Here is a 57671-nt window from a genome sequence, read left to right as displayed (position 1 = left end):
CGGTTCAATTAGAACCAGCAATTGTAATGGCTTTAGCCGTTACTGCAGTATTGGCATTTTCTAACATGATTGTTTCTTTAATTAGAAATCTTATCCCAAATAGAATTAGAATTATCGTTCAATTGGTAATTGTAGCCTCTTTGGTAATCTTGGTAGATCAAATATTAAAAGCTTATGCTTACGATGTAAGTAAGCAGCTTTCAGTATTCGTTGGTCTTATTATTACAAACTGTATTGTAATGGGACGTTTAGAAGCATTTGCTTTAGGGAACGGTGTTTATAAGTCTTTCCTTGATGGAATTGGAAACGCAGCAGGATATGGTGTAATCCTTATAATAGTTGCCTTCTTTAGAGAACTTCTTGGATCTGGTAAATTATTTGGATTTGAAGTATTAGGACATAAAGCAGCGGTTGCAGCAGAATCCACTGGATTGTATGCTTATGGATATGAGAATAACGGTTTAATGTTATTATCTCCTATGGCACTTATTGTAGTAGGTATCATTATCTGGGTACAACGTGCAAGAAACCGTAAATTAATTGAACAAAACTAACAGCGTTAAAGCACTATAAAATGGATTATATAAATTTATTTGTTAGAAGTATTTTCATAGAAAATATGATTTTTGCCTACTTTTTAGGAATGTGTTCCTACTTAGCGGTGTCAAAAACAGTAAAGACAGCAGTGGGTCTAGGTGCGGCAGTAATTTTTGTACTTGCTATCACTGTGCCAATCAACTTTTTGTTAGATCAATATTTACTTAGACCAGGAGCATTACAATGGTTAAATCCAGAATATGCTAATGTGGATCTTAGTTTCTTAAGTTTCATCATGTTTATTGCGGTAATTGCTTCAATGGTACAATTGGTTGAAATGGTCGTTGAAAAATTTGCTCCAGCTTTATACGGTGCATTGGGGATATTTTTACCGCTTATCGCAGTGAACTGCGCTATTCTAGGTGGATCTTTATTCATGCAACAAAAAAGTTTTACTGCAGTATCTGAAGCTATAACTTATGGTTTAGGAAGTGGTATTGGATGGTTCTTAGCTATACTTGCTATTGCAGCTATTAGAGAGAAAATTGCTTATTCAAATGTACCTGCTCCTTTAAAAGGATTGGGAATAACCTTTATTATTACAGGGTTAATGGCAATTGGATTTATGAGTTTTATGGGAATCGAATTATAATAAAAAGACACAACAATGACAGTTATTATAGCAAGTGTAGTAGTATTTTTAGTTCTAATACTCTTATTAGTTTCCATATTACTGGGCGCTAAAGCAAAGTTGGTGCCTTCTGGACCAGTTACTATAAGTGTAAATGGAGAAAAGGATCTAACAGTTGGATCTGGTGGAACCTTACTCTCGACATTAGGGGAGAATAAATTATTCTTACCATCTGCGTGTGGTGGTGGAGGAACATGTATCCAGTGTAAGTGTATAGTTACAGATGGTGGTGGAACAATCTTACCAACAGAAGAACCTCATTTCACAAGAAAAGAGATAGCTCAAGGCTGGAGACTTGGCTGCCAAGTTAAGGTAAAGGAAGATATGAAGATCCAAATTCCTGAAGAGGTCTTTGGTATCAAGAAATGGGAAGCTACTGTAGTTCGTAACTATAACGTGGCATCTTTTATCAAGGAATTCGTAGTAGAGATTCCTGAAGTAATGGACTACAAAGCAGGTGGATATATCCAAATTGAGATACCAAAATGTGAGGTGAAATTTGAAGATATGGATATTACTGCGCATCCAGATGAACACCCTGGAGAGCCAGATAAATTTAAAACAGAATGGGATAAATTCAAACTTTGGCCTTTAGTTATGAAAAATCCTGAAACAGTAGAACGTGCTTATTCCATGGCTTCTTATCCTGCTGAAGGTCGTGAAATCATGCTGAATGTGCGTGTAGCTGCACCTCCTTTTGATAGAGCAAAAAATGGTTGGATGGATGTTAATCCTGGGATTGCTTCTTCTTATATCTTCTCTAAAAAGAAAGGTGATAAAGTTGTTATTTCTGGACCTTATGGTGAATTCTTTATAAATGAAAGTGATTCTGAAATGCTTTATGTAGGTGGTGGAGCTGGTATGGCACCAATGAGATCTCACCTATACCATTTATTCAGAACTCTTGAAACAGGAAGAAAAGTGAGCTACTGGTATGGTGGACGATCTAAAAGAGAATTATTCTATACAGAACACTTTAGAGCATTAGAAAGAGATTTTCCAAACTTTAAATTTTACTTAGCTTTATCTGAACCAATGGAAGAAGATAATTGGAAAGTTAAAGATGGAATTGAAGGAGAAGGTGATGGATTTGTAGGATTTATTCATCAAGTTGTAATAGATAATTATTTACAATATCATGAAACTCCTGAGGATATCGAATATTATTTCTGTGGACCACCTTTAATGAACAAGGCTGTAGAAAAAATGACAGAAGATCTTGGAGTTCCTCCTGAAAATGTGAGATTTGATGATTTTGGTGGATAAACCATGATCTAAATTTAATATATAAAAAGACCGACCTATGTAAATAGTCGGTCTTTTTTTTGTAATATATTTCTTACTTCATTTAAAACGTTAAATAGAATACATCTTTCACATTTCTAATAATAATAATTCTTAGAAATAAATTCATATATAAATTTAACTAAAAATTTATATGGGATTTCCCCCGTTTTTTGTTTGGAACATACTGATAGGTCCATAAGTGAGAATATTTTAATATAACTTAATATGGATGTTTAATCTATAAATCTATCATTATGAAAAGAACTTTACTTTTAACGATTTTACTTATCGTATGGTCTATTACATTTTCTTTTGGCTATAACTGTCCGATAATAGATAGTACTTCTCAGTTTCTTTGTTCTTCAGAAGGAATTGGGAATGATTACCATAAACCAAGAATATCTGATCTTATAGCCACGGATGGAGGTGCCGGTATTTCTTGGTTTGAATCTTCTAACTCCACAGTGCCTTTGGAAAGTAATCATCTATTGGAATCCGGGATGCAGTATTATGCCGATAACTCATCAGGTACTTGTGGGAATAGAATTGCGGTTTTAATAACCATTAATGACGCTCCTAATGCTGGGGCTACTACATTTTTAACCTTTTGTTCTAATGACAGTCCTATCAACTTGCTTCCTTTGATAAAACCTTCAATATTAGGTCCTCCAGATACAGGTGGTAGATTTTTCCCTGCATTAGCAAGTGGAACCACTGTCTTTGATGCTTCTTTCGATAAAGCAGGTCAATATAAATATCAGGTCCTTAGTAATACAGGGTTATGCCCTGCGGATGATTCTTATATTTATATTTCAATTAAACCATCGGGAAATGCAGGTGAGGATGGGAATATTACTATAGATGACCCAGATTCTAAGGTAGATCTTTTTACTGTTTTAAATGGCACACCAGATATTGGTGGGAGTTGGAGTCCCGCTTTAGTAAGTGGAAGTGGGATATTTGATCCAAAAGAAGATGATTTTGGAGAATATATCTATACGATAGTTTCATCCAACGGCTGTCAGGATTCATCAATGGTAACGGTACAGAATTTTTCGGATCCCTTACCAGAACCGTGTCCTATTGTAAGTAATACTTCTCAGTCCTTTTGTTCATCAGAAGGTGTAGGGAATGATTACCATAAACCGCGTATATCTGATCTTATAGCTACCGATGGAGGTGCAGGTATTTCTTGGTTCGAATCTTCTAACTCCACAGTGCCTTTGGAAAATTTACATCTCTTGGAATCTGGTAAACAGTATTATGCCGATAACTCATTAGGTACCTGTGGGAATAGAATTGCGGTATTAATAACCATTAATGATGCTCCTAATGCTGGAGCTACTACATTTTTAACCTTTTGTTTAAATGACAATCCTACCGATTTACTGCCCTTGATAAAACCTTCAATATTAGGTCCGCCAGACCTTGGGGGTACATTTTTCCCTGCATTAGCAAGTGGTACTACTATATATGATCCATCCGTCGATAAAACAGGTCAATATAGATATGTAGTGACTAGTACCACTGGACTATGTCCAACTGATGATGCTTATATTTATATAAATATTACAAATTGTGATTCGGAGAAAGCATATGTAAATGAAGTATCGATATATCCAAACCCAAGCAATGGGAGGTTTGAAATTAAAGAACTTAAACAAACGCATATTAAGTCGGTGAATATATATGATTTAAATGGTAAAAAAATTAAAGAATATAATCTACATCCAGAACAAGACTTACCAGTTCTTGATTTGTCCAATTCAAAATCTGGCATGTACATTGCTGAATTTATTACTTCTAAAGGTATAATTACTAAGAAAATAATAAAAAGATAATTTTATTATATGTAGATAAAATGGCTCGAATTTTTCGAGCCATTTTTTATTAGCTAATTGCCATTTATTGTATTTTTGATTACTATGAAAGATAATTTAACAGATCAAGAACTTCATAATCTTGCTATGAATATCGTAGGTAAGGAGTTGGAAGATAATGGCTTTGAGTTTCTAGGAGTGAATAGTCAATTGAAACGAAACCCTCAATTTGTTACTTTAAAAGATACCAAGTTGAGTTTTGTAATTGTTCGAGCTATCCCGTACCCAGTAGATCCTAAGTATTACGATCCTCAATTAATGAAGAGTATCAAGGACCATGCATTAAAATTTAATGCTAAAACCTTTTATGCTGGAGTGGGACTTGCAAATTCGATAGATTACGATAAACCTGTTCTAAAAGATGAAGCTTATACCGTTAATTATGAAGGATTACAAGAGATATAATTTAAGGAGATTGCTATTCTTATTTGTTATTGGACTTCTAGTGTCCAGTTGTTCTAAAAAGCAAGAGGCTCAAGTATTTGTTGGGGAAGCCTTAGGAACAACTTATCAAGTGAAGTTCTTTCATGTAACCGAACTGCAAATTCAAATGGGATTAGATTCTATTTTTAAGAGGATCAATAAATCGATGAGTACGTATCAACCCGATTCAGATATTTCTAAGATTAATGCGGGGGATACAAGTATTGTAGTTGACAAAAATTTTAGGGATGTATTTAAAGCTTCGGAAAAGATATATCTGGAAAGCAATGGCTTTTTTGATCCGACTGTAGGGAACTTAGTGAATGCATATGGCTTTGGACCAGAAAGAAGAGAGGAAAGCTTAAATGACCATGTAATAGACTCTATGATGCAGTATGTAGGCTTGGATAAGATCAAGCTTTTGTCTAATAATAGAGTTATTAAGAATCAATCTGAAATCTATCTAGATTTTAATGCAATAGCTAAAGGATTTACGGTAGATGTGATTGCTGACTATTTGAATTACAAAGGTGTAAATAACTACCTCGTGGAAGTAGGAGGAGAGCTTGTGGCAAAGGGCGTTAATTTAGAATCTGATGAGGCCTGGGTAGTTGCGATAGATGATCCATTACAGACTGAAGGGAATCGTGTTTTTAAAGCAACACTCTACTTAAAAAATAAAGGTATGGCAACCTCAGGGAACTACAGAAAATTTAGATTAGATTCCGTATCTGGACAAAGGTACGTTCACACTATAAACCCAATTACAGGGAGATCTGAGAAAAGTAATTTATTAAGTGCATCTGTTATAGCTAAAAATTGCACTTTGGCCGATGGATATGCAACTGCTTTTATGGCCTTAGGCTTGGAGCGTTCTCAAGAAATGCTATCTAGAATTGAGGATGTGGAAGTTTATTTTATTTATTCGGAAGAAAATGAAGAGGTGAAAGTATTTAGTACTCCTGGATTTTCAGAAGTATTAAGACCAGAGAAATAATTTACTTAGTACAAACTGGAATAATTTCTCCTTTTGCTAAACGATATTTATCTATTTCTGAAGCATTTAAAGAATTGGTATAATCTACTTCCTGCACATTAAAACCGATGCTTCTTAATTTGTCAAAATAATCCCGTCCATAAACTCGAACATGATCATATTGCCCAAAGATCCTAGCTCTTTCTTTTTTAGACGTAATAGAATTATCTTCAAAAGTGACAGCTCTGCTAAGATCTTGCGGGATTTGTAAAATTGCAGTTCCGCCAGGTTCCAGAACTCTATAAAGTTCTTGCATCGCTTTTGTATCATCTGGGATATGTTCCAGTACATGGTTGCAAAGAATGAAATTGAAAGAATTATCTTTAAAAGGAAGGTTACAAATATCGGCTTTTACGTCTGCTAAAGGAGAATTGAGATCTGTTGTAGTGTACTCTAAATTTTTCATTTTTTTAAACCGCTTATAAAAAGCTTGTTCTGGTGCAAAATGTAATAATTTAATTCTTTCAGTAAAGAGACCAGTGTCATTTTTTAAGTAGAGCCATAATAGGCGATGCCTCTCTAAAGATAAAGTGGAAGGAGAAAGCACATTTTCTCGCTGTTGCTCATATCCATAAGGTAAAAACTTCCGAAAGGATTTACCATCAATTGGATCTGTGTACTTTGAGCCCCTTAAGCTTAAAGCAATTACAGGCCTAATTAAATAACTCGCTCTAATTAATAACGGTCTTGGAATTTTATTCAGAAAAAATTTAAATACCTTTTGGATCATACTTCAATATCACCCCAATTTTCTCCAGATTTTATTCTGTATAACTGCATTTCTGAAACTCCAAATTGCTTAGCTAATATTCTTATTCTGGTTTTTCTATTTGGATCTAGTAATTTCTTTTTCAAAATCACTGCTTGTGCATAGCTCAATTTAGAATAGGAGGTAACCTGTCTAAGTTTACGCTTCATTTTGTTCTCCTTCACATTAGGATTCCCAAATTGATGTTTTGTCCATTCTTCTTTGTTGGTCCAAGCTAAATTGGAAACTGCATTTTCCTGTTTCTTGTAATTTTTATGGATAACAAAAAGGTCGTCTTCTTTCTTTTCCAGAAAACATTCAGCGATTATTCTATGGAAATAGTAATTCTTCTTTTTACCAGTTTTGAGCATTACCACAAAAGATAAATATCCTGCAGTTCTACCACCTTTAATAAGTTCTCCTTCGGGATTTTTAACGAAACTTATTACTCTTCCATAGTTGGAAATTTTGTACACAAATCTCTCCTGCCATGACTCATCATGATAGGTTACCCATTGTTCTTGTCGGAAATTTTTAACCATAAACTTTAGATCTAAATTTGTCTTCTTCGTTACTTGTAATTCCTAATGCATCATAGATATACTTAAAGGTAGAAAGCAGTTCTGGCTTTCCATCTACCAAAGCAACATCATGTTCAAAATGTGCACTCGGTTTATTATCTGCAGTTAAAATTGTCCAGCCATCTTTAAGCTGATTTATATTTTTTGTTCCTAAATTGATCATAGGCTCTATAGCTACAACCATTCCTTCCACAAATTTTTTCCCGCGGCCTCTTTTACCATAATTAGGCATTTCTGGATCTTCATGCATTGTTTTACCCAAACCATGGCCTACTAATTCTCTTACTACGCCATAACCACGATCTTCACAATATTTTTGAATGGCGTATCCAACGTCACCTACTCTTTTACCAGCTCTAAACTCATTAATGCCTTCATAAAGTGATTCTTTAGTTACTTGTAACAATTTTTTTGTTTCATCTGCAACTTCTCCTATAGGAAAAGTATAAGCATGATCTCCATAATATCCATTTTTTATGGCTCCACAGTCAATAGAAATAATATCACCTTCAACCAAGGGAGTATTATTTGGAATTCCATGAACTACCTGTGCATTTGGACTCATGCATAAAGTGTTTGGGAAATCATATAAGCCCAAGAAACCAGGAATTGCATTTTGTTCTCTGATGAACTCTTCTGCTAATTTGTCTAATTTTAAAGTAGTAACCCCTGGTTTTATTTCAGAAGCTAACATTCCTAAGGTTCTTGAAACTACCAAAGCACTCTCACGCATTAATTCTATTTCTTCTTTGGTTTTGACTATAATCATAATTTCGATTTAATATAATTCAGGATTCGTTTACTAGAACTATCTCTTTTCCTTGTATTTGTAAACTTTGCTTTTTCTGGGGAGGATGCTAAATCATGATAAATTTCACCCCAACCACGAAGTCCGCCAATATTTCTATCGTCTATAAAAATGTCTGCCTGAATTTTTCTGCTCAGGGATTCATCGTATAACTCTTCGGGGTAACTTTTATTTATAGCGTAAAACTCAATGCCTTTTTGCTTACAGAATTCTACGGCTTCTTGTAATTCTCTACCAGACCTATAAGTCCAAAGAATTAACAAAAGTCCATCTTTCTGCAAATGCAGTAAAGTCTCTAAAGCAAAAAGTATAGGTTTCCCTATTTTGGGATACCTATTTTCTACTATGGTTCCATCAAAATCTACAGCAATCGTTTTAGTACTATGCATGCTGTAAAATTAATAAGAAATATGCGTTAATAAAATTCACAATATGTAGGGATATTCGTGTTATTTATTAGTCTGCATAGGAATTCTTGTACTCTTCTCCAGAAACGATTTTAGCAAAATCTTCTTCTATAGATTCTCTTGGATACTCTACAAAACGATTCACCTCTTTTCCATCCTTTAGAAAGATCACAGTTGGAACTCTATTTAAATCAAATTCTTTTTCAATATTGTCTGTTGTAGTCTTTTGTCTATTTACTCCATAAAAAGTAAGTTTAGACATATCATAACCAGCTTCATCTAGAATCTTAAATACTTTAGGGGTTTCCCTTCTGCTATCTGGACACCAGGTTCCCATAAAAGCTATTATTTCATAATCTGAAATATTCTCTTTAATAGTTGCCATTGCTTCCGCAGATGGATTAAACTCAGTATATCCTTGATTGAACCATTTTGAAAATGCTTCCTGCTCAAGATCTGTTTTATCAAATTCTCCTACTAACATTCCTTGTTGCATATTAGATTTAGTTTCTGTATCAATAGCAACTTCCGAAGAGCTACTTGTTGAAGTTGATGTTGTAGATTCAGTTGTATTTGTGGTTTTACTAGTATTGCCACAACTTGCTAAAAATGCGAATGATAAAAGGTATAAACTAATTTTCATATTATTCTGTTTATTTTAAATTAAAGGCTTTTGGGTCATTAATTCTGGTTGGGTAATACCCATTAACTTAAGGATAGTCGGTGCTATATCTCCCAAATTACCATTTTTAATGGATTTTATATCCTTGTCTACTAATATTACTGGTACTGGACTAATAGTATGGGATGTATTAGGCGATCCATTTTCATTCATCATTACCTCACAATTACCATGATCTGCAATTACTAAAATGCTATAATCATTATCAATAGCGGCTTCTATTACTTTTTGTGCACATTCATCTACCACCTCGCAAGCTTTTACTGCAGCTTCCATTACTCCGGTATGACCTACCATATCTGGGTTAGCAAAATTAAGACATACAAAGTCTGTTTTTTGGGAGTTTAACTCAGGAATTATTTTATCCCGAATTTCATAAGCACTCATCTCTGGTTGAAGATCGTAGGTAGCAACTTTTGGAGAATTACACATGATGCGCGTTTCCCCTTTAAATGGTTTTTCTCTTCCGCCAGAAAAGAAGAAAGTTACGTGAGGATACTTCTCTGTTTCGGCAATTCTAATTTGAGTTTTCCCCATATATTCCAATACTTCACCTAACGTGGTCTTGATATTCTCTTTTTTGAAGACAATATTTATATTGGTAAAACTATCATCGTATTTAGTTAAAGTAACATAATACAAAGGCATTTTCTTCATAGAAAACTGTGGCATATCTTCCTGAGATAGTACCTGTGTCAATTGTCGTCCTCTGTCTGTTCTAAAGTTGAAGAAAATTACAACTTCATCATCTTTTAAAGTAGCAACTGGTTGTCCAGATTCATTGGTGAGTACTATAGGCTCAATAAATTCATCTGTAACTCCTTTTTTATAACTTTCTGAAATTGCTTCAACAGCATTGGTAGTTTTGTGTCCTATTCCAGATACAATAAGATCATATGCTTTCTTAACCCGTTCCCAACGCTTATCCCTATCCATTGCAAAGTATCTTCCTATTACTGAAGCTAATTTGCTATTTGTTTTTGCTAGATGTTCTTCAATTTCAGCAATAAAATTCACTCCAGATTTTGGGTCTACATCACGACCATCTGTAAATGCATGAACATATTTTTCTTTTACTCCAAACTCTTCCGCAGCACTTAACAATCCTTTTAAATGATTAATATGGGAATGAACTCCACCATCACTAAGAAGACCCATAAAATGAATAGGCTTGTTGTTCCTTAAAGCATAATCAAAAGCTTGTTCTAAAACAGGTTCACTTATTAGACTATTATTTTGAACTGCCAGATTGATCTTTGCTAAATCCTGATATACAATTCTTCCTGCACCCAAGTTCATATGGCCAACTTCACTATTTCCCATTTGCCCTTCTGGTAAACCTACATTCATTCCGTGGGTTAACAACTGTGCGTTAGGATAGTTTTTAAAAAGACTATCTATAAAGGGAGTGTTAGCTCTTGAAATAGCAGAGACTTTAGGATCTTGAGTTATTCCCCAACCATCCAAAATCATAAGAATTACTTTTTTATTCATAGTTACTTATAAGCGGGTAAAGATATAAACTATATGTAGCCTTGTTAAAATAGTCCTATTAATATTTTATTAAAACTTAATATTTTTCTGACGAGTTTTTATTTCAGAATTTATTATTGAATTTCAAGAAAGTTTTAATTTTTTTGAATACAAAGTGCATCCTTGCATTTAAAAAATGTTAAAATTCAAAGTACACCAGTCTTTTAGTTTTCTTAATTTTTATTTAAGAGTTTGTGAAATAAAAAACAAAAGATTTCGTTATCCTAACTGTTGTATTCTATAAAGTAAGATTTAATTATTTGAATACAAGCAAATTATAAAATTTTATAGCCAAAAGGTAAATTAAATCCGATGTAAGGTATTGTTTGATTTAATTTTAGTAAGTTGGCATAATATTTGGAAAAAATTAACTTTTATATAACTTATTATCTTTTTATGACTTATAAAATTCTATCCGTAATAACTTTCCTTACTTTTTCATTTGCATTTACCACTACAGAGAACCTTGAGGCGACGAATATCGCAGGGGAACCTGTTGCAATCATGGAACCTAATGAAGTTAATTTAACTGTAGAAGAAGAAATTAATAAGACCTACACAGATTTTGTTGAGAATAATAATAGTGTGCCAGACTTAGATAGTTTTAAAAACGGAATGATGGGATACTATAAGTTGTCTAATCAAAATGCAGTTCAAAAAAATATTCTTACAATTATAGATTTCACTCTTTCCTCTACTAAAAAAAGAATGTGGGTTTTAGATATAAGCAATAATAAAGTTCTATTCAACACTGTTGTAGCTCATGGAAAAAATACGGGTAATGAGTTTGCTACCCAATTTTCTAATAAGGTTAATTCCTTGCAGAGTTCTTTAGGTTTCTATGTTACAGGAGAAACTTATTATGGTAAAAATGGATATTCCATGTTTATAGATGGAATGGAAAAGGAATTTAATTCTAAGGCTCGGGAACGTTATGTAGTTGTTCACGGTGCCAGTTATGCTAATCCTTCTTTTGCGAATAAATTAGGAAGATTAGGGAGAAGTTATGGCTGTCCTGCTTTGCCCACCGCACTTACTAATGACATCATAGATGTTATAAAAGACAAGTCGGTTATTTACATTCACTCTGCAGATAAAACCTATTTAAAGAATTCTGAAATGATCAAGGCTTAGAAATCTTGTTTAATTCATCTATGATCTTTTCGTCGTAATTGTAAATGTCTTCTGTAAATCTAGATTTTCCATTTTCTAACCATGCAGTCCAATACAAATGATGCACCATCACTCGTTGTTGCATCCTGACTTCTGTGAGCTTTCCTGTTTCTAGAATTTTATTAATTTTTTCTGTTTTATAGGTTGGCTGATCGCTCAATAAATATTCAGCAAGTTCCATTACATGTTCTACTCTGATACAACCGGAACTTTGCGCTCTGGAGTTCCGTGAAAAAAGAGATTTGGAAGGCGTGTCGTGTAAATAGATCAAGTGTTTGTTGGGGTAAATAATTTTCACTTTGCCCAGCGGATTAGAGCTTCCAGGTTTTTGTCTATAAGTATAGGATTTTACATTATTGCTTTTCCAATCCACTTCACTTGGATCCAGCTTTACTCCATTGGAACTATAAACGTCTATATTTTTTCGTTTAAGGTAATTTGGATCTTTTCTCGCTCCGGGAATCACATCCTTTGTCTTTATAGTAGGAGGAATGGTCCAATTGGGATTAAAAACAATGTATTTGATTTCTTCTGAAAAGATTGGTGTTTTTCTAACATCGGTACCAACCATCGTTTTATAACTTTTCACGACCCCATTATCCTTCACGACATCTAAATGATAATTAGCGATGTTTACTAAGATGTAATGCTCTCCTAGTTCTCTAGGATACCAGCGCCAACGTTCTAGATTAGCTAAAACCTGATTATAGCGGGCATAATAATCTATATTCAGTAACTTTATTGTGCTGTTACCAATAACGCCATCAGATAATAAACCATTTTCAAGCTGAATTTGTTTTATAGCTTCCTGTACCTCTTGGGAATAATCATTACTAAATGGATCTATATCTTTTAAATATCCTAAAACCATTAATCGGAATTTAATCTTAGTTAATCTAGTATCTTGCATTCCTGGCTTTATCATTTCGCCACCCTCAATCTCCTTAAATTCATCGGAGTCTTTCATCTTCACTTTATATTCCTTTAATGAAATTATAAGTTGCTTATAAACAGGATTGTTTGGTCGTACTTTATTAAATGCAAAATCTAGATCATTTTTAGTAAGTGCATCATTAAGTAGTTGGCTAAGATTGGCTTGATTTTTAGGAAGATCGAAGATCTCATGAATTTTTTTAGGATCGGTTTTACCATTTAATAAGTGACTACTAAATTTGAAAAAGGCATCAGTAAGTAGAAGATCATATCTGCTCTTATCATTAGTGTCTTTGGAATCTAAACTTAATTCTAAAGCTTCAATTTCATCGCCATGATATTCTCTAAAATATAAGCCTTCAGCTTCAGCCTTTTTTAGAGTTTCAATAAAATTATTCCGAAATGCATTATTACTCCAAACAGGTGCATATTCTCTTTCAGTATAGAACTTAGTCACAGAATCGTTGAAAAATAAATCTTCAGATTTAAAGCTTGAGAGAATTTTTGAAATAGATTTTTTAGTCCCGAGTGGAGTATTCTCAGGAATTTCCTGAGGATGCTCAATTAAAGTGGTTTCTTCGTTGGTGTTTTTACAACTTAAAATTCCAAGCGAAACAACTAGCGATATAAGCAACACCTTCTTAGTAACAAGATCTAATGTTTTTAATAAATTCATATTTCTATTTATTCTTGCTTTTGAAATGTTTGAACATTACAATATGGTCACAAACTCCTGGGACTTCAAAAGTTTGTCCGACGCTTTTGTAGCTGTGTTTTTTATAAAAATTAATAGCAGTAACCCGAGCATTAAACCATAAAAATGGATCTTGTTCTTCTTTATTAATTTTGGATTCCCCTTCTTTTAAAAGCAAGCTACCTAAACCTTGTCCTTTAAATTCACTTAGAATTGCCAATCCTCGAAGCTGAAATTGAGAAATTGAATCAAAATAGGGGTTGCTGTTTTTCATAAAACTAGCAACCCCTATTAAATTTTTATCCTTATAAAGTCCTAGGTGGAATGTTCCTTTAGAATTATCTCCAGTGAAGTAACACTCTGTAACAGGTCTTCCAGGTCTCAAAACTTCATTTCTCACTGTATATGTAGCGCTAGCAGAAATTAATCGGATAGTGAATGTAGCGCTCATGTTAAAAATTAACTAGCTAAGACGTCTCTGTATTCTTTGATTTCATCAAATTTAACTTCAGCAAAAGGGCAAAGAGGATCAATTTTATAATTATTCTCTCTGGCGTATTCCACACTTCTTTCTAAAAGTTTAGATGCCAATCCCTTTCCTTCCAATTCAGATCTCGTCTCTGTATGGTCTATTACTAAAACACCATTATCTTGCTTTGAGTAAGTGAGTTCAGAAGTTATTCCTTTATCATCCTCCATATAGAACATACCTCTAGTATCGTTCTCTTTGTGTTTTATATCCTGATTCATAGTTTATGGTTTAAATACACCGTCTACAATTCCGTATGAAATAGATTCATCTGCATCCATCCAGTGATCACGGTTAAAATCTTTCTTTACTTTTTCAATTTTCTGTCCACAGTTTTCAGCAAGGATCTCCGCACTAATTTCTTTTATTTTTAAAATTTCTGCAGCTTGAATTTCTATGTTTGAAGCTTGTCCACGAGCTCCTCCACTTGGTTGGTGAATCATCACTTTAGCCAATGGTTGTATGAATCTTCTTCCTTTAGTTCCTCCAGAAAGCAAAATTGATCCCATAGATGCCGCTAATCCACTACAAATAGTAGAAATTGGACTTCTTAAGGATTTCATAGTATCATAAACTGCAAATCCATCGGTTACGAAACCTCCGGGGCTATTTATAAATAATTGGATTTCTTTATCTGAAATTGCATCTAAATAAAGTAATCTATCTATCACATGCTTAGCAGATTTACCATCTACTTGTCCCCACATAAATATCTTGCGTTGCTCTATGAATTTTTCGTCTATAAGGTCTTGGATTTTTCCAGGTTTATTTTTCATGAGTATTTTATTCTGATTTTTAATTCAAGCTAAAATTATGACTAATTTCGCAGAAAACGGTAGGATGGAATTATCAATTAACAAGATTTTAAAGAAAGATATGGATTTAGTTGTTCCGCTTATTATGGAATTGTCTGAGTATCAAACTGAAGAATCATTATTAAAATCCAGAATGCACGAAATGTTCGAGCAGAATTATGAATGCTTTGCTATATATTTAAATGAAGAAGTTATAGGGACTTTTGGACTTTGGTTCATGACGCGTCATTATGCAGGCAAATCTTGTGAGGCAGATCACGTTTTTATTAAGTCTGAATACCAAAACAGGGGTTTTGGAAAAGAAATATTTGAATATATTTTTGACTATGCCAAAGGCAAGGGTTGTGAGATGCAAGAGTTAAATGCTTATGTTCAGAACTTTAAGTCTCATAAATTTTATATGAATTTGGACTATGTAATTAAGGGTTACCATTTTTTAAAAAAGCTATAAATTTTTTGGAATTTGAAAAGTTTAAGGATTATATTTGTACCGTTATGCGAAAGTAGCTCAGTTGGTAGAGCGTCAGCCTTCCAAGCTGAATGTCGCCGGTTCGAACCCGGTCTTTCGCTCCAAAAACCTTCCTGCTTCAGGGAGGTTTTTTTATTTTAAAGCAATTGCTATTTGGAGATAGTTTTTAGGATGAAAAGCTTGTCCTGAGCGCAGTCGAAGGGAACCCGGTCTTTCGCTCTAAAACCTTCCTGAACCGGAAGGTTTTCTTATTTTACAGCAGTTTATTTTTGAGTTAAATAAATGGGTGATAAGTCTGTCCTTTACAGTAGAAGGGAGCCAGAATTTCGCTCTATGCTTTCGTGATCATCCCCTCCTAAATCCTCCCTAGAGGGGAGGACTTTCAACTTACTCCTTTGAATTTTGCTCAAAGGTTTTTGTTTTTACTTTAATAATTCTGCTATTTATAAAAAAAACTGCTCCCTTTTCTTTGGGAAGGTATGGGGTTGGAATATGGGAAGACTTTTAACTTTACTCCTTTGAACTATTTTAAAAAATAGAAAATCCTGTTAGTGTAGTCAGTTTTTCTAAGGCTGACATTCCCAGTTCAGAATTTCCTTTCGGGTTTAATAGAGGACTCCACACGGCTACAGAATATTGTGACGGATGGATTGCAACAATACCACCGCCAACACCACTTTTACCAGGTAAGCCGACTTCAAAACTAAATTCTCCAGCTTCATCGTAAAATCCGCAGGTTTGCATTAAAGCATTTATCCGTTTTACCCGTTTCTTAGATATTATTTTTTCCTCAGTCCCTAATAATTTCCCTTCATTTGCAAAGATCATAAATGCTTTTGCTAATTCTTCACAAGACATGGATAGAGAACATTGGTGGAAATAGAAATCTAAGATTGGCTCTACGTCGTTTTTAATATTCCCCAGAGCCTTCATATAATTTACCAATCCATAATTTCTATAACCGGTAGATTTTTCAGATTCTGCTACTTTTAGGTCATAATCTATATCATTATTCCCAGTGAGTTTCCTTACAAAATCTAAAAGGTCTTTTTTAGGATCTTTCAGATTAGACACCAAAATATCAGCAATTACCAAGGCTCCGGCATTTATAAAAGGATTTCTAGGAACCCCTTGCTCATATTCTAATTGTGTTAAAGAATTAAATGGGTCTCCAGAAGGTTCTACATCTACACGCTCCCATAATGATTCTCCTAAGATTTGCATTGCCATCGTTAAAGTGAAAACTTTCGAAATACTTTGAATAGAAAATTTTTCCTGACTGTCTCCAAAAGAATAATGTCCCGAATTTCTGCAATAAAGATGCATCCCAAATTTTTTAGGATCTACTTTTGCTAGTTCAGGAATATAAGCTGCAACCTTTCCAATAGCACTGTGATAACTAATTTCGTCCTCTATCGTATTGAGAATCTTTTGATAATCCATATTATATTATTTCTGCAAGATTGCTATTAGATTCTCGTTCCAATGGGTCTTGGCCAACTTTAAAAATTCTTGCGGAAAGAGTTCCTCTTAGAATAATATCATCTCCTTTGATTTCCAGCCAACTGCCTTCTCTTAAACCAATTACTGGTTGTGTATTTATAGTATGAAATTCCTTAATTCTAGTTTCGCGAGTTTCGCCCTTATGCTTTGAGTTAAGGTCTGGGTCTAAATAATGCGGATTTAGATTAAAAGGGACAATTCCCAATGTCTTGAAACTTGGTGGGTATATTATTGGCATGTCATTGGTAGTTTGCATAGTAAGTCCACCAATATTTGTTCCTGCGCTGCTCCCTAGGTAAGGAGTCCCAGATAAAATTTGTTCTCGTAAAGAAATCATTAAATTATTTCGGTGTAATTTATCTACCAATAAAAAAGTATTTCCTCCACCTGTAAAAAGACCTTGAGCGTCTTTTAGTGCTTTTTCTTTATCTTCGAATTCGTGTAATCCTCTTACATTTATAGAAATATTTTTAAAAGCTTTTTGCACCATAGAGGTATATTCTTTATGGGTAATTCCTCCTGGTCTAGCGAAAGGAATAAAAATTATTTCGCTACAATTTTTAAACAACTCAGCAATTTGAGGTAGTAAATAAGATAAATATTCTTGTCCGTGCAAGGTAGAAGTACTTGCTAGTAAGGCGTTTTTCATTCACGAATTTTTGTAAATTTAAGTATTGTGACGCTTTAACCAAAGTTTAAGTAAACCTTGTTATATTTATTTCGTCTTAAATTGTTTCTTTAAACAAAAACATTTCTATGAAAAAACTTACCTACCTATTATTAGTTGCGTTCTTTTTTGTGCAGTTTATTTATTCGCAGTCTAATGATAGAATATTAATAAGTGGCTCTATTGAAGTTCCTGTTGGCGAAGACCCTCAAGGGATTAGTGTTTTTAATATTAATTCTCAAGAAGGAACAATTTCTAATGCTGAAGGCAAATTTGCTATTGCTGTTGCAGAAAAAGATAGTATTAAGTTTTTCGCTGTGCAGTTTCAGGAGTTTTTAGTGGTGATTGATCAACGGGTTTTAGAAAGTAAAAAATTAAATATTTACGTGAGTGAATTGGTAAACAGATTGCCAGAAGTTCTAGTTTCTCCGTATGATCTTACTGGAGAATTAAATGTAGATGTGCAAAAATTAGAGGTGATTCAGCTACCCGTTAATATTGATGTAAGTGTGCCGCAAGCTGAATTTGGAAATGTAGAAAATATAGCAAATTTTGGAAAAGCACCTAAAAATCAAGCCTTAGGTTTTAGTCAGACTAGGTTAGTAAATGGCATCAATTTTGTTAACCTTTTTAAGGTTTTGTTAATATCTAACAAGAAAAATGATATTTCTAATCCATATTCTAATTCTTATAATGAAATAGATGTCGAATTAAGACAATTATATAATGACCAATTCTTTAAAGATAATTTTAAAATTAATTTAGAGAACATACCAGATTTCATTTTATATGCAGATAGAAATGGTTTAGAAGAAACGATGTTGAAAAAGGGAAATGAATTGGACTTAATAGATTTTTTAATGGAACAGAGTAAAAAATATAAAAAGCAATTGGATAAAAATTAACCAATGCACTAAGAGTAGCTATGAGAAAAGAAACCTATCTAAAAGTAATAGCCCTACTCTTATTTACTGTTTCCCCTTTATTTGCACAAGAAAACGCCCTGCTTAACGGAAGTATTTCTGCACCTAATCTTGATGGTGCTTCTGTTCATATTATCAATTCTACACAAAAAACAGGAACAGTAAATTCAGATTCAGGATCATTCCAGATCTTGGTGAAAGAAGATGATGAACTTTTGTTTTCCTCAATTCAGTATAAAAATGTTAGCATTCGTATTACTTCAGAAATAATTGAAAAAGGATTTTTGAATGTAGCCTTAGAGGAAGATTTAAATGTCTTGGCAGAAGTAAATATTAGTAATATTGACCTAACTGGAAATATTGCGACAGATATCTTAAATATGGAAGTCTTGGAGGACCTTCCCTTAAATATTAGTTTTGGTGATATTAAAAATTCAACTTTTAAAGCCGATATCAATGATCCTGCAGAGGCTCCAGTGAATAGAGCATTTTTAACTAATGAAGTAATCAAACCTGGCGGAGTTAATTTTTTAGCGCTTCCTGGTGCTATAATGGCTGTTTTAGGTATCGAAGAAAAACCTCAAACACGGGTTTATAATGTGTCAACAAGAACTTCTAGTAAGCAGTTAAGACAATTGTTTGAAGAAGATTTTTTTATTAATACGCTAGAACTCAAAGAAAATGACATAGATGCATTTATATATTATGCAGATGATCACGGATTAAGTAATCATTTTAAAAATTCTAATAAATTAGTTTTAATTGAATTTTTAATAAATCAGAGCAAGCATTATAAAAAGCAATTGAGTAAAAATTAATCGCTGTGCTAAACGATATTAAGAGAAAAGAAACTTATGTAAAAGTTGTAGCCCTACTATTATTTACTGTTTCCCCTTTATTTGCACAAGAAAACGCTCTGCTTAACGGAAGTGTCTCTGCACCTTATCTGGAAGAATCTTCTATTCATATTATAAATACTACTCAAAAAATCGGCGCGGTAAATTCTGCATCGGGATCTTTTAAAATCTTGGTGAGAGAAAATGACGAACTTTTATTTTCTTCTATTCAGTATAAAAATATAACAGTTGTAATTACTTCAGAAATTATAAAAAGTGGATTTTTAGAGGTGGCGTTAAATGATGATGTAAATGTCCTTGCTGAAGTGAATATTAGTAACATAAATCTTACTGGAAACATCAATACAGATATTGCCAATATGAAGGTTTTAGATGATCTTCCCTTAAATTATGGTTTAAGTGATATCGAAAACATGCTTTTTGAAGTTGATATCAATGATTCTCAAAAAGCTCCAAGAGACAGGGCATTTGAAAGTAATGAAATAATGGAACCTGGATTTAGTTTGTTAGCTATTCCCTTAGAGCAATTGTTCAATAAAAAAGAGCGTGAATTTCTTGCCTATGTTTCTGCGAGTAAATCTTCTAATGAAGAATTAAGGTATTTATTTCAGGAAGATTTTTTTATAAATACACTCAAGGTAGAAATGCAATATATAGATGATTTTATTTATTTTGCGATAGATCACGGTTTAAATGATATAATCAAGGAATCCAATAAATTTACAGTAACAGAATTTTTAATGAAACAGAGCAAGAATTATCGAATGCAAATGGAGAGTAATTAATACAAGAAGGATGAGAAAAGAAGCATTTTTAAAGATGATCGCCCTACTATTATTTACTGTTTCCCCATTGATTGCTCAGGAAAATATTGAGATTAGCGGAATTATTTCTGCGCCTTATTTGGAAGAAGCTTCTATTCATATAATAAACTCCACACAAAAAACGGGAACGGTAAATTCAAATTCAGGTTCCTATAGTATTTTGGTTAGGGAGAATGATGAGCTCTTGTTTTCTTCCATACAGTATAAAAATGTTACTATTCGTGTTTCTTCAGAAATTATAAAAAATGGGCATTTAGATGTTTCATTAATCGAAGATCTAAATGTTCTGGATGAGGTAAATATTAGCAATATTAATCTTACTGGAAATATTAATACAGATATCGCACAGATTCCTATTGTTCGGGATATGCCGGTAAATTTCAAGTTTGGAGATATAAAAAATCTGATATTTGAATCGGATATAAACGATTCTCAAAAGGCTCCTTTAAATCTAGCCTTAGGCCAGCGGCCAGGTCTTCCTGGTGCTGATGTTATTGGAATTATTGGCTTAATACTTAGTCCAATACTTCCAGACCCGAAACCACCTGAGATAAAATTGAATTTTGATAAATATAAAAACAATAGTGATATTGTTGCGCATTTGCGTGAGCTTTTTGACGAGAAATTCTTTGCTGAAACCTTAGCTATCAAAAAAGATTTTATAGATGACTTTATATATTATGCAAATGATAATGGATTGGGAGTAATCTTGGTGAAACCGAAAAATCAACTTGCATTGATCGAATTTTTGATAGAGCGAAGTAAAATTTATAACAAGAGCAGGATGGGGCTTAATTAGGTATTTATAATTTTGTAGATTTCTTTGTTCCTGCTTTATACTTTATCCTAAATTGTTTGTTATCAATGTGTTTTCAGAGTTATTAAAATTATTTACTCTTTTTATGGAACATTTTTTGCTTTTATGCTACTAATAGACATCTAGGGTGTCTTAATAAATCTCCTTAATTTTTAGTAGTTCATGAAAATCAAATTTTTACTACCCATTTTTTGCGCTTTAATGTTGATGTCTTTTTCAGTAGCCCATAAATTTTATGTTAGTGTTACAGAAATTGAATACAATGAGAAAGCTGAAAGCCTTCAGATAATTTCTCGTGTTTTTATAGACGATATGGAAGATTTACTTCAAACTAGATATGATAGTAAAATACGTTTAGGAAAGAGTAATGAAACCACTGAGGCAAGTACTTCCATAAACAAATATTTAAAACAGAAAATTGAAATTCAGATAGATGGAAAGACGATGGAGGTAAATTATATTGGAAAGGAATATGAAGATGATATGCTTTTGCTTTATTTGGAAGTTTCAAATGTTTCTTCCTTCAAAAAAATAGAAATTAAAAATGCAATATTAACAGATATGTTTAGCGAGCAAAAAAATCTGGTGCACGTTAACTATAAAGGTTCAACTAAAAGTTTGATCCTCAATAAAGCCAAGCAAGAAGATGTGTTAAACTTTAACGATTGAATTGTAAGGCTGTAATTAATACCTATTTTTAGCAACATTAAAAATCACAAAAAGACAAATGAGAAAATTTAAATCAGCCATGTTGGTGTTTTTCTTAGTTCTTTCTACAGGAATGTATGCTCAGGAAACTGAGATTCCGAAGGAAGAAGTAAAGGAAATGGGCCACACAAATCAAAATCAATTTAGACAACTTTACGAGGAGTTTTCTACTCCTAATCAATATAGAACTGCTTCTGGAGCACCAGGTTCTGCCTATTACCAGAATCAAGCAGATTATAAAATGGATATTGAATTAGATGACAAAACTCAAAAACTTACGGGGGTAGAAACTATTACCTACCATAATAATTCTCCAGATGACCTAGAGTATTTATGGGTTCAATTAGACCAGAATATCCGTTCCAAGAACTCTGTTGCACTAGAGAAGGATGGTAGTGGGATATCTGCTGTGAACCAACCTGGAACTTTTGCAAAACAATTTTTGGATGAGCCTTTTGATGGTGGTTTCAATATTGAGTCTGTTACTAAGGATGGAAAAGCACTTGCTCACACAATTAATTTTACAATGATGCGTGTAGATTTGCCACAACCTTTAAAGGCTGGCGAAAGCACTTCATTTTCAATTAAGTGGTGGTATAATGTAAATAACCACGTTACAGATAGAGCTAGATCTGGATACGAACATTTTCCAAAGGATGGGAATAATGTTTATGTGATTGCTCAATTCTTTCCAAGAATGGCAGTTTACAATGATGTAGAAGGATGGCAGAATATGCAGTTTTGGGGTAATGGAGAGTTTGCGCTTCCATTTGGTAATTACGAAGTAAATATTACTGTTCCTGCAGATCATATCTTAGATGGTACTGGAGAAATTCAGAATAGAAAAGATGTTTATACCAAAGACATGATGAAAAGGTATGAGCAAGCTAAAAAGTCATACGATAAGCCAGTAATTATTGTTACTCAGGCTGAAGCAGAAGCTGCCGAAAAGCAATTTTCAGATAAAAAGCAAACGTGGAAGCTTAAGGCTACTATGGTAAGAGATTTCGCATTCTCTACTTCAAGAAAGTTTATAGTAGACATGATGAATGTAGATGTTATGGGCAAAGATGTAATGGCTGTTTCTATGTATCCTAAAGAAGGAAATCCTTTATGGGAAGAGTATTCTACAAGAGCAGTTGCTACTACTTTAACTTCTTACTCTAAACATACATTTCAATATCCTTATCATAAAGCGATTTCTATCCACGCAAAAAATCAAGGGATGGAATATCCTATGATCTGTTGGAATTATGGACGTCCTGAAGAAGATGGTACGTATAGTGACCGTGTAAAATTTGGGATGATAAGTGTAATTATCCATGAAGTTGGACATAACTTTTTCCCAATGATCGTAAATTCCGACGAACGCCAGTGGGGTTGGATGGATGAAGGTTTAGATACTTTTATGCAATATTTAGCTGAACAAGATTTCGGGAAAGAATATCCTGCAGCGATTTCACCTGAAACTGCATACCCATCTAGAAGAGGATTGCCTGCTAAGATTGTTCCTTATATGAAAGGAGATCAAAAGTATATTGCACCTATTATGTCTAATCCAGAGAACGTTTTCCAATTAGGAAATAACGCTTATGGAAAGCCTGCTACGGCATTAAATATTTTAAGAGAAACAGTAATGGGGCATGAGCTTTTTGACTTTTCTTTTAAAACCTATGCACAACGTTGGATGTTTAAACACCCAACGCCAGAAGATTTCTTTAGAACTATGGAAGACGCTTCTGGCGTAGATTTAGATTGGTTCTGGAGAGGTTGGTTCTACGGAACAGACTATGTAGATATAGGAGTTAAAGATGTTAAGAAATACTTTGTAACAGATAAAGCTACCAAAGAAGGATTAGCAACATTGGAACGTTATGGGGTTACAGATCCAGAGAGTATGGATTTTGTGTATGTTGTAGAAGAAGGAAGTGATGAATACTCTGAAGATATGAAATCTAAGAATGTTTTAGAAAATGCTCCAAAATTACAAGCATATTTAATGGATAATTTTACTGCTGAAGAGCGTGCAAAAATGAAATCTCCTAAGTTTTTCTATGAGATCACTTTTGATAAGCCGGGTGGATTAGTAATGCCTCTAATAGTGGAATATACTTACGCAGATGGAACTACTAAGAATGTAACTTATCCAGTACAAGTTTGGAGAAAGAACGATTCTGAAATTAGTAAAGCAATTGCAAGTGATAAGGAAATTACTAAAGTAGTAATAGATCCTAACATGGAAACTGCCGATGTGAATCTAGATAATAATAGTTGGCCTCAAGAAGCTAAAGAGAATAAATTTGAGCAATTCAAAAAAGAAGCTGGAGAGTAATTTTTCAGAACAATAAATTAAGCCGACTTTAACGAGTCGGCTTCTTTTTTTAATATATATTGTGATTATCTTTGTTGCTATGATAACACTTCCATTATTTATAAGTGGTGCCGAAATTGGTTTTATAATATTTATATTAATCATGGTTTTTGGGGCCGATAAAATACCAGACATCGCTAGAGGTCTAGGTAAAGGTATGCGTACTTTAAAAAATGCATCTAACGACATTAAGAGTGAAATAACCAAAAGTGCCGAAAAGCAGGGGATTAATAAGGATATCTCTAACGACGTTAAAAATGAAATTAGTAAGGTGAAAGAGGACTTAGATGAAATTACAGGATCTATAAAACGTAGATTTTAATGCTAGAACACTTAAATAAATGGGACAGGGAACTGTTTATTTATTTAAATAGTCTTGGAATTGAAGAATACGATAGTTTTTGGATCTTCGTTACCAATATAAAACATTGGATTCCTTTATACATACTTTTTTTTATTCTGTTTTTTATAGCTTTTCACAAGAAGAAAGCTCTATTCAATTCTGCATTCTTATTATCTTCATTTCTAACCACCTTAGCTTTTACAAATTTTGTTAAAGGAATAGCAGAGAGACTTAGACCCAATAATGATCCAGAATTATTGGACATTATTAGAATATTACAAACCCCAACTAATTATAGCTTTTTCTCAGGACATGCTTCCTCATCCTTTGTAGTAGCCACTTTTGTGGTGCTAAGTTTAAAGGAAAAATATAAGTGGATCTATTTAGTCTATATCTGGCCAGTAATTTTTGTTTTAAGCCGAGTATATGTAGGTGTTCATTATCCACTAGATCTTTTAGTAGGTGCAATAGTAGGTTTGATCTTTGGCTATATATTCTATAAATTATACCTTCTAACGGGGAAAAGATTTTATTAAGCTTTCTTGCGGCTTAAGCTTAATCCGTCTCTAATAGGCAATAGCACCGTTTCTAATCGTTCGTCTGTAGCTACCATTTTGTTGTATTCCAAAAGTGCTTTTGTAGATTCATCATCTTTCTTCAATGTTTCTACCACCTTTCCACTCCACAAAACATTATCTGTAAGTAAAACACCTCCAGGGTTCAATTTATCTATTATAAGATCGAAATACTTAGGATAATTTGGCTTGTCTGCATCCATAAATACAAGATCAAACTTCATGTCTAATCCGGGTATAATTTCTAAAGCCTCACCTAAATGCTGGTAGATTTGATCTCTGAAGCCGGAAAGCTGGAAATATTTATTCTGAATAGTTTGCAACTCTTCATTAATATCTAAAGTGTGAATTTCTCCATTTTCTTTTAATCCTTCAGCTAAACAAATTGCAGAATATCCGGTATATGTTCCTAACTCTAAGATTGTAATGGGATTTATAATCTTAGATAGAATACTAAGAAGCCTCCCTTGATAATGCCCGCTAAGCATTCTAGGTTGAAGTATTTTTTGATAGGTTTCTCTAGTTAATTGAGCCAAAATATCAGGCTCGGCTTGGGTGTGAGAAACAGTGTAATTATCTATTGCTTCGGGAAGAAAATGCATGTGAATATATTTTACCGCAAATTTAAACATATCTGCCTTCGTAAATCCTTAAGAATTAAGAATTGTTACTTTTTGTAGCTGAATATTAGTGGTATTTTTACAACAAATATGTAGTATGACATTTGAAAACACCCTAGATTTTGCTAAAAAATTGGATGCTGAAGATAAATTAGCTTCTTATAAGAAGGAGTTCATTTTTCCGAAGGTAAATGGAAAAGAAGTGATCTATTTCACTGGAAATTCTTTAGGTCTTCAGCCTAGATCTGCTAAGAAATATGTAGATGAGGTGATGGAAGATTGGGCTAATTTGGCGGTAGAGGGTCACTTTTATGCAGAAAAGCCTTGGTGGGATTATCATGAGCGTTTTTCAGCTAAACTAGGGAAAGTGGTAGGAGGAAAGCCAAGTGAAATTACAGTGATGAATACACTAACTGTAAATCTACATTTATTGATGGCTACTTTTTATAAACCTGAAGGAAAACGTTTCAAAATAATTTGTGAAGAAAAGGCCTTTCCTAGCGATCAATATATGATAGCATCTCAAGTAAAATTTCATGGGTATACAGAGGATGAAGCGGTAGTGAAGATCGAAAAGAGAGAAGGAGAGCATTTTTTTAGAACAGAAGATATACTTGCGAAAATTGAAGAAGTTGGTGAGGAATGCGCTTTAGTACTTATAGGAGGGGTAAATTATTATTCCGGACAAGTTTTAGATATGGCGACTGTTACTAAGGCAGGACATGCCATTGGAGCTAAAGTAGGTTGGGACCTTGCTCATGCAGCAGGAAATATAGAATTAAAACTACACGACTGGGATGTGGATTTTGCAGCTTGGTGTAGTTATAAATACATGAACTCTGGTCCTGGAAACGCATCTGGCTGTTTTATTAATGAAAAGTACCACGGTTTAAAAGATATTACAAGATTAGAAGGTTGGTGGGGACATAATAAGGAACGTCGTTTTTTAATGGAACCCGAATTTCAACCGGAACCTAATGCACATGCTTGGCAAATTAGTAATGCGCCTATATTAGCAATGGCACCATATTTAGCTTCTCTTGAAATGTTTGATGAGGTAGGAATGCCAGCTCTTATAGAAAAGCGAAATAGGATTGTAGCTTATCTTCAATTTATCTTACATGAAATTGATAAGGATGTGGATGCTAGTTTTGAAATTATAACTCCATCAAAACAAGACGAGCGAGGAACACAATTATCAGTTTTTCTTCACGGGGAAGGAAAGGAGCTCTTTAATTATTTAATGGAAAATGGGGTGATTACAGATTGGCGAGAGCCAAACGTGATTCGCTTGGCTCCGGCACCATTTTACTGTTCTTTCCAAGATATGTATAATTTTGGACAGATCTTAAAGAGGGGGATTCTTAAAATTTAAACCCTCACTGAGGGTCGAATGTATGTTTCAATAGCCATCGAGAACTCCAAGATTTTTAAAAATTCAGATCTAATTTAAAATAGTATTTTTTTATCCCTAATTGAGGGTTTAATTCTCCGCGGCTTGCCTCGAATTTTTTAATAGTATTTTCCAATTCATACCTCGTGGTCTCTCACCGAGGTTCTTGATTAAGTCCTCCCTGCTGGGGAGGATTTAAGAGGGGATGCTTTAAGGTTTTTACTTTTATTTTAATTTGATATCTGTAAAATACAACTGAAAACTGCTGTCTGCAGATTTATGCATTTTTGCAATAGGTATTCCTTTATAAGTTTCGTAGTCTTCCCAGGTAGTTGTTAACTCTCTACCTGTTGAAGAAACGTAGGTCCACTCCTTAATCATATTATCTTCTCCAAAAAAGATATGGTAAGAATCGTCTGGAGAATAACCACCTTTTCCATTATAGCTCACCGTAAGCATTTTCATTTCTTCATTACTAATTGGAGAAATACCTTTTTCGTTATAGGTAGATTCAAAATCGCTCCACATTAATTGATACGGAAAAAGTAACCAATAAGAATCGTTTATGAATTTTTGATCTGCAGCCAATGCTTTTTCAGCTAAACTATCACCCTGAGTATAGCTAATTGATTCTCCATTTTCTGTTAGCTGAATTTTTTTGCTTTTAGGAAACCATTTCCAAACCCGTTCCGCTCGCAATGTGTCATTTACTTTTACATTAAACGTAAAATTTAATTCCTCCAATTCTTTGAATTCCTCTATACCATTAGCATTTGCAATTTGAGCAGTTATAGGAAGCTCCTCGGAGTTTTTGGTTATGGAATTATTTGCGTCTTCAGATTTTGATTGGTTGTCCTTACAACCAATTAAAACAGTAAAAAGTAGACAGAGTGTAAATATTTGTTTCATAATTATATAATTTTATTAAAAGTAGCTATTCTAATTCTATTTTAGAATTATGCATAAAAAAAGCCCTTTGAATTTCAAAGGGCTTTTTAAAATGTATGTATTAATTACAATCTTCTTCCTGTTAAAAGTTTATACAAAATAAGGATTACTGCAATTACAATTAAAATGTGGATGATACTACCTAAATCTGGGAAGGCAAAATATCCGATTAACCATCCAATGATTAGTAGTACTACGATTAGCCAAATTAAATCTTTCATATTGTTAGTTATTTATTGCAACAATAGTTGCGTATTAATGGTTATAGATTATTTCAATTAAGAATTAAAAATTACTAGTTAGTACTTAAAACTTTAAAATTCCCAATTGAATAATCTGATTAGATTTCAATACGAATTTATGGAAAGCACTAACTAATCTAATCTATTTTAACGAGTGTTTAACTAATTTCTTAAAATTTTTATAGAGATGATAAGTGAAATAATTCTGTTTTTGTGCTTTGAATCTAGGTATATGTTGCTCTTTAATATTTTAATATAAAGAAGGTTAGGTAAATAATTACTAACTTTTATAATATTGATAATTCAAAAAAAGCAATAGTAAACTACATTTCATTTTCAGCTTTATTAATTCTCATTTCAAGATCTTCCAAAACTTCGCTAACAGAATCTACATTATCTGACGATTTTTGATGAGCATCTTCCATAGCCTTTTCTAGTTTTTTATCTGGATGTTGAAAAAGATCTGTAATCACATGGTTGATTTTGTCTATAACACTTTCTTGGCTGTGTTTAATATCTTCTAGTTTATTTAATATGCTCTTTAATTGATCTATTTTCTCTTGTTTCATTGTTGAAGTTTTAGATTTATAAATTATATTTATTATTTATTAACGGTTTCTTCCTTTAATTTTGGGTAATCGGTATAGCCTTTTGATCCTGGTGTGTAAAAAGTGTCTTCATCCCATTTTGCTAAATCAGCATTTTTTTCAAATCGGTTTGGTAAATCTGGATTGGAAATGAATAATTTTGCAAAAGAAACTAAGTCTGCATTTCCTTCCTTAATAACGTTATTTCCTTTTTCTTGGTCAAAACCTGCATTGATCATCAATGTGCCTTTATATATAGGTCTATAATGTTTAGCTATTTCAGAAACTAAGTAATCTATTTCACTAACATCTGTAAAAGGTTCAGATAAGTGCAGATAAGCTAAATTATATGCATTTAATTTTTCTATAATATAATCGAATGTTGGAATGCTTTCTTCTGTAGCAATAATTCCAAATACTTCGTTTAAAGAAGGGTTGAGTCTTACTCCAATTTTCGTTTCTTCCCAAACTTCATTTATAGCATCTATAACTTCAAAAAAGAATCTAGCTCTATTTTGAATACTTCCGCCATATTCATCTGTTCGTTTATTGGAATTTTTATTAAAAAATTGATGAATTAGATAGCCATTGGAGGAATGAATTTCTACTCCATCAAATCCAGCATCTTTTGCTTTTTGCGCTGCTTTTTTAAATTCTTGCACAGTTTCTTTAATCTCTACCAGGCTCATTGCTTTAGGTTCTACCGTATCTTCAAATCCGTCCTTAGTAAAAGATTGCGCATTAGGATTAACCGCACTTGGAGCTAAAGGTTTTTCACCATCATGAAACTTAGGGTGAGACATTCTACCACAATGCCATAATTGGATAAAGATCTTTCCACCTTCCTCATGAACCGCATTGGTAACTTTTTTCCAAGCCTCAGCTTGAGCATCTGTGTATATGCCAGGTGTATTAATATATCCAACCGCTCTTTCAGAGATCTGAGAACCTTCAGTAATAATTAAGCCCGCTCCACTTCGTTGTTTATAATATTCTACATGAAGATCTGTAGGTACACTTTCACTGTTATCTGCCCTATTTCTGGTCATTGGAGCCATTACAACTCGATTGTTTAAAGTGAGATCTTCTAATTTATACGATTCTAATAATGGTTGGTTATCTTTCATGTCGTTTTATTTAAAAATTAAATTTAAAGGATGCATAGTTTATGCGGTGTTAAACAAATTGTAATTGGGGTGGTTTTTAACTTTATTTTAATGACTCTTGAGTTAGAATCTGATTTTTAATAGGGAATATTATAAGATTTTGATTTACGAGAAGATTAAATGAGCTAGGGATTAAAAAAGCCAATTGAGATTTAATCTGTATTTTTGAATGACGAATTTTCTAATTACAAATTAGATAACCTTTTAAAAATTGGAGGTACTCTACCTATAAAAGTTAATGCAGAAAACTAAAAATATTGCCATTATTGGCTCCGGGTTGGTAGGTTCCTTACTAGCTATTTATTTAAGAAAAAGAGGTCATGAGGTTACGGTGTTTGACCGTAGACAGGATGTAAGAAAAGTAGAATTTTCTGGTAGGTCTATAAATCTAGCAATGTCCAATAGAGGATGGAGCGCTTTGCGAAAAGTTGGAGTAGAAAAGGATATACGGGAATTAGCCTTAGCTTTAGATAAACGCGCTTTACATGTTAATGAAAAGCCTATCTACTTTCAGAAATATGGGAAAGAAGGAGAAGCTATTTATTCTATTTCTAGAGGGGTGCTTAATAGGAAGATGATTGACCTTGCTGAAGAGACTGGTGCTAAATTTAGATTTGAGGAGAAAGTATGGGATGTAAACCTAGCTGAAGCTAAAATTTATACGGGAGAGTCTGAAAAAGCAGAATGGCAGGAATATCAATTCGATATGGTTTTTGGCGCAGATGGTGCTTTTTCTAGAGTTCGCCATAAAATGCAGCGAAATAGTAGATTTAACTATTCTCAAAATTTTATAGATGTTGGTTATAAAGAATTAACTATTCCCGCTAATAGTGATGGTTCGCACAAACTAGATAATGCGTCTTTTCATATTTGGCCTAGAGGCGAATTTATGCTTATAGCTATGCCTAATTTGGATGGAAGTTTTACTTGTACTTTATTTATGCCTTTTGAGGGTGATATTTCTTTTGAAAAAATTAAAACCGAAGTAGAAGCAGAAAAATTCTTCAGCGAATATTTCCCCGATATTAAATCTGATATATCCAATTTAACTAAAGACTTCTTTAAAAACCCAACGAGTGCGATGGTAACTATGAAATGCTATCCTTGGACCTATTGGGATAAGGTGGCTTTAGTGGGCGACTCAGCTCATGCAATTGTTCCTTTTTACGGGCAGGGTATGAATGCAGGATTTGAGGATATTTCTGTCTTAGATGAACTTATAGAGAAGTATAACGACGATTGGGAAATGATTTTCCAAGAATATCAAAAAAGTAGAAAACCAAATGCAGATGCTATCGCAGAATTGAGTTATAGAAATTTTGTAGAGATGAGCAGCAAGACTGCAAATCCTCAATTTATACTCCGAAAGAAGATAGAAAAACATTTTGCTGATAAATATCCTGAAAAGTGGATTCCCTTATATTCCAGAGTAACTTTTTCAGACAAACCTTATGCGGATGCTTTAGCAATTGGAGATAAACAAAGGGATATTATGGATGAGGTGATGGCTTTCCCAGGAATCGAAGATAAATGGGAGACCGAGGAGGTAAATGAATTGATTTTGGAATTACTGCATAGCGAAGCAATCAAAGCATAGTCGGTATCAACAAGAAAAGAATAAAAAAGAGGCTTAATTGCCTCTTTTTTTTATTTATGAAATTCTAAATTATTAATGTGCGTTTGGCTTTAATAATTCAGGAAATTTTTTCTTGAATTTATTATATCTTGGGATTGATACATTTTGAATATAAGGATTCTCAGGATGCAGTTTTTCGTAATTCTGGTGGTAATCTTCTCCTACCCAAAATTTTTGAAAGGGAACAACATCTGCCGCTAATGGCTTGTCGTAGCTTTTTCCAACTTCTGTAGCTACTTTCTCAATTGTAGCCTGTTGTTCTGCATTCTGATAAAATAAAATTGATCTATACTGCGATCCATTATCTGGACCTTGCCCATTTGCCTGAGTTGGATTTTGTGATCCATAATATACTTTTACTAACGTTTCAAAACTCACAACTTCTGGATTGTAAATTACTTCTACAGCTTCAGCGTGTCCTGTTTTACCAGTATTGCTAGCTTCATAAGTAGGATTTTCTGTATGACCTCCAGAATAACCAGATATTACTTCAGATACGCCATTTACACTTTCATAAATCGCTTCTACACACCAAAAACAACCACTTGCAAAATAAGCCTTTGCCATGTTATTTTGCATAGGAACTTCCACAGGCTCCTTATTTAAGTCGGCTGAATTTGCAGTTGTTTTGGTATTTCCATTTCCACAAGAGAAGAGGAGAAGTGAAAATGTGAGGCTTAAAATAGTTTTCATATTATTTTTTTTTATAATTTCCTTCGAGCGTTTTTTTACCAAGAATGGCGTAATCTATTGCTAAGTCTCCTTTTATGGAGAATCCTAACCAGTCTAAATCTATTTCCCCATTTTCTTTAGTAGTAATAGTTGCAATAGGTTTATTAGTATCGAATTTAGTCCAAGGAATATCTTTGCCTTCTGTGTTCTTAGCAGATGGATTTATTAAAAATATATCTGTAGTATTTTTGTCTTTCTTCTGCATTCTCGTATTAATGAAAATTTTGGAAGGGGTCAAACACATTTCAGAATTTCCTATATAATTAATAGTTACACAATAACAAGTACAAGAGGAGTCTACTTCTTCTCCCATTTTAATATAAGTCCCACTCAAATTAGCGCTTTGAGAATTAGGTTTTGTCTTGTCATCGATGTTTGGCGAATTGATTGTTTCCGAATTCACATTAGACTCAGGAGTTGAAGTTTCTTTGGATAGATTATTATCCTGAGAATAAATATTAGACTCTTTACTTTTTTCAGAATTCAATTCAGAATCTGTATTTTCTTCGGAAACAGAATCTTGATTAGAATTTGTTTCTGAATCTTTACACGAAGCAAAGCATAGTGTAATTCCTAAGAGTATAATTGTAGCGAATTTCATAAATAGGGGGTATTGATATTTTAATAAAGTTATCTATTTATTTTGCAGATACTGTGAAATTGGTGTTAATCAATTTAAGTCAAAAAAAAAGGGTTTAAAATAAGTGCATAATTTGCAAATATTCTAAACCCTTATATAAGTTAGAAAAGCAGTCTTAAAACTTAGAAAACATTTTTTCCATTTTTTCTTGTTCTTCTTTAGCTAGATCTTCATCAACTAAAATTCTACCACTGTGCTCATCTGTAATAATTTTTCTTCTACTAGCAATCTCAACGATAACTTGTGGAGGAATAGTAAAATAAGATCCACCAGAAGCTCCTCTTTCAACAGGAACTACAGCTAAACCATTTTTTACATTATTTCTAATTCGCTTGTAAGCGGTGATTAATCTGTCTTCGATTTGAGTTTCGAAATCATTAGATTTTTTAGTTAGCATGTCTTCCTCTTTTTGAGTTTCAGCTAAAATTTCATCTAATTCTCCTTTTTTGTGAACAAGGTGTTTTTGGCGATCTTCCAATTTCTCTTTGGTTTGTCCAATAACTTCCTTTTTCTGCTCTATAGAAGCTCTGTATTCTTTAATGTGCTTTTCTGCAAGTTCTATCTCAAGTTCTTGAAATTCTACTTCCTTACTAAGTGCATTAAATTCACGGTTATTACGAACGTTCTTCTGTTGCTCTGCATATTTTTTAATAGATGCTTTTGCGTCCTCGATAAGGATCTTTTTAGTTTTGATATCATTATCAATAACCTCAAGATCGGTGTCGTGCTTAGTAATACGTGTATTTAATCCGGCTACTTCATCTTCTAAATCTTCTACCTCTAAAGGAAGTTCACCTCGTACATTTCTAATTTCATCTATTCTAGAATCAATTAACTGAAGATCGTACAATGCTCTTAACTTCTCTTCTACAGTAACCTCGGTTTTCTTTGCCATATTTAATAATACTTGATAGGATTCGTTTTTGTATTCGCTAAAATAATTGCAAAATTACTAATTTTTTTACTAAGATACGAATGTAATAGGTTTTTTGTGTATCGTTCACTTTCATAGTGGCCAATGTCTGCAACCACTAGCTTTTGTTCGGCTTTATAGTAATCGTGATACTTAAGATCTGCAGTTATAAAGAAGTCTGCTCCTGCACTTTTTGCGGCCTCTATTGCTGAACTTCCGCTTCCCCCAAGAACTGCTATTTTCTTCACTTTCTTTTTCAATAATTCTGAATGTCTAATCCCGTCTGCTTTAAAGGTCTTTTTTACTAAAGAGAGGAATTCAACTTCTTCCATTTCTTCAGAGAGCTCCCCAATCATACCCATCCCCATTTGTTGATGAGAATTATCTAATGTTATTACTTCATAAGCTACCTCCTCATAAGGATGGTTTTCGAAAAGTGCTTTTAATATTTTACCTTCTAAATGCTTTGGGAAAATCACGCCTATTTGGATTTCTTCTTCAAAATGAATTTCACCTTTTTTTCCAATTGTGGGGTTAGAATCTAAATTCGGCTTAAAGCTTCCAGTTCCTTCTATATTAAAGCTGCATTCGTCATAATTACCAATAGCTCCAGCTCCAGACATAAATAAACTCTTTCTTAGTTCATCTGACTGCTCTTTGGGGACGTAGGTAGTTAGCTTTTTAATTACTCCTTTTTTTGGGATCAATATTTTAGTATTAACAAGCCCAAGCTTGTCGCACATAATCTTATTAACTCCTAATTGGTGATTATCCAATGCAGTATGAATTGCGTATATAGCTATATCATTTTTTATTGCTTTGATCACTGTGCGTTCTACGTAGTTTTTACCATTCAGTTTTTTAAGTCCTGAAAAAATAATTGGATGGAAACTTACTATTAAGTTGCAATTCTTAGCTATTGCTTCTTCTACCACTTCTTCCAATGTGTCATGAGTCACTAAAACGCCTTTTAGAGCTGTTGTTGCATCCCCAACCAATAAGCCTACATTATCAAAATCCTCGGCAGTTGCTATGGGAGCAAAATCTTCTAAGTGTTTTATAACCTCTGCAATAATCATCTTCTACTATTTTAATTCAAATATAAATATTATACTTTCGCTAAGATGAGTATCCTAAGAAAATTCCTTTTTCCATTCGCCTTAATGTACGGTCTAATCATGCTGATTAGGAATTTACTGTATGATCTAAGTGTATTTAAATCTGAATCATATTCTTTTCCTGTCATTTGTGTTGGGAATTTAAGTGTTGGGGGAACAGGTAAAACCCCAATGATAGAATATTTATTAGAGCTTTTACTACCAGAGTATAAGGTAGCGACATTAAGTAGAGGCTACGGCCGAAAAACAGAAGGATATAGATTAGTTTTTAAAACTGAAAGCGCTTTAAATGTAGGAGATGAACCTCTTCAATTTAAAAATAAGTTCGAAGACGCAATCGTTGCTGTAGACGAATATAGGCTTAGAGGAATAGCAAAGTTAAAGAAAGAACATAATCCTGATCTTATATTACTAGATGATGCATTCCAGCATAGAAAGGTGAAAGCAGGTTTAAATATTTTGCTTACCAAATATAACGATCTGTATGAAGACGACTTTATGCTACCAACAGGTAATTTAAGGGAGCCAGTAGTAGGAGCTGAGAGAGCAAAAGTGATTGTTGTAACAAAGTGCCCAATGAATCTTAGTGTAGAGAAGCGAGAAAGTATTAGGAGTAAGCTAGAACCGAGAAACTTTCAGCATTTATATTTTAGCTATATAAGTTATAGTGAACATGTCTCTAATGGTATCAAGAGAATAGGTCTTCATGAATTAGTTAATAAAGAAGTAAGCCTTGTTACAGGAATTGCGAATCCAGATTCATTATGTGAATATTTAAGTGCTTCTGGAATCTCTTATGAGCATTTAAATTTCCCTGACCATCATAATTTTTCTTCAGAAGAAATAAATAAAATAACTAAGTCTAATTTAATTATCACTACAGAGAAGGATTTTATGAGATTAAAAGGAGAAGTAGATTTAGAGAGATTATTTTATTTACCTATTAAAATGAAGTTTATTCAAAACACTGATGGCTTCAATAAGAACGTTAAAAGCTTTATCTTAAATACTTAAATGAAAAATGAGATGCACGATGCATCTCATTTTTTCTATTTGGCTAATTCAAACTATATATCTTTTATATACTTCTACTAAACCAGTAACTTCAAACTGCATGCCAAAACCTATGCAGGAACATTTCTTTTGGATAAGTGAAAATTGATCTTAGCGAAAAACTCCTCTGTTTTATATGGTTTTGGGATAATATCTGTGAAACCATTTAAATAAAATTCATCTAAATTCTCATCCAAGGTTACCGCAGTTAAAGCAACGATTGGAATCTTATCATCGAATTCACGAATTAATACAGTCGCTTCTATTCCGCTAATTCCTGGCATATGAATATCCATAAGAATAAGATCAAAATAGTTATTAGAAGCTTTTTCTACAGCGATGGTACCATTATCTGCTACATCGCAAATAACCTTGTGTTTTTCTAAGATCTTTCTTGTGATCATTTGATTAATCTTATTGTCCTCAACAATTAGGATTTTTTTGTTGTGCATGATGTCATTGGTTAAAGGTGCAATTTTCGATAACTTAGAAACGGCTACACCTTCTGCTTGCTCAAATGCTTCAAACTTTAGGTCGAAACTAAATGCTGAACCTTTACCAAATTCGCTATCTAGATAGATCTCACTATTCATTAAGTTTAGTAAGTTCTTTACAATAGATAAACCTAATCCGGTTCCTCCGAATTTTCTGTTTATTTGAAGTGAACCTTGTGTGAAGTTTTCAAAGATCGAGGATTGTTTTTCCTTAGAAATGCCTTCTCCTGTATCCTTAATTTCGAAATGCAAGAATACAGATTGTCCAACTTGATTTACTCTATTTACATTTATCCAGATGTCACCTTCCTCAGTGAATTTTATGGAATTACCAACCAAATTAATTAGGATCTGCGAGATTTTAAGTGGATCTCCCTTTAGTTTTTTAGGAATGTCGGGATCAAAATTATAATGCAATTTTGTTTTCTTATCATCAGCAGAATTTTTAAGGGCAACCAATACATCTGAAATTCTTTTCTCGAGATCAAAAGATGTGTCTAAAACTTCCACCTTCTTGGCTTCAAGTTTGTTAAGATCAAGAATATTATTTATTAATGACAATAAATATTCTCCAGAAAATTTCAAGGAATTTAAGTGCTCTTTTTGATTTTCTGTTGGGCTTTCTTCTAATAATAAATGCGTTAATCCTGTTACTGCATAAAGGGGTGTTCGTAGCTCATGCGTAATAGTAGATAAGAATTGTGCTTTGGCTAAGGACGCTTTTTCAGCATTTTCTTTCGCTAAGGTTAATTCATCATTTTTCTTTTGAAGTAAGTCATTTGCTCTTGCTCTTAAATTATTGTTTTTGTATAACGAAAGAGTTAGCAAGGATAAAATTGTGATAAGAGCAACGCTTAATATGGTTGTAAGCTTGTTAACCTTTAGAGAACGTTCTTGAGCAGCATTTCTTTCTGTAAGATCTTGTAGATTATTCCGCATAGCATCCACACCATATCTAGTGTTCGCTTCTACGGCTAAAGCTTCCTTACTCATATTAAAAATGGAATCTCTAACCCGATTGCTTATTTTTAAATAATCGAGGGATTGACTATATTCTTTTTGAGCTTCCTTAATTTGGCTTAAGAGTCTGTTAGAATACATAATCATACCTCCGAGAGAATATTGATAAGAGATCTTAATAGCTTTAAAAGCCTCGGTTTCTGCCTCGTTTGTTTGATTTAAAGATAGATAAGCTCGGGCCTTGTAGTAATACAGTCTAGATAATTCGTATTTATTATCAGTGTCTTTCAAATATTCTTGAGACTTATTTAAATATGTTAGTGCGCGATTAATATTTTCTTCGGAATGACTTATTCCCATAGTAATCATGGCTCTATTTAGGCTCACAATCCCTAAAAGTTCTGTATCATTTTGTTTCTCGTAGTAATTTTGAGCCAGATTTAAATATTTAATTGCCCGCTCTGGAGATTCAGCTGAATGAAAAAGTTTGGCATAAGTGAGATAACTATATGCTAGCCCTGGTTGATCGTCTATTTCTTTTTGTATAGAAATGGCACGCTCCATTTCGGTAATCGCTTTCGGGTAGTCGTGGCGTATATAATATAATTGGGATAATATGCTGCTAGAAAGAGCGATGTATTTTTGATTTCCAATTTCTTTAGCAAGCTCCAATGCAATGTCTAATTGTTCGTGTGCTTTTTCAAAATTTAGAACATTTATGGAAATTTCAGCACTACTTAAAAGTTGTCTTAGTTGAGTGTCTAAATCCGTTGTCTCAGCAGCACTTTTTTCTTGAAAAGCTTGCGTTGTGTAAAAATTAAGAAAAACAAAAGCATAAAATAAAAACTTCCTCATTCGGGCAAAGGGCTGGTGCTTAATAATGATAAATATAGTTAATTCTTAGCGACGAATAAAATTAAATCTTTTAACCGATTAGAGTAGCCAATTTCATTGTCATACCAACCTATTAATTTAACCAAACCTCCCCCAATTACAGAGGTCATTCCAGAATCAAATATACATGAATGTGGATCCCCAATTATGTCTATAGAAACTATAGGTTCATCAGTATAACTTAGTACTCCCTTTAAATATGTTTCTGATGCTTTTTTGAAAACAGCATTTATTTCTTCTATTGTGGTACTTGTGGAAATATTGAGGGTCATATCTGTTAACGAACCATTTGGTACTGGTACTCTTATGCCACAACCACCAATAACATCTTTAAATTCAGGAAATATTTTAGTAAGCGCTTTGGCAGCACCAGTTGTGGTTGGAATAATAGATTGTGTTGCAGCTCTGGCTCTTCTTAGATCGCGATGGGGTTTATCGTGTAAATTTTGATCTGAAGTGTAGGAGTGTATAGTAGAAATATATGCTTGTTCTATCCCGAAATTCTTCCGAATAACATCGAACATTGGTGCCGCATTATTCGTAGTACATGAGGCGTTGGAGATAATTTGCTCTGTACCATCCAAAATATGCTCATTTACACCTAACACTACCATTTTGATAGTATCGTCATCTGGAGGAACCGAAAGAATTACTTTCTCTACCCCTTTTTGTAAATGAAATTGTAAATCTTCCTGCTTTTTGAATTTGCCTGATGCTTCAATTACAATTTTCACATTGTATTTACTCCAGTCAATATCTTTTGGATGAAGTTTTTGTAAGATTGGAATCTCTGTATCCCCAATTATAATGTTAGAATCCTTCTGAGATAGATCTTCAGAAAAACGGCCATGGATACTGTCGTATTTTAATAAATGAATTAATGTGGAAGACTCTGCAACATCATTTATTGCAACAACTTCAATAAGCGGATGATTCCATAAAAGTCTAAATAAATTTCTACCAATACGGCCAAAACCATTTATCCCGATTTTAATTTTTTGTGACATTATGTACAAGAAATGCTATTAGGTTAGATGCTTTTGTGCTTTATAAGAAGATCTTACTAAAGCACCACTTTCAACATGACGGAAACCTAATTCCAATCCTATAGTCTCATATTTTTTAAATTGATCTGGAGTAATAAATTGCTTTACAGGTAGGTGTTTCTTACTAGGCTGTAAATACTGGCCAATTGTTACTATATCTAAATTAACACTTCTAAGATCTTTTAATGTTTGGATAACTTCGTCTTCTCGTTCCCCTAAACCTAGCATAATTCCAGATTTAGTTCTGGCAATACCTTTATCTTTTAAATATTTTAAAACCTGCAAGCTACGTTCATATTTAGCCTGGATTCTAACTTCTCTGGTAAGTCTCTTAACCGTTTCCATGTTATGAGAAACAACTTCAGGATTTACAGCAATAAGTCTATCTATATTTCTTTCATTTCCTTGGAAATCTGGAATCAGAGTTTCCAGAGTTGTTTCAGGATTCATACGTCTTATCGCTTTAACAGTTTCTGCCCAAACAATAGAACCCATGTCTTTTATATCGTCTCTATCTACACTCGTGATTACTGCATGCTTAATTTTCATAAGCTTTATAGATCTTGCAACTTTTTCTGGCTCATCCCAATCTATAGTGTCTGGTCTCCCTGTTTTTACTCCGCAAAATCCACATGATCTTGTGCATACATTTCCTAAGATCATAAAGGTAGCGGTTCCTTCGCTCCAACACTCACCCATATTAGGGCAACTTCCTGAAGTGCAAATAGTATGTAGGTCGTACTTATCTACAAGTCCTCTAAGTTCGGTGTATTTTTTTCCGGTTGGAAGTTTTACGCGTAACCATTTTGGTTTCGGAGTGCGTTTTGGGGTAGCTAAAGTTTCTGTTATCATATCAAAAATCTATGCTTCAAAGATACAATAATATGATGAATTGGATAGCCTGATTAGAATAGTCTTAAAAGTGGATTTAAGCTTTATGAGATTCTATTATTTGTGCCAGTAATTTTTTAGCACGTAAGAGTTTAACTTTTATATTACTCATAGGCTCTTCCAAGTGAGAAGCTATCTCCTTGTAAGATTTTTCCTGAAAATATCTAAGATTTATAACCTCTTGATAGGTGGGTTTCAGCTTTTTGATATCACTTAAGAGTTGAGCCAAATGTTGCTCATTTATTAATATATCTTCCATGGAAGGAGTTTCGTCCATTATGTCATTAACATATTCCATTGAAGTGTCTGAAGTGTTTGCTCTAATTGAAGCTTTGTTTTTTCTTAAAAGATCTATATGGATATTCTTAGAAATGGTGATAAGCCAGGTTTTAAAAACAAAATTGTCTTTAAAACTATTTAATTTATCAAAAGCTTTGGAAAATGTTTGGATGGTAATATCTTCTGCATCTGCCTCGTTTCTTGTTCTTTTTAACTGAAAACTATAAACATCCATCCAAAAGGTATCTAACAAAAATTTATAAGCTGCCTGATCTCCTTTTTCAGCTTTTTCAATTTCCAGTAAAAGGGCTTCGTTATTTATTTCCAATTGGTTGGTTTTGAAAAAACATTCAAGCTAAAGATACTTAATTGTGTGAAGATTAAAAATAGTTCCAAAAATGGAATTAACCATAAGAGATCCAGTTCATCCAATTTCTTTGCCGATTTATAATAAACTATATATTGTATAAGTAGGCGTAATATCAAAATACCAAGTATAATTGGCCAATGTACATTTACTAGTAACAAAGCTATTAGCAAGATCCAAAATCCTAATTGCGAAATGTAAAAAGATGCCAATAAAAATTTATGCTGCTTTTTGTAAAATTTAGCTGTGGAAATGTGTCTTCTTTTTTGATGTATCCATGAAGAGAAATTTGTTTTAGGAATACTTCTCGTTATGGAAGCCTTATTAAAAGTTATCGCAGTGTTTTCATTTGTCCCTGCCTGATTTACAAAGAGGTCATCGTCTCCGGATCTAATATGTAAATGTGTAGCAAATCCATTCTGATTATAAAATTCTTGAGAAGTATACGCCAAGTTTCTACCTACTCCCATATAAGGAATGCCCCATTTTGCAAAAGAGAAATATTGAATTGCCGTTAATAAAGTCTCATATCGAATAAGTTTATTCAAAAACGAACCTTTATTCTTTAAATATCCACCGTAACCAAGAACAATAGTTTTTTCATGACTAAAATTTGAAGCCATTTCAGCAATCCACATATTAGATTCTGGTCTACAATCTGCATCTGTAAATAGTAAGGTAGGATTTTTTGCTTTTTTGATTCCTAAAGTTAAGGCATACTTCTTTTTACCCCAAAATGCCTCATTATTCTTAACATCTACTACACGCACGCGTGGATTTGATTTCTCAAAATGCTCCATTACCTCTAAAGTTTCATCTGTAGACGCATCATTTACTAGGATAATTTCAAAGTCTGGATAATTTTGTTCAAGTAAATAGGGAATGAAGTCTTTAAGATTTTCTGCTTCATTTTTGGCACATATAATTACAGAGACCGGGGGAATGGAATTTGAATTGGATTCTTTTGCCGAGGCGAAACTAAAATATCCTATATAAAATAGGATATTAATTAGGGTGATCAGAATAAAAAATCCGAGTAAAAGTATTGCCATATTTTAAAATTCCTATTTTTTGGAATCTGAACAATCTTTCATTTCGTCTGGAGATTTTCCGCAAAAACTACATGCTTCTCCATCTTTATTTAAAAAGGGACTTTGACTAGCGCAAGTTCCTGCAAACTCACCATCTTTCTTAGCCCAGATTTTTATTGCTATTCCAGCAAAGGCAAGTCCTAGTAATACTATAGTAATTAAAAGTAATTCCATGATCTTATAATTTATAATGCAAAAATACGCATAAAAAAAGGTCCTGAAAAACCATTTAAAACATTAGTATAACCTTTACATTATTTAACTAAACTTTAATTGCTATATGCACAATAATTGTGGAAACCGAGCTAACTTGCGTCAATTAATTAACACAAATAACTAAATTATGAAAATTAAACAATTATTAATAGTTGCCGTTTTATCGGTATTTGCTTTTACATCTTGTGAGGATAATAAGAAAAAAGAGCAAGAAGCGAAAGATAAAATGGAAATGGAAAGAATGGAAGCTGAAAAAGAAGCTACCAAAGAAGCAGACATGAAAATGGAGCAGGAAAAAATGGAAATGCAGTCTAATAGTATAGCAGCAAAAGCTATGGCTACAGCAGATCTAAGTACTTTAGTAAGTGCTATGCAATCTGCAGAACTTGCAACGATGATGAAAGAGGATGAAGGGCCATTTACGGTTTTCGCTCCTTCTAATGCTGCTTTCGCTAAGGTACCAAAAGCTACTTTGGATAAATTAATGATGCAAGAAAATCAAGCTGATTTACAAACTGTATTGAAGTATCATGTAGTTGCTGGAGAGATCACATCTGCAGATTTAGCTAAATCCATTAAAGATAACAATGGAACTTACACGTTTAAAACTGTTGAAGGTGCTGAATTAACAGCTATGATGAAAGGTGATAAAATTATGCTTAAAGATGGTAACGGTAAAACTGCTACAATTGTTCAAGCAGATGTTGATGCATCAAATGGTGTAGTTCATGTTATTGATGCTGTTGTAATGAAGAAATCATAATTAGAAACAAAGTTCTAATTTAGAAAAAGTCCCGCAATTGCGGGACTTTTTTATTTTAAAAAATATTTACTTCGGGTTCTAAATCAATATTGAATTTAGCAAGGATCTCTGCTTGAACCTTCCTTGATAAATTCAGAATTTCCTCGCCGGTTGCGTTTCCGTAATTAACTAATACCAAAGCTTGATTTTTATGTACTCCCGTATTTTCTTCACGATAACCTTTTAATCCTGCTTTATCTATTAGCCATCCTGCTGGTATTTTTATGCTGTCCTTTCCCACGAGATAATTTGGCATTTCTGGGAATTCCTTCTTTAATATTTCAAATTGCTGATTGTGTATTACAGGATTTTTAAAAAAACTACCACTGTTTCCTAATATTTTAGGATCTGGTAATTTTTGTTGTCTAATTTTAATCACAGCATTAGAAATATCTCTAATCCCTACATTAACTATTCCCATCTCATCTAAAGCTTCATTGATAGCACCATAATTAGTCAGTAGTTTATGATCGGATTTCGTTAACTTAAAAACCACACTGGTAATAATGTATTTACCCTTAACCTTATTTTTGAAAATGGAATTTCTATAATCAAATTCGCAATCTTCGGCGGTGAAAGTTTTAAATTCTAAAGTTTGAATGTCAATAGCATCACAGGATACAAAGTGATCCTTAAGCTCTACTCCATACGCCCCAATATTTTGGATAGGGGAGGTGCCTACATTTCCTGGGATAAGTGAAAGATTTTCTAGTCCGCCCCAATTATTCTCAAGAGTATGTAAAACAAATTCATGCCAGTTTTCACCAGCATTAGATTTAACAAATACAAATTCTTCAGTTTCCCTAACTACTTCTATACCCTTAATATCTATGTGTATTACTGTAGCATCTATATTTTGAGTTAGCAACATATTACTACCACCTCCTAATATAAAAAGATCATCAGCGTAGTTCTTATCAAGTACAGAGATCAATTCTTCTATACAATTAATAGAGATCAGGGTTTTTGCCTTAACATCTATTCCGAACGTATTATAAGATTTTAAAGAAGCATTTTGGGAAACCTTCATTAGTCTTTGTAAACTGTTAATGCATTTTTCAATATTTCTATAGCTCTTTCAAGATTCTCTTTCTTAAGAACATAAGCAATCCTAACCTGATTTAAACCTGTATTTGGGGTAGAGTAAAACCCAGCTGCAGGTGCAACCATGACTGTTTCATTATCTAGTTGATATTCTTCCAACAACCATTTCGCGAAATTATCGGCGTTTTTTATCGGTAACTCTGCAATACAGTAAAAAGCTCCTTTTGGTATGGCAACCTTAACTCCGTCTATGGATTCTAATCCAGCAATAAGTAAATTCCTTCTGGAAGTATACTCCTTAATAACATCATCAAAGTAACTTTGAGGTGTGTCTAAAGCGGCTTCACTGGCAATTTGCTCAAATGTTGGAGGACTCAATCTGGCTTGGGCAAACTTCATGGCAGTATTAATAACTTCTTTATTCTTAGAAACTAAACAGCCAATTCTCGCCCCACACATACTATATCGTTTAGAAACAGAATCAATCATTATTGCATGATCTTTCAATTTGTCAATACTCATAACTGAGTAATGCTTTGCACCATCATAAGCAAATTCTCTGTACACCTCGTCGGCTACTAAAAAGATGTCATGTTTGATAACCATATCGGCTAATTGATCAATTTCTTCTTTTGTATACAAGTATCCTGTAGGATTCCCTGGATTACATATTAATATCGCCTTGGTCTTTGCAGTAATCAATTTTTCGAAATCTGCAATAGGAGGTAGGGCAAAATTTGTTTCAATTTTGGATTCAACAGGAACAATTTTAATTCCTGAAGCAGTAGCAAAACCATTGTAATTTGCATAAAATGGCTCTGGAATAATAATTTCATCACCAGTATCAGCAATACTACCCATAGCAAAAAGTAAAGCTTCAGAACCACCTGTTGTAATTATAATTTGTTCTCCATTTACTGGAATGTCATGGTTTTTATAATATTTAGCTAGTTTATTTCTATATCCTTCAAAACCGGCAGAATGACTATAAGAAAGCACTTCAATATTATGATTTCTAACCGCGTCTAACGCTACAGTTGGAGTTTTTATATCTGGCTGTCCAATGTTTAATTGGTAAATTTTTCGGCCTTTTTTAATGGCTGCTTCTGCGAAGGGAACTAATTTTCTAATTGGCGATTCTGGCATAGAATTACCTTTAACTGAAATTTTAGGCATAACATTTTATTTTTTCAGTGCAAAAATGCGAAATTTAAAGCAGAATTCAATTTTTTTGGGTTTGGCATTTATACTCATATTTTTCGTAAATTAATTATATATGCCATATCCTGTTTACATATTGTTAGTATTTCTATGCTTTTTCAATATTTCTAAAGCTCAGGGAGTTTTTATAATTGATGGAGGGAAAACTAAATTTGATCTTTCATTTCAGTCTGTAAACGATCTGGTTGTAATTCCCGTAGAAATTAATGGAGTAAAACTTACATTTTTATTAGATACAGGCGTCGAATCCTCTGTTATATTCAGCTTAGAAGAAAAAGACTCTCTAGACATTAAAAATGCATCCGATATTTTGCTTCGTGGATGGGGAGAAGGGGAGGAAATTACGGCAGTTAAATCTACTGGGAATACTGTTCGCATAGGTAAGGCTTCACATTCTAATTTCACGGTTTATGTAGTAAGTAATCATGACATCAGCCTTTCAAACAGGCTTGGCTTACCTATTCATGGAATTATTGGATATGATTTTTTTAAGGACTTTGTGGTGGAGTTTAATTATCCAAAAGAAAGACTAATGGCTTACAAAATTGATTCCTATGTTTATAAAAAATGTAGACGTTGTGAGGATTTTGATCTGGTGCTTTATAAGAACAAGCCCTATATAAAGGCGTTAGTAAGTCTAGATAATAAAAATTTTCTCAGGATGGATTTACTAATAGATAGTGGCTCTGGGGATGCGCTTTGGATCTTTGAAGACCCTGACCTAAGTATTAGAATTCCTGAAGAAAACTTTGAAGATTTTCTAGGATTTGGAATGGGAGGGAGTGTTTACGGAAAAAGGACTAGACTTAATAGTTTAAAATTAGGAAAATTTCAATTAAATGGGATAACTGCAAGTTTTCCAGACACGTTGTATTTTGAAGGGGTAGTAACCTATAAATCTAGAAATGGGAGTTTAGGGTCTCAAGTTTTAAAACGATTCTATTCTACTTTTGATTATAAGAATAAGCGACTTCGATTAAAGCCAAATAGTAACTTTAGCAAGCCGTTTGAATATGATATGAGTGGTATAGTGCTTGCTCATAAAGGATATACAATTGTAAAAGATTTCGAGAACAATAACTCTCCGGTATTTAGTGAATCTGAAGATGCTTTTAAGGGAGTGGTTGTTTATAAGAGTTATTCCAAAGTTAAATTTAAATTAGAACCACAATATATCGTTGCGGAAGTTAGGCCTAATTCTCCAGCAGCTTTGGCAGGATTAAAGGTGGGAGATTTGGTTGAAACCATCAATAAGAGACCTGCATACAATTATGAACTCTATCAAATAAACAATATGTTTAGTTCTAGCGAGGGGAAAACTTTCAGGCTAAAGATTAAAAGAAATGGTGTGACTTTGGAAATCCGCTTCAAACTACAAAGAGTCTTGTAAAAAAAAACTCCCGATTTCTCGGGAGTTTAAATGATTAAGACTTTTCATCTGGATCGAGAACTCGTCCTTTTATTTTAACCGCTTTCGTTGGTTCATCGGCATTAGAATAAATGGTGATTGTTCTTCTAATTGGTCCAACTCTATTAGTGTCATATTTTACCTGAATGTCTCCAGATTTCCCCGGAGCAATAGCAGCCTTTGTCCATGTAGGAACAGTACAACCACAGCTAGAATAAACATTTTCGATAATTAAAGGTTCGGCACCTACATTTTTAAAATGAAAGACTTTAATTCCATCACTCCCTTTTTGTATATCTCCATAGTCAATAAGTTCAGACTTGAATTCGAATTTAGCAGGATTCTGGGCATTAACAGTAGAAAAACCAGCTACAATCAATGTTAATATTATAATGATCTTTTTCATATTTTCTAATTTTCAATTAAGTAAAGGTAAGTTGTTTTGAATAAACTGAAAAACATATAAGGAAAACTACTTCTTTTATAATCTTCAACTTATAAGTACTTTTGCAGATATTTTCAAAAACTAGACCAATTATGTCAGCATCCCAGAAATACGATTCTCAAAAGGTAGAAGATAAATGGTACAACTACTGGATGGAGCAAGGTTATTTTCATTCAGAAGTAGATGAAAGGACTCCATATACTATAGTTATTCCTCCGCCTAATGTTACTGGGGTATTACACATGGGGCATATGCTAAATAACACTATTCAAGATGTTCTTATTAGAAGAGCAAGATTGAAAGGCTTCAATGCCTGTTGGGTTCCAGGAACAGATCATGCATCTATTGCTACAGAAGCAAAAGTGGTAGCAAAATTAAAAGAAGAAGGGATAAACAAAAATGATCTTTCCCGTGAAGAATTTTTGGAACATGCTTGGGATTGGACTCACAAACATGGAGGAATTATCCTTGAACAACTAAAGAAATTAGGCGCGTCTTGCGATTGGGAACGTACAAAGTTTACCATGGATGAGAATATGTCTGCTTCAGTAATAAAGGTGTTTGTAGATTTATATGAAAAAGGTCTAATCTATAGAGGCTACAGGATGGTAAACTGGGATCCGGAAGCTAAAACAACTCTTTCAGACGAAGAGGTTATTTATCAGGAAAAACAAGGAAACCTATACTATCTAACCTATAAAATTGAAAATAGTGAGGAGACTGTGACTATTGCTACAACTCGGCCGGAGACGATTTTGGGAGATACTGCTATCTGTATCAATCCAAATGATGATCGTTTTAGTCATCTTAAGGGTAAAAAAGCGATTGTGCCATTAGCGAATAGAGCTATTCCTATTATAGAAGACGATTATGTAGATGTGGAGTTTGGTACCGGATGTTTAAAAGTCACTCCAGCCCATGATATTAATGATAAAGAAATTGGAGAGCGCCACAATCTAGAGGTTATAGATATTTTTAATGATGATGCGACCTTAAATAAATTTGGACTCCACTATCAAGGAAAAGATAGATTTGTAGCTAGAAAAGAGATCGTTAAAGAATTAGAAAGTTTAGGTGTTTTAATTAAGACCGAAACTCATATAAATAAGGTAGGAACAAGTGAACGTACTGGGGCTGTAATAGAGCCAAAGTTAAGCGATCAATGGTTCTTAAAAATGAAAGAATTGGCTCAGCCAGCTTTAGATGCGGTTCTAAATAAAGACGTTAACCTTGTGCCAGATAAGTTTGTAAATACATACAGACATTGGATGGAGAACGTGAGAGACTGGAATATATCAAGGCAGCTATGGTGGGGACAGCAAATTCCAGCATATTATTATGGTAACGGTAAAAACGATTTTGTGATTGCTGAAACTATAGAAGACGCTCTTGAAAAAGCAAAAATTCAAACAAATAACACTGGGTTAAAACTTGAAGATCTTAAACAAGATTCTGATGCTTTAGATACTTGGTTCTCTTCTTGGTTATGGCCAATGAGTGTATTCAATGGTATTTTAGAGCCAGACAATCCAGAAATAAATTATTACTATCCAACAAACGATCTAGTGACTGCCCCAGAAATTTTATTCTTTTGGGTTGCTAGAATGATGATTGCTGGTTATGAATATAGAGGAGAGAAACCTTTTACAAATGTTTATTTAACAGGAATTGTTAGAGATAAGCAAAGACGAAAAATGTCTAAATCTCTTGGAAACTCTCCAGATCCTATTAAGCTTATAAACGAATATGGTGCAGATGGGGTTCGAGTTGGAATGTTGCTTAGTTCTCCAGCCGGGAACGATCTAATGTTTGAAATAGACCTTTGTAAGCAGGGAAGCGGATTTATAAACAAGATCTGGAATTCGTTTAAATTATTAAAAAGTTGGGAAGTAGATAAAACTATAGAGCAACCTAAATCTTCAGTGATTGCTATAGACTGGTATAAGGCTAAGTTTCAGCAAAGTTTATTAGAGATCGAAGATCATTTCTCAAAATATAGAATGAGCGATGCGTTAATGTCTACTTATAAACTCATCTGGGACGATTATTGTTCTTGGTTCTTAGAAATGGTTAAACCAAATTTTGGAGAGGCTATAGATGAGAAAACCTATAAAGATGTAATCGCAATTTTGGAGGATAATTTAAAGATTTTGCATCCTTTTGTTCCATTTATTTCAGAAGAAATTTGGCAGCAGTTAGCTATTCGTACTAAAGAGGAAGCATTGATTGTATCTAAATGGCCAGAAGCTTTACCGGTAGATTCCTCTATTATTTCAGAATTTTCTTTTGCTTCTGAAGTGATCTCGGGTATAAGAAATATCAGAAAATCTAAGAATATATCTTTTAAGGATCAAATTTCTCTTCAGATATTGAACAATGAGAATACCTCTACTACTTTTAATGATGTTATAACAAAGCTTGGAAATGTATCTAGCTTAGAATATGTAGACCATCAAGTGGAAGGATCGCTTTCTTACAGAGTGAAATCTAATGAATATTTTATCCCAATAGAAGGTGCTATAGATGTAGAAGCTGAAAAGGAAAAAATTCAGGAAGAATTAAAATATACTGAAGGATTCTTAAAATCTGTTCAAAAGAAGTTGTCAAATGAACGTTTTGTAGGTAATGCGCCAGAAGCGGTTGTAGCTGTTGAAAAAGCAAAGCAAGCAGATGCCGAGGCTAAAATTCAAATGTTAAAAGCTAGTTTGGCTGGATTAGAATAGAATCAGAAAGATTTAGGAAATAATGATCATTGGGTAAGTAGTTATATTTGCCCAATATGTTTTTCAACCATTTCTATATATTTCTGTTTGGCTTCTACTTGTGAAAGTTGCTTTACTTGTATAAGTGCATTCGCTTTAAAGCCACTTCTTACATCCTCTTCATCTTTAGTGGTGTAGAATCCATTTAAAGTTGTTGCTCGCTTATAGTAAGCGTAAAAATGTAGCATAATATCTGGCGGAAATTTCAAACAGGTATTGCTTGCCATTTCGTAAGCTTTTAAAAATTTCTGATCTGAAGAACTTAGCATTTTAATTTTATTAATCTAGATTGGCAATAACGCTGATTCCACCCTTAACTTTTTCGTTCAATTTAACATTGATCTTAGTGCCAATTGGTAAAAATACATCTACGCGAGACCCAAACTTTATAAATCCACTATCGCTTCCTTGGATCACTTCTTGACCTTCAACAGCATAATTCACTATTCGTTTTGCTAAAGCTCCTGCAATTTGTCTGTAAAGCACTTCTCCAGCCACACTATTCTCTACTACAACAGTAGTTCGCTCATTTTCTTCACTGGATTTAGGATGCCATGCAACCAAGAATTTTCCAGGATGATATTTGCTTAATTTTACTAATCCACCAATTGGATGTCTGGTTACGTGAACATTTATAGGAGACATAAATATAGAAACCTGTAAACGTTTATCTTTAAAATATTCGTTCTCCATTACTTCTTCAATCACCACAACTTTCCCGTCTACAGGAGAAACCACAGTCGCATCATTTAACTGAGTAGGTCTTTTAGGATTTCTAAAGAATTGTACAATTAATAAAAAGAGTAAGATACTAACCGCAAGGATAGAAAATTTCACCCAGTAAACATTAACGTTTAAATAGGATATTACGTTCACTGCAATTAATAAAATTGCGGTAAAAATCATGATCTTATAACCTTCTTTATGAAACATAGTTTATTATTAGTAAATAAGCATAAACAAAAGGACTGGAAAATATAATGCTATCCAACCTATCAAATAATCCACCGTGACCTGGCATTAACTTTCCGCTATCTTTTACTCCAGCCTGGCGTTTAAATTTGGACTGAATAAGATCTCCCAGAGTACCAAAAATACTCAATAAAATAGCTAATCCCAACCAGAATTCAACATTCAGATAACGGGTAAAATAGAATAAGAAATATCCAGCAATACAATTAAATACCATTCCGCCTAGGAATCCTTCAATAGTTTTGTTTGGAGAAATTTTTTCGTAAAGTTTATTTTTACCGAAATTCTTTCCTACTAAATATGCAAAAGTATCATTTGTCCAAATAAGTACAAAGACTCCCACAATTAAATCTGGATTAAAAGTACCAGAATAAGTAGGAATTAAAGTAAGAAATATGATAGAGGAGATTAAATAGAATATGAGAATAATGTATTTTTTCTTCTCAAATACGGGAATAGTCCTGATAAAAAGCAAGTCCTTTACTAAAAACAAATTCACAAAAATGGTGATAACTAATAGTAATAAAGTTGCATTGGAATTGAATTTGAGATAGCTGAAAAGAAAAAATAAGATAATATGTACTCCATAAAGAGCATAGCTTTTTAATCTTAAAAGTTTCTCTAGTTCCAATAAACAAACAAAACCTATAAGAAAGAAAAGGCCAATAAAGATCAATTCTGAAGATAGAATTGACGCTACTAAAATGGATACGTATAGTAATCCAGAAATTGCCCTAATAATAGTTTCCCTCATATTTTATAAATCTTCCAGAAGCATCAAATATAGGTTTTTTGTGCTACTTCCATAACTCATAAAATTTCCTTCTTTCTGAGTTTCAAAACTTTTTATAGTGGTAATGTTAGAAGGGATCCTCTCTTTGTTGTTAAATTTAATACCTCGTAAGCCTTCTCCGATGTTATCAACTAGCTGACTTGTAGAGGCTAAAATTATAAAATTTTGGGGAAGTTCATTAAATCTTTTCTCCTTTATCTGATTGGATGAAATTAAAATAGAACCATCATTTGCAATTAAATATTCGCAAGTTGAAAGAAAAAAAGCAGAATCACCTGATTTATTGAATTCTAAATTAAATTTATCGAACCTTTCCTTTAAATTGGAATCAAAACAACAAGTGGGTTGTTCATACCAATCATTTTCTAATAAGATATTATCAAAGGCTTCTGTGACCTCTTCTTCATTTTCACAGTAGAGAAATTTACCACCATTATTTTTGAAGTTGAGCATGAATCGCTCATCGGTTGGTAATTTAACATCTGGCATATACTTGCCACGGTCAGAGTTGTCTGAAACGTTCTGACCTTTGTCTGATTTAGATTTAGGATTTAAGAATTTTCTAAATAGACTCATATTGAGAATTCGTGGTTTTATATCACCTTTCAATCAAAGGTAAAAAATCTTAATTTAACACTAAGCTAAATTAAGATTTTTTACGAAGGATTATATTATTATTATTTATTTATCGAAGATTCTTGTTCTTCAATTTCGCTGTCTTCAGATTTACTTTCTTCAGAGGTTTCAGCAATAGATTCCGCTTTTTTAGCAATTAATGGAACTTCTTCTTTTTCAGGGAATGGTCTGTTTCCAAATATCTTTTGAAGATCATCTTTAAAAATCACTTCTTTTTCTAATAAAATATTTGCTAGTTGAGACAGTTTATCTTTATTAGCTTCAAGTAGATCTATAGCTCTTTGATACTGTGTTTCAATTAAATTAGAAACTTCCTTATCAATTAATTCAGAGGTTTTCTCACTATATGGCTTGGTGAAGTTATATTCACTTTGTCCTGAAGAGTCATAGAAAGTTAAGTTTCCTATTTTATCATTTAAACCATAGATAGTAACCATTGCTCTAGCTTGCTTAGTAACTTTTTCTAAATCACTCAACGCGCCTGTAGAAATTCTATTAAAAATAACCTTTTCAGCAGCTCTACCACCTAAAGCAGCACACATTTCATCTAACATTTGCTCTGGATGCACAATTAACCTTTCTTCTGGTAAGTACCATGCTGCACCTAAGGATTGTCCTCTTGGAACTATAGTAACCTTTACTAATGGAGCGGCATGTTCTAGCATCCAACTTGCAGTTGCATGTCCAGCTTCGTGATAAGCAATTGCTCTTTTCTCATCTGGAGTAATGATCTTGTTTTTCTTCTCAAGTCCACCTACAATTCTATCAACGGCATCAAGGAAATCTTGTTTTCCAACTGCCTTATTTCCTTTTCTTGCAGCAATCAAAGCTGCTTCGTTACAAACATTTGCAATATCTGCTCCAGAGAAACCAGGAGTTTGTTTAGCAAGAAACTCAATATCTAACTCATCTGCCACCTTTTTAATAGGGCGAAGGTGAACTTCAAATATTTCTTTACGCTCTCTAACATCTGGTAAATCAACATAAATCTGACGGTCAAAACGACCAGCTCTCATTAATGCTTTGTCCAAAACATCTGCACGGTTGGTTGCAGCAATAACAATTACATTGGTGTTTGTTCCAAAACCATCCATTTCAGTTAATAACTGATTCAAAGTGTTTTCACGTTCATCATTAGATCCAGACATGTTATTCTTTCCTCTGGCTCTACCAATCGCATCAATCTCATCTATAAATATGATAGATGGAGATTTTTCTTTTGCTTGTTTAAAAAGATCACGCACTCTAGAAGCACCTACACCAACAAACATTTCCACGAAATCTGACCCAGATAAAGAGAAGAAAGGCACTTTAGCTTCTCCAGCAACTGCTTTTGCTAACAAGGTTTTACCAGTTCCCGGAGGTCCTACTAAAAGGGCGCCTTTTGGAATCTTACCACCTAAAGATGTATATTTCTCAGGAGTTTTCAAAAAGTCTACAATTTCTTGTATTTCTTCTTTGGCACCCTCTAATCCTGCAACATCTTTAAATGATGTTTTTACATCTGTATTCTGATCAAATAATTTTGCTTTAGATTTTCCAATGTTAAAGATCTGTCCTCCAGGGCCACCTCCACCACCAGAGCTCATTTTTTTCATTATAAAGATCCAAATCCCTATAATAAGAACAAATGGTAATAAAGTTAGAATGATCTCCCCAAATACATTAGATTCTGTGTTATATGTCACAAAAGTGTCTAAATTATTCTCAGCTTTAACCTCTTGAATTTTGTTTTCGAAATTCTGAAGATCTCCAAATTCAAAACTATAATCTGGTGAATCACCAGTGGCAAACAATTCGCCATCTTCAGATTTTTTATGAATATCCTTAGCTTTAGCTTCTTCAGTTAAATAAACCTTAGCCTGATTTCTATTTACAATTACTACTTTTTTAACATCACCATCCTTTAAGTAGCTTTCAAACTCCGCAGGATTTGTTTTTGTTGGTTCATTGAACCCTGATCCACCAAAAAAATTGATACCTAAAAATATAATAATAATAGCCCCATAAATCCAGTAAGCACTAAATTTAGGTTTTTTAGGTTCTATTTTTTTATTTGGTTGTTTCTTCGACATTCTTCTATAATTAGTTTTTTAATACTTTGTTTCGATCGAGGTCACTTTAGCATCTCCCCATAAACTCTCAATATCGTAATATTCTCTAATATGTTTCTGGAATACATGAACTACCACATTTACATAATCCATTAAGATCCACTCGGCGTTATCACTTCCTTCTATATGCCAAGGTTTGTCTTTTAGAGATTTGCTTACGGTTTTTTGTACGGAGCTTACAATGGCGTTTACCTGTGTATTCGAAGTACCATTACAGATAATGAAATAATCACAAACAGTGTTTTCAATTTCCCTTAAGTCAAGAATATCAATATCATTTCCTTTAACTTCTTCTATTCCTTTTATGATATGAGCAATAAGTTGATCGTTGTTCGTTTCTTTTTTTGCCATTAAATTTATTTCTTTACGCAAAGTTATTACTTTTTAGTCTTTTTAATGGTCTGTTACAATAAACATTTAACACCATTCTTAACTACATTTATATATGCATATTATCAAAGTTGATGCCACTGAGTCTACTAATTCTTTGGCGAGAGAATGGTTTAATACTAACAGAAATAATTCCCCAATTTGTATTGTTGCCAGCGATCAAACTTCTGGGCGAGGTCAACGTGGAGCAAAATGGGTTTCTAATGCGGGAGAAAACCTCACATTTAGTGTTATTTATCCCAAACCATGTATTGCAATAAGCGACCAATTCTTGATTAGTGCAGCTGTGGGTTTGCAAATAATAAAGGCGTTAAAGCTTATAAAAATTAACAATTTAAAGTTGAAATGGCCTAACGACATTATGGCAGATAACTATAAAATAGGTGGCGTGCTCATTGAAAATATACTACAAAATAATGTTATAATTGCTAGTATTATTGGGATTGGGCTCAACATTAATCAGGTTCATTTCCCAGATCTTCCCAAAGCAGCCTCTATTAAAAATCTTACCGGAACTATTTATTCTATAGATGAAGTTCTATCTATGATCTTAGAAAAACTTGATGATATGATACTATCCAACGATAATTCTTTTTTTAAAAATGTTCATGAAGATTATGAAGCTGGTTTATTCAGAAGAAATAAAGCTTCCACCTTTCAATTAAAAGATGGAAGCTTCATTGTGGGTATTATCTTAGGGGTTGACCATTCTGGTCTTCTTAAATTAAAAGTTGAAGATGAAGAAATACGAACTTTTGATCTTAAAGAACTTAAATTACTCTTTTAAAGAGTAGCTAAATTTTCGCTAAGAGTATTGATGAATTTTTTTAAAGGTCCCTTTGCCATCATTGCCACCATAGCATTGAATTTTCCATCAAACAATAGTTGTGCATCACTATTATCTCCATTTTGTTCGATAATAATATTTAATGAAAAATTAAATTTGTCTGATGTAGACCCCAAAACAACTAATTCTGGTTCTACAGTTTCCTTTATCGCCAATTCTATTTCTGGCATTCCTTTTAAACCGAAAAGGAATGTATTTGGCTTGGTAACTTCAAATTTTTCTATACTGTCTGGCATTAATTGTTTGTAATTCTCTACTTCAGTTAGAAAATTATATAATTCTTGCTGACTCTTATTTGTGGTAACTTTTGGACTTTCTAAGTTCATATTATTGGTTCCATTTACTGGGATCTTGTCTCCAGGTTTTTAATGTTTCTGCCTCATCGGCATTAATGTAATTTGTTTTTAAAGCAGTTTCTATTAAGTGCTCATAATTCCCCAAGGTATGTAAATCTACCTTTGCTTCTTTAAAATTTTCTGTAGCAATATCGAAGCCATACGTAAAGATGGCTAGTAAACCTTTTATGTTAACATTAGCTTCTTTTAATGCTTTTACAGCATTAATACTGCTTCCGCCGGTACTAATAAGGTCTTCAATCACCACCACATTTTGTCCCTTCTCTAAACGCCCTTCTATTTGATTCTTTCGGCCATGACCTTTAGCTTCCGGTCTAACATATACAAAAGGAAGATTCATATACTCGGCTACTAACATACCAATACCTATGGCTCCTGTAGCAACTCCGGCTATCACATCTGGCTTTCCATAAAGATCTTCTATTTGTCTAGCAAATTGTTCTCTTATGTAATTCCTGATAGTAGGGTAGGAAAGAATTATTCTATTATCACAATAGATTGGCGATTTCCAACCACTGGCCCAAGTAAAAGGTTCTTGCGGTTCTAATTTAATTGCTTTAATTTGCAACAGCAATTCAGCTGTTTTAATTGCTGTCTCTTTATTTAAAATCATACTGCAAATGTATAAAGTTTTTGTAAATGATATCCCTATTATTCTTTCAACTAAGAAAGAAATAGGTGAAAATTATAGTGCCTTTCCTATTAAAAAGGTTAAGCTGAAGCAAATTATTCAAAAAATAATTGATGGAGAACTACTATATGTAAATCTTTATCATAAAAATGAGGAGAAGCTTTTTAAACATCTTCTAAAAAAACTACCCGTGGTTACAGCAGCTGGAGGAATGGTTTTTAACGATAATAAGGAGATTTTATTTATCTATCGAAACAAGCGATGGGATTTGCCAAAAGGAAAGACAGAGAAATCTGAAAGTCTAGAAGAATCTGCAATTAGAGAAGTGATGGAAGAAACTGGGGTACAGGATCTTGAAATAGTTAGATTTATAAGGAAAACCTATCATATTTTTAAACGTAAAGATAAATATAGATTAAAAGTGACTCATTGGTATGAGATGAAAACATCTTTTACAGGAGAATTAATTCCTGAGCAAGCAGAGGGAATTAAAAAAGCTAAATGGAAAAATTTTGCTAAGACTCAAAAAGCACTCACAAAATCTTACGCCAACATTAAATTATTATTCCCAAAAGAATATTTAACGACTCACCCTAAAGACAGGGTAGCGTAAATATGCTTTTTCTATAAGTCCTGATTCTGTATACAACCAGTTTAATTGGGCAGACGGATCTTTGGAGAATTCTAAATCTGACTTTTTCTTTTTCTGAAATTCTTCATTTAAACCAGGATTTTTATCGAGTAGTTCTTTTGCTAAGTCTTCAAAAACATATGCAGAAAATCCTTCCTTTCGTTGAAGAACGGTATCAAAGAAATTCCAATTAAAAAAAGAATCAGGAGTCGTTGGTTCTAGGGTTTCTAATAAATAGCGAACAGAAGGCTGAAAACTTTTAATATAAACATCTCCTTTTCTAAATTTAATACTATCTTTTGTAGACGTTATTTTAGTATCAAAATGGGGGTAATGTCCCTCATAGGGATTTGGGAAGGTTTTATAATCTTCAATATTATAGATCTCTACAAACATGGTCGTGTCATTTTTAAATTCTGTCATCTCCACATTATTCGACTTTAAAAGATCTATCACATTCCACCAGCCTTGTGGAATAATATATGCCCTAGGAATTTCAATCTGCTCTTGAGAAATGAA

63 protein-coding genes and 1 tRNA gene (2 of these 64 cut by a window edge) are annotated in these 57671 nt (G+C 33.3%); 25 read left to right on the top strand and 39 right to left on the bottom strand.

What is annotated here, in order from left to right:
- The 6 genes from I130_RS10310 to I130_RS10285 all read left to right on the top strand — a co-directional run.
- On the top strand, positions 1-554 hold the 3' portion of the coding sequence (locus I130_RS10310; RefSeq protein ID WP_034922619.1) for an NADH:ubiquinone reductase (Na(+)-transporting) subunit D. Its footprint begins 193 nt before the window's first position; only the last 554 of its 747 coding nucleotides appear in the window; its start codon lies beyond the left edge, outside the window; the stop codon is at positions 552-554.
- Between the two features lie 20 nt (positions 555-574).
- Positions 575-1189: an NADH:ubiquinone reductase (Na(+)-transporting) subunit E gene (gene nqrE / locus I130_RS10305; RefSeq protein WP_034922616.1), complete on the top strand. Its 615-nt coding sequence runs from the start codon at positions 575-577 to the stop codon at positions 1187-1189.
- 15 nt (positions 1190-1204) lie between these two features.
- Positions 1205-2494 (top strand): NADH:ubiquinone reductase (Na(+)-transporting) subunit F, encoded by a 1290-nt coding sequence (gene nqrF / locus I130_RS10300; RefSeq protein ID WP_034922612.1) that lies wholly within the window; start codon positions 1205-1207, stop codon positions 2492-2494.
- A 275-nt stretch (positions 2495-2769) separates the two neighbouring features.
- Positions 2770-4356 carry a T9SS type A sorting domain-containing protein gene (locus I130_RS10295; RefSeq protein ID WP_034922609.1) on the top strand — a complete coding sequence of 529 codons (1587 nt, stop codon included), beginning with the start codon at positions 2770-2772 and terminating at the stop codon, positions 4354-4356.
- Positions 4357-4440: 84 nt separating this feature from the next.
- Entirely contained in the window at positions 4441-4800 is a 360-nt protein-coding gene (locus tag I130_RS10290) for a hypothetical protein (protein ID WP_034922606.1), read from the top strand.
- The gene (locus I130_RS10285; RefSeq protein WP_034922602.1) at positions 4778-5815 is read left to right on the top strand and encodes an FAD:protein FMN transferase; all 1038 of its coding nucleotides are present in this window, start codon (positions 4778-4780) and stop codon (positions 5813-5815) included. Before I130_RS10290 ends, I130_RS10285 begins: the two co-directional genes overlap by 23 nt.
- Before the next feature lies 1 nt (position 5816).
- Here I130_RS10285 and I130_RS10280 read toward each other — a convergent pair whose 3' ends face one another.
- The 6 genes from I130_RS10280 to gpmI form a co-directional block, all read right to left on the bottom strand.
- Positions 5817-6584 (bottom strand): class I SAM-dependent methyltransferase, encoded by a 768-nt coding sequence (locus I130_RS10280; RefSeq protein WP_034922599.1) that lies wholly within the window; start codon positions 6582-6584, stop codon positions 5817-5819.
- A complete protein-coding gene (locus I130_RS10275; RefSeq protein ID WP_034922597.1) occupies positions 6581-7144 on the bottom strand; it encodes an NUMOD4 domain-containing protein in 564 nt (187 codons plus the stop codon). Before I130_RS10275 ends, I130_RS10280 begins: the two co-directional genes overlap by 4 nt.
- Positions 7137-7952, bottom strand: coding sequence for a type I methionyl aminopeptidase (map, locus tag I130_RS10270; protein WP_034922593.1), 816 nt, complete (start codon positions 7950-7952; stop codon positions 7137-7139). The genes I130_RS10275 and map overlap by 8 nt, the downstream gene beginning before the upstream one ends.
- Positions 7949-8380, bottom strand: coding sequence for a BT0820 family HAD-type phosphatase (locus tag I130_RS10265; RefSeq protein ID WP_034922590.1), 432 nt, complete (start codon positions 8378-8380; stop codon positions 7949-7951). The genes map and I130_RS10265 overlap by 4 nt, the downstream gene beginning before the upstream one ends.
- A 67-nt stretch (positions 8381-8447) precedes the next feature.
- Entirely contained in the window at positions 8448-9041 is a 594-nt protein-coding gene (locus tag I130_RS10260) for a thioredoxin family protein (protein WP_034922587.1), read from the bottom strand.
- 15 nt (positions 9042-9056) lie between these two features.
- Positions 9057-10574, bottom strand: a complete 1518-nt coding sequence (gene gpmI, locus I130_RS10255; protein WP_034922584.1) for a 2,3-bisphosphoglycerate-independent phosphoglycerate mutase — start codon at positions 10572-10574, stop codon at positions 9057-9059.
- Between the two features lie 435 nt (positions 10575-11009).
- On the opposite strand from gpmI, the gene I130_RS10250 reads away from it, so the two are divergent.
- Positions 11010-11747, top strand: a complete 738-nt coding sequence (locus I130_RS10250) for a murein L,D-transpeptidase catalytic domain family protein (RefSeq protein WP_034922582.1) — start codon at positions 11010-11012, stop codon at positions 11745-11747.
- Here the strand turns inward: I130_RS10250 and I130_RS10245 are convergent.
- Genes I130_RS10245 through I130_RS10230 form a run of 4 tightly spaced genes read right to left on the bottom strand, consistent with a single transcriptional unit; the run spans position 11737 to position 14718 of the window.
- Positions 11737-13395 carry a murein L,D-transpeptidase gene (locus I130_RS10245; protein WP_034922579.1) on the bottom strand — a complete coding sequence of 553 codons (1659 nt, stop codon included), beginning with the start codon at positions 13393-13395 and terminating at the stop codon, positions 11737-11739. The genes I130_RS10250 and I130_RS10245 overlap by 11 nt on opposite strands.
- Before the next feature lie 4 nt (positions 13396-13399).
- The gene (locus I130_RS10240; protein WP_034922576.1) at positions 13400-13864 is read right to left on the bottom strand and encodes a GNAT family N-acetyltransferase; all 465 of its coding nucleotides are present in this window, start codon (positions 13862-13864) and stop codon (positions 13400-13402) included.
- An 8-nt stretch (positions 13865-13872) separates the two neighbouring features.
- On the bottom strand, positions 13873-14163 hold the full coding sequence (locus tag I130_RS10235) for a GNAT family N-acetyltransferase (protein ID WP_034922572.1): 291 nt from the start codon (positions 14161-14163) through the stop codon (positions 13873-13875).
- A gap of 3 nt (positions 14164-14166) precedes the next feature.
- Positions 14167-14718: a ClpP family protease gene (locus I130_RS10230; RefSeq protein ID WP_034922569.1), complete on the bottom strand. Its 552-nt coding sequence runs from the start codon at positions 14716-14718 to the stop codon at positions 14167-14169.
- A 64-nt stretch (positions 14719-14782) separates the two neighbouring features.
- Here I130_RS10230 and I130_RS10225 point away from each other — a divergent pair, with 64 nt between their 5' ends.
- On the top strand, positions 14783-15208 hold the full coding sequence (locus tag I130_RS10225) for a GNAT family N-acetyltransferase (protein WP_034922666.1): 426 nt from the start codon (positions 14783-14785) through the stop codon (positions 15206-15208).
- Between the two features lie 46 nt (positions 15209-15254).
- A tRNA-Gly gene (locus I130_RS10220) sits at positions 15255-15330 on the top strand.
- A gap of 424 nt (positions 15331-15754) precedes the next feature.
- On the opposite strand, the gene I130_RS10215 is transcribed toward I130_RS10220, so the two are convergent.
- Together I130_RS10215 and pepE are read right to left on the bottom strand one after the other, a co-directional pair.
- Positions 15755-16669, bottom strand: coding sequence for a glutaminase (locus tag I130_RS10215; protein ID WP_034922566.1), 915 nt, complete (start codon positions 16667-16669; stop codon positions 15755-15757).
- Between the two features lies 1 nt (position 16670).
- Entirely contained in the window at positions 16671-17378 is a 708-nt protein-coding gene (pepE, locus tag I130_RS10210) for a dipeptidase PepE (protein ID WP_034922563.1), read from the bottom strand.
- Positions 17379-17485: 107 nt separating this feature from the next.
- Between pepE and I130_RS10205 the strand changes: the two genes are divergently transcribed.
- The 8 genes from I130_RS10205 (at position 17486) to I130_RS10170 (ending at position 24775) form a co-directional block, all read left to right on the top strand.
- Entirely contained in the window at positions 17486-18301 is an 816-nt protein-coding gene (locus tag I130_RS10205; RefSeq protein ID WP_034922559.1) for a hypothetical protein, read from the top strand.
- A 20-nt stretch (positions 18302-18321) separates the two neighbouring features.
- A complete protein-coding gene (locus I130_RS10200; protein ID WP_034922557.1) occupies positions 18322-19137 on the top strand; it encodes a hypothetical protein in 816 nt (271 codons plus the stop codon).
- A gap of 5 nt (positions 19138-19142) precedes the next feature.
- Complete coding sequence (locus I130_RS16255) at positions 19143-19961, top strand: hypothetical protein (protein ID WP_051119674.1); 819 nt, start codon at positions 19143-19145, stop codon at positions 19959-19961.
- 10 nt (positions 19962-19971) lie between these two features.
- The gene (locus I130_RS10190; RefSeq protein WP_034922555.1) at positions 19972-20799 is read left to right on the top strand and encodes a hypothetical protein; all 828 of its coding nucleotides are present in this window, start codon (positions 19972-19974) and stop codon (positions 20797-20799) included.
- Positions 20800-20979: 180 nt separating this feature from the next.
- On the top strand, positions 20980-21486 hold the full coding sequence (locus tag I130_RS10185; protein WP_034922552.1) for a DUF6702 family protein: 507 nt from the start codon (positions 20980-20982) through the stop codon (positions 21484-21486).
- Between the two features lie 58 nt (positions 21487-21544).
- Positions 21545-23857 (top strand): M1 family metallopeptidase, encoded by a 2313-nt coding sequence (locus I130_RS10180; RefSeq protein WP_034922550.1) that lies wholly within the window; start codon positions 21545-21547, stop codon positions 23855-23857.
- 79 nt (positions 23858-23936) lie between these two features.
- Positions 23937-24218 (top strand): twin-arginine translocase TatA/TatE family subunit, encoded by a 282-nt coding sequence (locus tag I130_RS10175; protein ID WP_034922547.1) that lies wholly within the window; start codon positions 23937-23939, stop codon positions 24216-24218.
- Entirely contained in the window at positions 24218-24775 is a 558-nt protein-coding gene (locus I130_RS10170; protein WP_034922544.1) for a phosphatase PAP2 family protein, read from the top strand. Before I130_RS10175 ends, I130_RS10170 begins: the two co-directional genes overlap by 1 nt.
- Here the strand turns inward: I130_RS10170 and I130_RS10165 are convergent.
- Entirely contained in the window at positions 24772-25416 is a 645-nt protein-coding gene (locus tag I130_RS10165) for an O-methyltransferase (RefSeq protein ID WP_034922541.1), read from the bottom strand. The two genes, I130_RS10170 and I130_RS10165, sit on opposite strands and share 4 nt — an antisense overlap.
- 115 nt (positions 25417-25531) lie before the next feature.
- Here I130_RS10165 and kynU point away from each other — a divergent pair, with 115 nt between their 5' ends.
- Positions 25532-26809, top strand: coding sequence for a kynureninase (gene kynU / locus I130_RS10160; RefSeq protein WP_034922538.1), 1278 nt, complete (start codon positions 25532-25534; stop codon positions 26807-26809).
- Positions 26810-27052: 243 nt separating this feature from the next.
- On the opposite strand, the gene I130_RS10155 is transcribed toward kynU, so the two are convergent.
- The 4 genes from I130_RS10155 to I130_RS10140 form a co-directional block, all read right to left on the bottom strand.
- Entirely contained in the window at positions 27053-27736 is a 684-nt protein-coding gene (locus tag I130_RS10155; protein WP_034922536.1) for a hypothetical protein, read from the bottom strand.
- Between the two features lie 104 nt (positions 27737-27840).
- Positions 27841-27996: a lmo0937 family membrane protein gene (locus tag I130_RS16635; protein WP_034922533.1), complete on the bottom strand. Its 156-nt coding sequence runs from the start codon at positions 27994-27996 to the stop codon at positions 27841-27843.
- Between the two features lie 344 nt (positions 27997-28340).
- Positions 28341-28586, bottom strand: a complete 246-nt coding sequence (locus I130_RS10145) for a hypothetical protein (protein WP_034922530.1) — start codon at positions 28584-28586, stop codon at positions 28341-28343.
- A 32-nt stretch (positions 28587-28618) separates the two neighbouring features.
- Positions 28619-29731, bottom strand: coding sequence for an alkene reductase (locus I130_RS10140; protein WP_034922527.1), 1113 nt, complete (start codon positions 29729-29731; stop codon positions 28619-28621).
- Positions 29732-30008: 277 nt separating this feature from the next.
- Between I130_RS10140 and I130_RS10135 the strand changes: the two genes are divergently transcribed.
- Positions 30009-31367: an FAD-dependent oxidoreductase gene (locus tag I130_RS10135; RefSeq protein ID WP_034922524.1), complete on the top strand. Its 1359-nt coding sequence runs from the start codon at positions 30009-30011 to the stop codon at positions 31365-31367.
- A 72-nt stretch (positions 31368-31439) separates the two neighbouring features.
- On the opposite strand, the gene msrA is transcribed toward I130_RS10135, so the two are convergent.
- From msrA to I130_RS10115, 4 genes are all read right to left on the bottom strand, one after another.
- A complete protein-coding gene (msrA, locus tag I130_RS10130) occupies positions 31440-32099 on the bottom strand; it encodes a peptide-methionine (S)-S-oxide reductase MsrA (RefSeq protein WP_034922660.1) in 660 nt (219 codons plus the stop codon).
- A 1-nt stretch (position 32100) separates the two neighbouring features.
- Positions 32101-32739 carry a hypothetical protein gene (locus tag I130_RS10125; protein ID WP_034922522.1) on the bottom strand — a complete coding sequence of 213 codons (639 nt, stop codon included), beginning with the start codon at positions 32737-32739 and terminating at the stop codon, positions 32101-32103.
- Positions 32740-32893: 154 nt separating this feature from the next.
- On the bottom strand, positions 32894-33673 hold the full coding sequence (locus I130_RS10120; protein WP_034922519.1) for a zinc ribbon domain-containing protein: 780 nt from the start codon (positions 33671-33673) through the stop codon (positions 32894-32896).
- A gap of 2 nt (positions 33674-33675) precedes the next feature.
- Complete coding sequence (locus I130_RS10115) at positions 33676-34770, bottom strand: Nif3-like dinuclear metal center hexameric protein (RefSeq protein ID WP_034922517.1); 1095 nt, start codon at positions 34768-34770, stop codon at positions 33676-33678.
- A gap of 45 nt (positions 34771-34815) precedes the next feature.
- Between I130_RS10115 and lpxK the strand changes: the two genes are divergently transcribed.
- On the top strand, positions 34816-35823 hold the full coding sequence (gene lpxK, locus I130_RS10110; RefSeq protein WP_034922511.1) for a tetraacyldisaccharide 4'-kinase: 1008 nt from the start codon (positions 34816-34818) through the stop codon (positions 35821-35823).
- A 110-nt stretch (positions 35824-35933) separates the two neighbouring features.
- On the opposite strand, the gene I130_RS10105 is transcribed toward lpxK, so the two are convergent.
- From I130_RS10105 to I130_RS10080, 6 genes are all read right to left on the bottom strand, one after another.
- Positions 35934-38171 (bottom strand): ATP-binding protein, encoded by a 2238-nt coding sequence (locus I130_RS10105; protein WP_034922508.1) that lies wholly within the window; start codon positions 38169-38171, stop codon positions 35934-35936.
- A gap of 38 nt (positions 38172-38209) precedes the next feature.
- The gene (gene gap / locus I130_RS10100; RefSeq protein WP_034922507.1) at positions 38210-39217 is read right to left on the bottom strand and encodes a type I glyceraldehyde-3-phosphate dehydrogenase; all 1008 of its coding nucleotides are present in this window, start codon (positions 39215-39217) and stop codon (positions 38210-38212) included.
- Positions 39218-39235: 18 nt separating this feature from the next.
- Entirely contained in the window at positions 39236-40108 is an 873-nt protein-coding gene (lipA, locus tag I130_RS10095) for a lipoyl synthase (RefSeq protein WP_034922505.1), read from the bottom strand.
- Positions 40109-40184: 76 nt separating this feature from the next.
- Positions 40185-40754, bottom strand: a complete 570-nt coding sequence (locus I130_RS10090; protein ID WP_034922502.1) for an RNA polymerase sigma factor — start codon at positions 40752-40754, stop codon at positions 40185-40187.
- Entirely contained in the window at positions 40745-41845 is a 1101-nt protein-coding gene (locus I130_RS10085; protein WP_034922499.1) for a glycosyltransferase, read from the bottom strand. Before I130_RS10085 ends, I130_RS10090 begins: the two co-directional genes overlap by 10 nt.
- A gap of 12 nt (positions 41846-41857) precedes the next feature.
- Positions 41858-42058, bottom strand: a complete 201-nt coding sequence (locus I130_RS10080) for a membrane or secreted protein (RefSeq protein ID WP_034922496.1) — start codon at positions 42056-42058, stop codon at positions 41858-41860.
- 169 nt (positions 42059-42227) lie between these two features.
- Here I130_RS10080 and I130_RS10075 point away from each other — a divergent pair, with 169 nt between their 5' ends.
- Positions 42228-42863, top strand: a complete 636-nt coding sequence (locus I130_RS10075; protein WP_034922492.1) for a fasciclin domain-containing protein — start codon at positions 42228-42230, stop codon at positions 42861-42863.
- Between the two features lie 55 nt (positions 42864-42918).
- On the opposite strand, the gene murB is transcribed toward I130_RS10075, so the two are convergent.
- A complete protein-coding gene (gene murB, locus I130_RS10070) occupies positions 42919-43932 on the bottom strand; it encodes a UDP-N-acetylmuramate dehydrogenase (RefSeq protein WP_034922490.1) in 1014 nt (337 codons plus the stop codon).
- The gene (locus I130_RS10065; RefSeq protein WP_034922488.1) at positions 43932-45122 is read right to left on the bottom strand and encodes a pyridoxal phosphate-dependent aminotransferase; all 1191 of its coding nucleotides are present in this window, start codon (positions 45120-45122) and stop codon (positions 43932-43934) included. The genes murB and I130_RS10065 overlap by 1 nt, the downstream gene beginning before the upstream one ends.
- Positions 45123-45222: 100 nt before the next feature.
- Here I130_RS10065 and I130_RS10060 point away from each other — a divergent pair, with 100 nt between their 5' ends.
- Positions 45223-46557, top strand: a complete 1335-nt coding sequence (locus I130_RS10060; protein ID WP_051119673.1) for a retropepsin-like aspartic protease — start codon at positions 45223-45225, stop codon at positions 46555-46557.
- Between the two features lie 34 nt (positions 46558-46591).
- Here I130_RS10060 and I130_RS10055 read toward each other — a convergent pair whose 3' ends face one another.
- Positions 46592-46981, bottom strand: coding sequence for a DUF1573 domain-containing protein (locus I130_RS10055; RefSeq protein ID WP_034922487.1), 390 nt, complete (start codon positions 46979-46981; stop codon positions 46592-46594).
- Between the two features lie 131 nt (positions 46982-47112).
- On the opposite strand from I130_RS10055, the gene I130_RS10050 reads away from it, so the two are divergent.
- Positions 47113-49743, top strand: coding sequence for a valine--tRNA ligase (locus I130_RS10050; RefSeq protein ID WP_034922485.1), 2631 nt, complete (start codon positions 47113-47115; stop codon positions 49741-49743).
- Between the two features lie 41 nt (positions 49744-49784).
- On the opposite strand, the gene I130_RS10045 is transcribed toward I130_RS10050, so the two are convergent.
- The 6 genes from I130_RS10045 to rsfS all read right to left on the bottom strand — a co-directional run bounded on the left by I130_RS10045 (position 49785) and on the right by rsfS (position 54648).
- Positions 49785-50051, bottom strand: a complete 267-nt coding sequence (locus I130_RS10045) for an acyl-CoA-binding protein (RefSeq protein WP_034922483.1) — start codon at positions 50049-50051, stop codon at positions 49785-49787.
- A 10-nt stretch (positions 50052-50061) separates the two neighbouring features.
- Positions 50062-50715 carry a phosphatidylserine decarboxylase family protein gene (locus I130_RS10040; RefSeq protein WP_034922481.1) on the bottom strand — a complete coding sequence of 218 codons (654 nt, stop codon included), beginning with the start codon at positions 50713-50715 and terminating at the stop codon, positions 50062-50064.
- Positions 50705-51508 (bottom strand): phosphatidate cytidylyltransferase, encoded by an 804-nt coding sequence (locus I130_RS10035; RefSeq protein ID WP_034922479.1) that lies wholly within the window; start codon positions 51506-51508, stop codon positions 50705-50707. Before I130_RS10035 ends, I130_RS10040 begins: the two co-directional genes overlap by 11 nt.
- Positions 51509-51511: 3 nt before the next feature.
- Positions 51512-52123 (bottom strand): LUD domain-containing protein, encoded by a 612-nt coding sequence (locus I130_RS10030; protein WP_034922478.1) that lies wholly within the window; start codon positions 52121-52123, stop codon positions 51512-51514.
- A gap of 101 nt (positions 52124-52224) precedes the next feature.
- The gene (gene ftsH / locus I130_RS10025) at positions 52225-54258 is read right to left on the bottom strand and encodes an ATP-dependent zinc metalloprotease FtsH (RefSeq protein ID WP_034922476.1); all 2034 of its coding nucleotides are present in this window, start codon (positions 54256-54258) and stop codon (positions 52225-52227) included.
- 18 nt (positions 54259-54276) lie between these two features.
- Entirely contained in the window at positions 54277-54648 is a 372-nt protein-coding gene (rsfS, locus tag I130_RS10020; RefSeq protein ID WP_026837825.1) for a ribosome silencing factor, read from the bottom strand.
- A gap of 94 nt (positions 54649-54742) precedes the next feature.
- On the opposite strand from rsfS, the gene I130_RS10015 reads away from it, so the two are divergent.
- Positions 54743-55474, top strand: coding sequence for a biotin--[acetyl-CoA-carboxylase] ligase (locus I130_RS10015; RefSeq protein WP_034922474.1), 732 nt, complete (start codon positions 54743-54745; stop codon positions 55472-55474).
- Here the strand turns inward: I130_RS10015 and I130_RS10010 are convergent.
- Positions 55471-55860: a hypothetical protein gene (locus tag I130_RS10010; RefSeq protein ID WP_034922472.1), complete on the bottom strand. Its 390-nt coding sequence runs from the start codon at positions 55858-55860 to the stop codon at positions 55471-55473. The two genes, I130_RS10015 and I130_RS10010, sit on opposite strands and share 4 nt — an antisense overlap.
- Position 55861: 1 nt before the next feature.
- Positions 55862-56503, bottom strand: coding sequence for an orotate phosphoribosyltransferase (gene pyrE / locus I130_RS10005; protein ID WP_034922470.1), 642 nt, complete (start codon positions 56501-56503; stop codon positions 55862-55864).
- Positions 56504-56510: 7 nt separating this feature from the next.
- Between pyrE and I130_RS10000 the strand changes: the two genes are divergently transcribed.
- On the top strand, positions 56511-57134 hold the full coding sequence (locus I130_RS10000) for an NUDIX hydrolase (RefSeq protein WP_034922468.1): 624 nt from the start codon (positions 56511-56513) through the stop codon (positions 57132-57134).
- Here the strand turns inward: I130_RS10000 and I130_RS09995 are convergent.
- Positions 57102-57671, bottom strand: the end of a protein-coding gene (locus I130_RS09995; RefSeq protein WP_034922656.1) for a M14 family metallopeptidase. Its footprint extends 1182 nt past the window's final position; the window shows 570 of its 1752 coding nt (coding positions 1183-1752); its start codon lies off the right edge, out of view; it ends in the stop codon at positions 57102-57104. The two genes, I130_RS10000 and I130_RS09995, sit on opposite strands and share 33 nt — an antisense overlap.

Source organism: Gillisia sp. CAL575 (genome assembly GCF_000403785.1).
Lineage (GTDB): Bacteria > Bacteroidota > Bacteroidia > Flavobacteriales > Flavobacteriaceae > Gillisia.
This window is presented reverse-complemented; position numbering and strand designations above follow the sequence as displayed.

Coding starts and splice junctions, on each gene's coding strand:
- lipA (WP_034922505.1), bottom strand. CDS start 40,108: ATGATAACAGAAACTTTAGCTACCCCAAAACGCACTCCGAAACCAAAA.
- I130_RS10000 (WP_034922468.1), top strand. CDS start 56,511: ATGTATAAAGTTTTTGTAAATGATATCCCTATTATTCTTTCAACTAAG.
- I130_RS10240 (WP_034922576.1), bottom strand. CDS start 13,864: ATGAGCGCTACATTCACTATCCGATTAATTTCTGCTAGCGCTACATAT.
- I130_RS10015 (WP_034922474.1), top strand. CDS start 54,743: ATGCATATTATCAAAGTTGATGCCACTGAGTCTACTAATTCTTTGGCG.
- I130_RS10010 (WP_034922472.1), bottom strand. CDS start 55,860: ATGAACTTAGAAAGTCCAAAAGTTACCACAAATAAGAGTCAGCAAGAA.
- pepE (WP_034922563.1), bottom strand. CDS start 17,378: ATGAAAAACGCCTTACTAGCAAGTACTTCTACCTTGCACGGACAAGAA.
- I130_RS10050 (WP_034922485.1), top strand. CDS start 47,113: ATGTCAGCATCCCAGAAATACGATTCTCAAAAGGTAGAAGATAAATGG.
- I130_RS10035 (WP_034922479.1), bottom strand. CDS start 51,508: ATGAGGGAAACTATTATTAGGGCAATTTCTGGATTACTATACGTATCC.
- I130_RS10200 (WP_034922557.1), top strand. CDS start 18,322: ATGAGAAAAGAAACCTATCTAAAAGTAATAGCCCTACTCTTATTTACT.
- I130_RS10040 (WP_034922481.1), bottom strand. CDS start 50,715: ATGTTTCATAAAGAAGGTTATAAGATCATGATTTTTACCGCAATTTTA.
- I130_RS10250 (WP_034922582.1), top strand. CDS start 11,010: ATGACTTATAAAATTCTATCCGTAATAACTTTCCTTACTTTTTCATTT.
- pyrE (WP_034922470.1), bottom strand. CDS start 56,503: ATGATTTTAAATAAAGAGACAGCAATTAAAACAGCTGAATTGCTGTTG.
- I130_RS10080 (WP_034922496.1), bottom strand. CDS start 42,058: ATGGAATTACTTTTAATTACTATAGTATTACTAGGACTTGCCTTTGCT.
- map (WP_034922593.1), bottom strand. CDS start 7,952: ATGATTATAGTCAAAACCAAAGAAGAAATAGAATTAATGCGTGAGAGT.
- nqrE (WP_034922616.1), top strand. CDS start 575: ATGGATTATATAAATTTATTTGTTAGAAGTATTTTCATAGAAAATATG.
- nqrF (WP_034922612.1), top strand. CDS start 1,205: ATGACAGTTATTATAGCAAGTGTAGTAGTATTTTTAGTTCTAATACTC.
- kynU (WP_034922538.1), top strand. CDS start 25,532: ATGACATTTGAAAACACCCTAGATTTTGCTAAAAAATTGGATGCTGAA.
- gpmI (WP_034922584.1), bottom strand. CDS start 10,574: ATGAATAAAAAAGTAATTCTTATGATTTTGGATGGTTGGGGAATAACT.
- I130_RS10265 (WP_034922590.1), bottom strand. CDS start 8,380: ATGCATAGTACTAAAACGATTGCTGTAGATTTTGATGGAACCATAGTA.
- I130_RS10060 (WP_051119673.1), top strand. CDS start 45,223: ATGCCATATCCTGTTTACATATTGTTAGTATTTCTATGCTTTTTCAAT.
- I130_RS10275 (WP_034922597.1), bottom strand. CDS start 7,144: ATGGTTAAAAATTTCCGACAAGAACAATGGGTAACCTATCATGATGAG.
- I130_RS10055 (WP_034922487.1), bottom strand. CDS start 46,981: ATGAAAAAGATCATTATAATATTAACATTGATTGTAGCTGGTTTTTCT.
- I130_RS16635 (WP_034922533.1), bottom strand. CDS start 27,996: ATGAAAGATTTAATTTGGCTAATCGTAGTACTACTAATCATTGGATGG.
- I130_RS10115 (WP_034922517.1), bottom strand. CDS start 34,770: ATGATTATTGCAGAGGTTATAAAACACTTAGAAGATTTTGCTCCCATA.
- I130_RS10290 (WP_034922606.1), top strand. CDS start 4,441: ATGAAAGATAATTTAACAGATCAAGAACTTCATAATCTTGCTATGAAT.
- I130_RS10135 (WP_034922524.1), top strand. CDS start 30,009: ATGCAGAAAACTAAAAATATTGCCATTATTGGCTCCGGGTTGGTAGGT.
- murB (WP_034922490.1), bottom strand. CDS start 43,932: ATGAAGGTTTCCCAAAATGCTTCTTTAAAATCTTATAATACGTTCGGA.
- I130_RS10065 (WP_034922488.1), bottom strand. CDS start 45,122: ATGCCTAAAATTTCAGTTAAAGGTAATTCTATGCCAGAATCGCCAATT.
- lpxK (WP_034922511.1), top strand. CDS start 34,816: ATGAGTATCCTAAGAAAATTCCTTTTTCCATTCGCCTTAATGTACGGT.
- I130_RS10190 (WP_034922555.1), top strand. CDS start 19,972: ATGAGAAAAGAAGCATTTTTAAAGATGATCGCCCTACTATTATTTACT.
- I130_RS10075 (WP_034922492.1), top strand. CDS start 42,228: ATGAAAATTAAACAATTATTAATAGTTGCCGTTTTATCGGTATTTGCT.
- I130_RS10230 (WP_034922569.1), bottom strand. CDS start 14,718: ATGAAAAATAAACCTGGAAAAATCCAAGACCTTATAGACGAAAAATTC.
- I130_RS10215 (WP_034922566.1), bottom strand. CDS start 16,669: ATGGATTATCAAAAGATTCTCAATACGATAGAGGACGAAATTAGTTAT.
- I130_RS10170 (WP_034922544.1), top strand. CDS start 24,218: ATGCTAGAACACTTAAATAAATGGGACAGGGAACTGTTTATTTATTTA.
- I130_RS10285 (WP_034922602.1), top strand. CDS start 4,778: ATGAAGGATTACAAGAGATATAATTTAAGGAGATTGCTATTCTTATTT.
- I130_RS10235 (WP_034922572.1), bottom strand. CDS start 14,163: ATGAATCAGGATATAAAACACAAAGAGAACGATACTAGAGGTATGTTC.
- I130_RS10155 (WP_034922536.1), bottom strand. CDS start 27,736: ATGAAACAAATATTTACACTCTGTCTACTTTTTACTGTTTTAATTGGT.
- I130_RS10140 (WP_034922527.1), bottom strand. CDS start 29,731: ATGAAAGATAACCAACCATTATTAGAATCGTATAAATTAGAAGATCTC.
- I130_RS10145 (WP_034922530.1), bottom strand. CDS start 28,586: ATGAAACAAGAGAAAATAGATCAATTAAAGAGCATATTAAATAAACTA.
- I130_RS10295 (WP_034922609.1), top strand. CDS start 2,770: ATGAAAAGAACTTTACTTTTAACGATTTTACTTATCGTATGGTCTATT.
- ftsH (WP_034922476.1), bottom strand. CDS start 54,258: ATGTCGAAGAAACAACCAAATAAAAAAATAGAACCTAAAAAACCTAAA.
- I130_RS10280 (WP_034922599.1), bottom strand. CDS start 6,584: ATGATCCAAAAGGTATTTAAATTTTTTCTGAATAAAATTCCAAGACCG.
- I130_RS10165 (WP_034922541.1), bottom strand. CDS start 25,416: ATGCATTTTCTTCCCGAAGCAATAGATAATTACACTGTTTCTCACACC.
- I130_RS10045 (WP_034922483.1), bottom strand. CDS start 50,051: ATGCTAAGTTCTTCAGATCAGAAATTTTTAAAAGCTTACGAAATGGCA.
- I130_RS10175 (WP_034922547.1), top strand. CDS start 23,937: ATGATAACACTTCCATTATTTATAAGTGGTGCCGAAATTGGTTTTATA.
- I130_RS10245 (WP_034922579.1), bottom strand. CDS start 13,395: ATGAATTTATTAAAAACATTAGATCTTGTTACTAAGAAGGTGTTGCTT.
- I130_RS10260 (WP_034922587.1), bottom strand. CDS start 9,041: ATGAAAATTAGTTTATACCTTTTATCATTCGCATTTTTAGCAAGTTGT.
- I130_RS10180 (WP_034922550.1), top strand. CDS start 21,545: ATGAGAAAATTTAAATCAGCCATGTTGGTGTTTTTCTTAGTTCTTTCT.
- I130_RS10185 (WP_034922552.1), top strand. CDS start 20,980: ATGAAAATCAAATTTTTACTACCCATTTTTTGCGCTTTAATGTTGATG.
- I130_RS10205 (WP_034922559.1), top strand. CDS start 17,486: ATGAAAAAACTTACCTACCTATTATTAGTTGCGTTCTTTTTTGTGCAG.
- I130_RS10125 (WP_034922522.1), bottom strand. CDS start 32,739: ATGAAATTCGCTACAATTATACTCTTAGGAATTACACTATGCTTTGCT.
- I130_RS10030 (WP_034922478.1), bottom strand. CDS start 52,123: ATGAGTCTATTTAGAAAATTCTTAAATCCTAAATCTAAATCAGACAAA.
- I130_RS10105 (WP_034922508.1), bottom strand. CDS start 38,171: ATGAGGAAGTTTTTATTTTATGCTTTTGTTTTTCTTAATTTTTACACA.
- I130_RS10120 (WP_034922519.1), bottom strand. CDS start 33,673: ATGGCAAAGAAAACCGAGGTTACTGTAGAAGAGAAGTTAAGAGCATTG.
- I130_RS10225 (WP_034922666.1), top strand. CDS start 14,783: ATGGAATTATCAATTAACAAGATTTTAAAGAAAGATATGGATTTAGTT.
- I130_RS10085 (WP_034922499.1), bottom strand. CDS start 41,845: ATGGCAATACTTTTACTCGGATTTTTTATTCTGATCACCCTAATTAAT.
- rsfS (WP_026837825.1), bottom strand. CDS start 54,648: ATGGCAAAAAAAGAAACGAACAACGATCAACTTATTGCTCATATCATA.
- gap (WP_034922507.1), bottom strand. CDS start 39,217: ATGTCACAAAAAATTAAAATCGGGATAAATGGTTTTGGCCGTATTGGT.
- msrA (WP_034922660.1), bottom strand. CDS start 32,099: ATGAAAACTATTTTAAGCCTCACATTTTCACTTCTCCTCTTCTCTTGT.